Source organism: Chlamydia poikilotherma (genome assembly GCF_900239975.1).
Taxonomy (GTDB): domain Bacteria; phylum Chlamydiota; class Chlamydiia; order Chlamydiales; family Chlamydiaceae; genus Chlamydia; species Chlamydia poikilotherma.
Map to the genome: position 1 here is coordinate 692058 of NZ_LS992154.1, position 57671 is coordinate 749728.

Sequence of the window (57671 nt, forward strand, 5' to 3'; positions counted from 1 at the left end):
ATAGTAAATTAATATTAACCTCAATAAATCAAAATAGTAATATTAAGGCGCTATTAAAAACATTTTTTTACGAATTTCATGGTACAGAGTGAAGGATTTTTCATCCTCATACCGTAGCCCTTTATCCTCCAGAATCTTTGTTGCTATTAAAAAATATTTTTGAGCTTTTTCATAATCATGACGGTCACAAAGAACCTTGGATAATTTCAGATGTAAAGCGATATCATCCGCGGACTCTTTAGCACATTGCTCTAAAAGAGCCACGCCTTCGGCCGTTTTTCCAAGATGCATTAACACAGAAGCAAGTCTACGACGAGATTCGCAACATTTCGGAGAACGCTGTATAGCTTTCTTTAACGCTTCTTGATAGGAAATTATCTCATCATAGGTAGATCCAGGATGAGTAAACAAAAGTTTTAAGGTTGCCTTATCGATATTCCCCTGCAAGTAATCATAAGCTACCGATCCCATAGATTGCGCTTGAGAAGAACCCTTAAGAAGGATCTCGCCTGCCTTTTTCTGGCCTTTTAGGATTTTTACAACGCCCAGAAGTTCTTGAAGTTCATCGTCATCTATATACTCTTTAGCTTTTTCATAAGCGAGATCAGCTTCATGATACTGTTGCTTTTGCAAAGCAAAAGACCCCTGGTTGATAAATGTTAACCCTATCAAATCTTTCGCGGAGCGCACCTTTAATTCATCGATATTCAAACATTCGCAGTATTGCTCCGTAGGGAGATGTCTTCCTCCAGCAGTAGTTTCGATATTGATTTTTCCTCCACGGTATCTCAAGTAGATGTGACCTGGAGGCGTGACTGATTCCAAAGGAAGTTCCAAGCGTTGAGACAGGGACAAATATAAGGAAGAGACACCTAAGCAGACTCCAAATTTTCTATCCGCAACTGAAGAGAGGAAAGAAAATTCATCAGAAAACATTTCATTTTTTGATGGATAACGAATCCCTTCTTCATAAAAAAGAATCGTATTCAAAGCTTCTATCGTCGCCCTATGATAGGCTTCTGATCCTAAAGCACAATGTTCCTTATCCAGGTATCTTTGACGTTCAATATATGCACGTAATGCCAGAATATCTAAATAACGGGTGTAATGCTCTGCCTTACGTATTCCCTCTTCTCCAGGAAATTCAGCAAGCACTAAAGCTCTGGCGAGATCTTTTTCAGGAAGACTATTATCATCAGAATTACATAAAAAGATGACTCCTGAAAGCGACAGTTTTTTCATAACTAAAACATCTTCAGGTGAAAAAACATAATCAGGATTTTTAGATAATAAAATGCAATTAGATAGAGTGGTCAACTCATCAGTGGTCAACTCAGGGAAAAAATTCGCTAGTCTCTGTCTACTTTGATTATCGCCGTGTGTTATAAAATACGCACATAAACTCTCCAAACAATAAGGATCAAGATTCCAAAAGTCGTCGTATTGATTTTTTGAACTAGCTATCCCTTCACAAAATATCTTTGCTCCAAACCCTTCTATACAAACAACAAATACAAGAAAACCACAAAGCAGCCTTGGCATCATAAATATTCTTTCCTAGGTAACTTTAATCCAATATTTAAACTGACATAATAACTATACCAGACTCTTTCTGATATTTTGATTCTTTATTTGCCAAATGTCTAACTTAACAATAGATCGTGAAAAGAAATATTAGATAATTCCTATTTGGCAATCCTCTGAAAGAATATCTATCTTTTCAATGAGAAATACCAATATACAAGGTTTTCGTCTCACGAAAGCCAACTCAATCCTCTTGACTTTTAATTATTTTTATGATCGGTTAACGCTATCTCAATTCACCCAGAGCATGAAACATGAAACATCCAGTTTACTGGTTCTTAATATCTTCGGGGTTAATAGCCTCGACCTCATTGAGCTTGGCGCAAGCAGTAACCGAGGTTCTTAACTCCTCTGATAGTTATGACGGCAATGGAACATTCACTCCCAAAACAACAACACATACCACGAGTACAACTTATTCATGCGAAGGCAATGTTTGTATCGCTAATGCTGGGGATGGAACAGCCTTATCGAGTAGTTGTTTTACTCAAAGTGCTGGAGACCTCATCTTTGTCGGAAATGGATATTCTTTATGTTTTGATCATATCAATGCGGGAAATAATCCGGCAGCCGTTAACGTAAGTGCAGCCAATAAAACTCTTTCTGTAACAGGATTTTCTATATTTTCATGTTCTTTTTGCCCACCAGGGATAACTGGACAAGGAGCTATTAAATCTACAGGAACTACAACCTTCGACAACGACTCGAAACTTCTTTTTCAGAAAAATTGCTCAACAGAAAATGGTGGAGCCATTACTTGTAAAGGTTTTAATCTGAAAAACACTTCTAATTCCGCAGAATTCACCAATAACTTATCTCAAAAACATGGTGGGGCAGTCTATTCTAATGCCACTACCACTATTTCTAATAATAACCTTGTAACATTCATCGGGAATACTACTACAGGAACATCCGACTCATCTGGTGGAGCTATCTACTGTAGTGACACTACAACTCCTCCTGATTTAAAATTAGAAGGAAACCAACAGCTAGTCTTCTCAGAAAATTCATCTAAAGTCAGTGGCGGGGCTATTTACGCTAATAAACTTACCATCAATTCTGGCGGTCTCACTAAATTTTCTAATAACTCTGTGACTCATGCTAGCGCACCAAAAGGTGGGGCTATATGTTTAGCGGATACAAATAGTGAATGCAGCTTAACCGCAGATCTCGGAAACATTATCTTTGATGGAAATAAAATAATAACAACAACGGGCACCGCGTCAACGAAAAGGAATGCCATAGATCTAGGTACCGGGGGAAAATTTATGAAATTAGATGCCAAAGAAGGTTTTGGTATTTTTTTCTATGACCCGATTGCCAATAACGGAGATACTGCTTCTACTATAGAAATTAACAAAACTGCTGGAACGACAACTTACTCAGGTCAAATTGTCTTTTCTGGAGAAAAGCTAACAGACGAAGAAAGAAAAGTAGCTGACAACCTAAAATCCACTTTCAAACAAGCTGTTAAAATAGGGTCTGGGTCTCTTGTCCTTAAAGATGGGACAACAGTAGAAGCAAAATCCTTAGAACAAACAGGTGGTTCTGTGGTAATGGATTTAGGCACAACTCTAAAAGCCTCATCAACCGGTGGTGAAGACATCACTTTAACAAATCTCGTGATCAACACCGCCTCATTGGGGGGGGGGGGGGGTACCCTTTCACCAGCGCAAATCTCAGCTGACGCAACCAACAAAAGTGTTACAATCCAATCTATTAATCTAGTCGATTCTAACGGAAACGGCTACGAATATCCTATTTTCTCTACAACACAACCTTTCTCAGCAATAGAAGCTAAAGCTAACGGCACTGGAACAGCCACAATACCGACTACTAATTTAACTAACTATGTCCCACCCGCTCATTATGGCTATCAAGGCAATTGGACAACAACTTGGCAACAAGGGGGCACCGCCGCCACACAAACAGCTACTCTAAATTGGAAACAAACCGGCTATAACCCCAATCCAGAACGTCAAGGACCTTTAGTCCCTAACACATTATGGGGAGCCTTCTCCGACGTACGGGCTATGCAAAACCTTATGAATATTAGCGTCGATGGCGCCAATTATCAACGCGGCTTCTGGGTAGCAGGATTAGCGAACTTCTTACACAAAAGTGGAACAGAAACAAAACGGAAGTTCCGTCACAATAGTGCTGGGTATCTCTTAGGAGCCTTCGCTCAAACCCCTTCTGAAGATATCTTCTCTGCCGCTTTCTGCCAACTCTTTGGTAAAGACAAGGACTACCTTGTTGCAAAAAACTCTTCTAACATCTACGCAGGCTCTATCTACTATCAGCATACCTCCTTCTGGAGCGCTTGGGATAAACTGCTACAAAACACTATCGGTGCGCAAGCTCCTTTAGTCCTTAATGCACAACTCACCTACAGTCATGCTTCAAATGATATGAAGACAAATATGACTACAACATATGCTCCTCCAAATGTCGTCTACCCAGAGATCAAGGGTGATTGGGGTAACGATTGCTTCGGAGTAGAACTCGGCGCTGTTGTGCCTATCGATTCTCAATACTCTTCCTTATTTGATATGTATGCGCCTTTCTTGAAGCTTCAGCTTGTCCATGCTCACCAAGAAGACTTTAAAGAAAACAATAGCTCTGAAGGAAGATACTTTGAGAGCAGTAACCTTATGAATCTCTCCATGCCTATTGGAGTCAAATTCGAAAGATTCTCTGCAAACGATAGCGCTTCTTACAACCTAATTCTGGCTTACTCACCAGATATCGCAAGAAGCAATCCTGATTGTACAACCTCTCTGTTAGTTAGCCCTACCACAGCCGTCTGGACAACTAAAGCTTCAAACCTAGCTCGACAAGCCTTCTTAGTCCGCGCAGGAAATTACCTCTCCTTCAGCCAAAACTTTGAAGTCTTCAGTCAGTTCAGTTTCGAACTCAGAGGCTCCTCAAAAACCTACAACATAGACCTAGGATCAAAAATCCAGTTCTAACTCACCTCCACCTCCCCTGCCCCACCACGGGGCAGGGCCTACTTAGACCCACTGACAATGCTGATGTTCTACATAAAAAGCCCCTCTATCATACGAGAGGGGATCTAAAACAATGGATAAATAGCGATTACGTTAAAAAACTAACCTTCTACTTTTTTGAATAGTAAGACGTCTTTAGACATCGTAAGCTCTATAAAAGTATCGGATTTGATATCACCTTTAAGTAGAGCTTTTGACAATAGCGTAACTACTTTTTGTTGAATTAGCCGTTTTAAAGGCCGTGCTCCAAAAGAACTATCATAACCCTGCTCACTTAAATAAAGGATGACAGAATCATCCCAGGTTAACGTTATTCGTCTTTCTAATAGACGTTGCGCAACCCTACGCATTTGAATACCGACTATTTTAACAATATCTTCCGTATTTAAAGGAACAAAAGGAAGGATATCGTCAATACGGTTGATGAATTCCGGACTGAAGTATTTTTTTAATGTGGGGGAAACTACGGATAATATGGTCTCTTTACTTACCTCACTACCTTTCTTTGCGCAGTAATCAGCAAGTTCTTGAGAACCTATGTTTGAAGTCATAATAAATAAAGCGTTTTTACAATTTACCTTACGCTTCTTACTATCTGTAAGAATTCCTTCGTCAAAAATTTGTAGAAGAATATTAAAGACTTCCTTATCTGCCTTTTCGATTTCATCGAAAAGCACTACAGAATAAGGGCGTCGGCGTAAAGCTTCGGAAAGACTTCCCCCTTCTTCATAACCTACATAACCTGGAGGAGATCCTATCAATTTGGATACGGAATGTTTTTCCATATATTCAGTCATATCAAAACGTACCATTGCTTCTTCTTTATTAAACAAAAGATCAGCCAGAGCTTTGGCAAGTTCTGTTTTTCCTACTCCCGTGGGGCCTAAAAACAAAAATACTCCTAAAGGACGTTGCGGATCGCTAAGTCCTACACGTGCAGCGCGTATAGAATCACTAACTGCTGCTATCGCAAATGGCTGACCCACAACATGCTCTTCCAAAGATTCTTCCAAAACAAGAAGCTTTTCAGCTTCGCCTTCTAACATCTTTTGAATAGGAATTCCTGTCCAATTCGCCACTACTTGAGCAATAAGACGTTCATCCACCTCTTCTTGAAGCAAACGATTGTCTCTTTGATTTAAAGCTTCTTCATCTTGGCGTATTTCTTCTTCAAGAGCAGGAATTAGGCTATACCGTAGCTCTGCAACACGATTGTAATCCGCAACACGTTCTGCTTCTTCTTCAGAAAATTTCATATTTTCTAAAGAATTTTTCTTTTCTTTAAGACCCGCAATGAGTTTCTTTTCTTCATCCCAACGCAATCGTAAAGCTGCAAGCTCTTCTTTAAGTTGCTCTATAGACTGTTGCATAGCCTCAGCTTCTTCTTGATATGCCGGAGCTTTTTCACGCTTTATAGCTTCTTGCTTAACAATCAAAGCTGCGAGTTCGCGTTCTTTCTCGTCAATTGGCAAAGGCAGACTACCAATTTGCATGCGAATCAAACTCGCAGCTTCATCTATTAAATCAATCGCCTTATCGGGAAGAAAACGATCCGGGATATATCTATAGGAAAGAAGAACAGCAGCATTTAATGCTCCCTCAGTAATACGTACGCCATGAAAAATTTCATACTTCTCACGAAGACCGCGAAGAATAAACACCGCATCTTCTAGAGAAGGTTCTGTTACAAAAATAGGCTGGAAACGCCTTTCTAAAGCGGCATCTTTTTCAATATACTTTTGATATTCATTGAGAGTTGTAGCGCCAATACAATGCAAGGTACCACGCGCCAAGGCAGGCTTTAATAAATTCGCGGCATCCATAGCTCCATCAGTAGCACCAGCGCCCACAAGAGTATGCACTTCATCAATAAATAAAATGCTCTCGCCATCAACAGATTCTAGATCTTTAAGAACACTTTTTAATCGTTCTTCGAATTCCCCTCGATATTTTGCTCCAGCAATTAACGCCCCCATATCTAAAACATAGAGCTGTTTGCCTTTTAAGCTTTCTGGTATATCCCCCTGAACAATACGCAGAGCCAATCCCTCAGCAATTGCTGTTTTTCCGACCCCTGGCTCACCTATCAGCATGGGATTATTCTTAGTTCTTCGAGATAACACTTGGACAGTACGACGAATTTCTTCATCTCTACCAATCACAGGATCCAACTTCCCTTCCTTCGCCAATAAAGTTAGGTTCTTACAATACTTTTCTAGGCCCCTGAGATTATTTTCCGCACTAGGAGAGTCCATACGATTGCCACGCCTTGTATTAATAATGAGTTTTTTAAGATCGTCTAAGGATATTTTTACTGTTTTTTTCCAAGAAGCAAAAGGCTCCTTGTTGGATTTCCAAAAAGCTAATAATACATGATCTCCAGAAAGGTATTCATCTCCGAGATCTTTAGCCTCATGCTTCGCATCTAATAACAGACTTTGCAATCCTGGTGAAGGCTTTGGCATAGCGTCTCCTTCAACAACTGAAGGTTCTAAAGAAAGCGCTTGATCTACTGCAGAAATGAGTAATTTGGGATTGCTGTGAATATCCTTAATTATCAAATAAAATAGCGATTCTGTATTCTCTAAAAGACATTTAAGGAAATGGTTTTCACTTACGTAAGAGTTTTTTGCTGATTTAGCGAGCTCAAAAGCTTTTTCTAGAGCCTCGCTTACCGCATCCGATATTTTATCCATAAAACAACCCTAATACTCCGCTGAAATATTTTCTTCATTCGATAGAAAAAACAAAAAATCTACCTATTTTCCAAGGCGATTCCTTGCTGCTCAAGACTCTGCTTTTTCTTATCTTTTGCTCTTTGTTGTTTTTTCCATTGCGAGTTGTACTGATATAATAATCCATAATCTTTAACAGTCGCGGTAATATCCTTACAATCTTCCATCAATTCATCGATCCGTCCAATACGTGTGCTATCTAAACAATCCGCCAACCTATTAGCACTTTTACATATGGATTCTGTTGCTAAGCGCGCCTGTTTCACTAATGAAGAATCTTTTTCTTCATCAAGTAGAGCTGATATTTTAGAATAGAGATTTACAGTTTCAGCCTCTAATTTGCCTAAAGCTTTATCGGCCTTATCAACAAACTGTATCAATTTTTCAATAGGATCAATATTATGTCCGCAAACTAAATCCTGAGCATAAAGACGGTTAGATTCTCCCCTGATCTTCCCTGGAATAATATTTATAATAGATTCTCCTATGATTTTGGGAGAATACATAGCAAAGGTATCGTCTTTATATAGAGAAACTCCTGAATCGATTTTTAATACCAATTCATAACAATAAAGCTCTCCAGACTTTCCGGAGATCCCTCTATCCATAATGTTTTGTACAAAAGCTACGGAACCAATTATCTTTCCCGCAAGACAAACATTCATTCCCTTGCTTACACCACTAAGATGAGTAAAAGCCACATGGATTTCTTGCTTGCCATCTCCGCGACTTTTAGGGGTGAATAGCATTACAGAAAATAAACCTAAAATCCCCACACAAAGAAATAATCCAAAAAATATTGATTTACGATCTTCTTTAGACACTAGCCCTCCTTAATCGGCATTTTACAATGTTATTGACTAGCAAGAAATTGCTTTGCCAACACATCGTTCGTCTTTATAAACTCTTCCTTTGTATAGACATGGGGAATTGTTCCCTCGTGATGAATAGCGATACGATCTGCAAGAGTTAAAGCTAATGTAAGATCATGGGTAATCACAATGCCTCCGATTCCCTGTTCCTTGCGCAAACGGAAAATAAGATGAGTCATTTCCCGACTCGTCATGGGATCTAATCCCGCTGTAGGCTCGTCATAAAGAACAAGTTTAGGAGAATAAATCAAAGAACGTGCCAAAGCGACGCGCTTGACCATGCCACCTGACAACTTGTTTGGCATAAACTCTGCAGCATAACTTAATCCTACGTTCGCTAAAGCTTGATCTACTTTAGCATTTATCTCACCTCTAGAAAATACCTTATAGCGTTCATTATACGCATGAAGACCGAAGGCAACATTTTCTCTAACAGAAAGAAAATCAAAAAGGGCGCCACCTTGAAACACCATACCAATGGTGAGATCTTTTAAACGTCCTTTATGGGTAAGTTCCTTAGAATAACGCACTTCCCCAGAATCAGGAATCTCCAATCCCATGATATGACGGAGAAGGACACTTTTCCCGGTCCCAGATTTACCTAAAATTACTAGAAGTTCGTCTGGAAAAACCTGCAAAGAAATTCCATGTAATACCGTATGACCTTGACCTTCGGTGTTGCAATAACTCTTATAAATACGATCTACAGAGATCCAAGGCTCTACCATACCTCTCCCTAGTAACCTAGAACGTGAAAGAATGATGTAATTACACAGTTAGCAAATAAGATGGAAATATATGAAGTAACAACTCCTGCTGTGGTCACTTTTGCTACATTTGTAATGCGGCAATGCTTCCCCAATCCTTGATAACATGCTAAAGACGTAATAATAAATCCGAATATTAAAGATTTAACAATCACCATTACAATATCGGATACAAATACATTTCCTGATACCATATGTAAATAGACCTGAGCAGGAAGTTGGAAAGCATAACGACATAGCAAATATCCACAAAAAATTCCTGACCATACTGCAGCAATTACCAAAGCAGGCATAGCAATAATCCCTGCAATGATTCTCGGCAATGCAAAATAGGCTAGAGGATTTACCCCTAAAGTTTCCATAGCACTAACTTGTTCAGTCATGCGCATAGTTCCTAAAAATGCAGAAATTGCTCCTCCCACTCTTCCAGAAAGAGCAAGAGCAGTAAGAACAGGGCCTATTTCTACTAGAATACTTTTTACAACGAAAAATCCTATAGCGCAGGATAAGCCATGAATGCCTAATTGATAATAGGATTGTAGAGCTAAAACCACTCCTGTAACAGCTCCTGTAAGCATAACCACAGGCAAAGAGGCAACACCGATATCATATCCCTGTATACTTGCAGAACGAAATAAGCTTTTCTTCCAAGAGAAACTTTTTATTACCGCACAGATAAAACCCATCCATCTGCCTAATTCCAAAGGAAATAAACATAGTATACGGAAAACACGAGAACGTTTTTTTACCTCCATGCTCATATCCTCAAAACCTTGAGAAAACCCTTTATCTTAAATACTTTCGAATGTTTTTATTAAACTATCAATAAGCACATTTTGCGTATAGGCTAGATTTTCTTTACTGTGTACAGCAGAAATGAAACTCGCTTCCATAGAAGCAGGAGACAAATACACTCCTCGAGAAAAGGCATGCCGATAGAATACACCGAATGTTTTTTGATCACATTGCTGCACATCATAGAGATTCTTCGGGGGCACTTCTCTAAAGAATAATGAAAACATAGAACCCGCTTTTACCAATACCACAGGGAATCCTTTAGAACGAATTGTATCTTCTATAGGAGACAAGAACTCTTCTGTAAGATTTTCTAACTTAGGATAAAAATCTATCTCTTGACAAAGCTCTATAGAAGCTTTTCCTGCGGCCATAGCAATAGGATTTCCTGAAAGAGTTCCTGCCTGAAACACAGTCCCCAAAGGCATGAGATGATCCATAATATTTTGATGAGCTAGGAGTGCAGCAACAGGCATACCTCCACCTAAAATCTTACCATACACAGTAATATCAGGAATGGCATCAATAATAGAACGCATACCCCGAATGCCCATACGAAATCCTGTAACAACCTCATCCATGATCGATAAAGCTGAATAGCGTCGGCTTGTATTTATAATATTCTCAACCCATCCAGATTCCGGAAGAATAACCCCCATATTGATGGCTATAGGTTCGAAGATTACACAAGCAACACGTTCCCCTATCTGCTGCATTACTTCTTCAAAAACCTTAACATCATTGTAAGGTAAGATTAATGTAAGAGGTAGACAAGGATTCGAAGAAAAGTATCTATCTACGATAAGAGAGACTTCCATAAGGTTACTCTCATCTATAGAAATTCCTTTTAACAAAATATCAGCATGCCCGTGGTAACACCCTAAGAATTTAATAATAACTGAGCGTTTAGTTGCTCCACAAGCGAGACGTACAGAGGTCATTGTAGCTTCCGTCCCTGAAGAAACAAAACGTAGTTTGTGATCTTGTAACTTCAAACAAGAAAATAGAGTGGATGCTAGAGAAATTTCATTTTCTGAAGTGAGGCCATAGGAGGTACCTTGAGATGCTACAGTACAAATCGCATCTAAAATTTTTGGATGGCTATGACCGTGGATTAATGATCCCCAAGATCCACAAAAATCAATAAAATTTTTTCCAAAGCTATCTATAAAAACATCTCCAGAAGCACTAGAGACAATGGGAGGAACAATTCCTACAGGAATACATGCGCGTATTGGAGAATTTACTCCTCCAGGAAAATAACGACAAGCGTCAGCGTATGTCATTGTTGTTTCATCAATAACCGGCATATAACCCCCTAAAAAATCAGGGGTTATTCTGAGCCATAGCCACTTTAAAACCTAGAAAAAGACTTGCTAAAGATTAAATTAAGACTAAGGTCTAATTCAGAAGAAGATTCTCAGGAACTGTGGATAGCGATGCATATTTCCCTCCCAAATCTTTAAGAATCATAGACCAGAGATTTTCAGGATTATCAGCAAATACATAGTTATAACTTGCAGGAGCCAAAAACCAATTCCCATCTAAAAATTCCCTTTCTAATTGCCCTGCCTGCCAACCACTATAACCAAAACATAAATTTATCGTAGGCCCCGTCTCACTAGCAGCGATCTCTTGTAAAAAAGATAGATCTCCCCCTAGATATACAGAAGGACAGATTTCTAATGTTTGATCAGGAATTTCAGAACAGGAATGCAAAAGCATCATTTGATTGGCCTGTAGGGGACCTCCCATACAAAAACGGATATTATCATTAGACACTTTATCAAAAGTAAAAATATCATCTGATATCTCTAAGCCTAATGTCTTATTTAAAATTAGTCCGAACGAACCATTAAGACTATGCTCACATAATAAAATTACACTACGAGCAAAGACCCCCTGATCTGTATCAGGAGAAGCCAATAACAATGAGCCTTTCTCTAAAATAGCATAGGGAATTTTTGCCATAAGATACCGTGATATTTTATTCTTCGTAAGCTACGGCAGCATCAAATACAGATTTCACACAAAGAATAGGAACTTTGTGTGTAAGCGCTAAGGGAATACTGTCGCTAGGGCGAGCATCAACATCTGTGATATAGAGGAAATCTTCTTGTTTTTGCTCTAAAAACATGCGTGTGTAAAATACATTATCTTTGTAATCACTTATGACAACACGCATTACATGAACATCAAAACCTGAGAAAACAAAATTTAGAAGATCATGAGTTAATGGTCGTGATAAAGAAAAGTGTGAGGGATCAGAATTCTGAAATGCTTGTCCCATTGATACATGTCCGTATATCGCAAATTTCTTCTCATCAGTACCCAAGATAATTCCTGCGTAATGACAAAAGCTAACTAACTTGTAAAAGTTAAGCAAAACCAAAGGGGTATCTTGGAGCAATTCTTTCTCTATACTCATACTTTACCAGTATTCTTCTTACCAATCTGACCGTTGGTATAACCAAACCATACCTCTACATTTGCTATAACAAACCCCACTTCAATAATACCATGAATTTGTAATAGCTTCAGAAGATCTTCCTCGGGATGAGGATATACATTCGGAGTATGAATATCGTAAATATAATTCCCGTTATTAGTGATAAAAAGTCCCCCACGAGGATTCTTTCTTAGATTCCCCTGATACCCAAGATTTTCCAAGACAGCAAGAATAGAAGATTTCCCGAAAGGACTAATCTCCACGGGCACACCAAATTTTCCTAAGACCTCAACACTTTTACTCTCATCAGCAAGTATTAAACATCGCTGACTCGATTGTAACAGGATCTTTTCTCGAAATATAGCTCCACCTCCACCTTTGATCATACGCAGTTGGGGATCTATCTCATCAGCACCATCAACAGCAAGATCAGTTTCAGTGAACTCTTCATCATCAATCAAAGGAATACCTAAACTACTTGCTAAAGAATAGGATTCTTTGGAAGACGCTATAGCACGAATATCTAGGTTCTCCTGTTTTTGCTTTGCAGAAACAGCCTTAATGAACTCTCTAGAGGTTGAACCACTCCCCAATCCTAAAAGCATTCCGGAGGTTACTAAATCAGCAGCTTCACGAGCTAAATGTCTTTTTATTTCTAAATAGGGATCTTCTTTCACAATACCTCTATTTGTTTCATTCTCTATGGCTTTTATATTGAGAGGTCTCTATGTCAGATAAAAACTAAAAGCGGAAGTCATACTAATATAATCACCTTTGCAAGGTCAAATGAGGATGTTAGCAAACAGCATATAGGTTAAAAAATAGCTTTGATTATCTTGAATATTATATCAAAAATATAGCTACTTTATTCCCACTCTTCCCAGGTTTTATAAGCAAGGCTAGGTTGAAATTCAACATCATTAGGATCCGTGGATATCTCTAAAATACGATTCCAAATTTGTTTTTGTGAAAATTTATTTAAATACTGACCTTGATAATCGCTAAGATCCTTTAGTAAAGCTTTTGCTTCTGTATTTAATGTGCAAATCCCCAATCCTGAATATAGCCAAATCAGAAACTCTTCTCTATCTGCTTTGGATAAAGACGGTTGTGCAGTCAAGGCGGCATCTACTATGGCTTTTACATTAGCATCTTCTTTCCAAATGGTATACGTTGATCGCTCTGTGGCTGCAGATAACGTTCGGTAATCTCGCATACTTATTGAAGAAAAAACTGGCAAATATTTAGGATGAAAAATTCCTGAAAATGCCATTTGTCCTGTAATTAAACTATTTAAAATATCACTGCTATAGTCTTGAAGCACTTTAGAAGAAAAAATCTCTAGCCAACAGCACGGGCAATTCTCTTCAATAATAGAATCTAAATCCAATTGACCCTTACGCATTAGATTTTTTAAATTTTCCCGAGATTCTTGAGATAAACTATTAAAAGCTGCTAGCAGCTCCTGAGAATCTGTAGAGGGATCTATATCTGCTCCCGAAGCTAAAACCCCTAATCTATAAAGCTGATCAAATGATAAATTGTATTTATCTAACATACAAACTGTAGCTGTAGAACCGTCTTTCTTATATATATGAGATAGGAAAGCCCGGGGATATTTAGCAAAAATTCGCTCACGTAATTTATCAGGGATTTTCTTATTTTCGATAATACGGTTTCTTCTATGTACATAAATGCGCTGTAGCCCAATTAATGCGGTAATACAGCCAAAAGCAGCTGCAGCAATTAAAGGCAGCCCCACGCTGATTGTTAAGCCTAATACAGGAATAGCAACAGAAAGAGCTATTATCCCGATGGCAAATAGTGTCACTAATGTTATTAAAGCATAGGAAATTTTAGATTTAGCAAATATATCAGAAACAGAAGGTGTGGCAGCTCTATTTCCTGCCTGAGTATCCATAGGTTTTTGATTATCTATTCTCATTTTCAATGCCAACACAATATCTTTAAGTATAAATTATGTATTAACCACTTAGGAGATAAAATAGTAATTGATAATAGAATAATTTTTTTGCGTCTAGGTGTAAAAATTGATTCTTAAACACTTAAGAAAATCAAGTCAGAGTCACTATTCCCTAATAAGATTGCTGATCAGCGATATCTTTCTCCCGTATTCGGATCTATGAGATAGTAGTGAAGATGAGACGAGGAAAGTTTTGGTTTCTGTAAGTTATGTTTGCTGTGTTTATTAAAAAACTCTAAGGCTCCGTTATGAAAACCGTAAACACGATGGGAGTCGTGATGATAGAAATGCATCCATTCTTTCAATGTAAGTAAAGTAATATGAGGGTCAAAATCTTCTGTGTTCTCCTCATTGAGGTATCGAGAAACAACGAGTAATAATTCCATAAGAGTACCTCCAATACGAGATGTATCGAATGCGTGAAGGAAACTCAATTGACAACATTCTACGTCTTTAAACAACTGTAATTGATCCCAAGTAATCCCATGCTTACATAATCCCAATAACCAAGAAGCTCGCGACCTATTGAGATCTTCTAATAACCATGATCCCCTCCTTTCAAATCCTTTTACAGTTTCATTTTCTAAATACATTCTAAATCGTGTATATAACGATTCAACAAGACTTTGTACATCTCTCCAAGTATTATTTCGTGCATGTTGGGATAATATGTTATATTCTTCTTCAGAAATAAGACGCGCTAATAACCAAACAAAAGGATGAAATGCTGTTTGATTTATTTCGGATAAACCTGCTCGATTCACCCAATATACAGCAGGTTCCATACCCTCAGCATCAGGAAATTCCCTTTGACCAAGGTGTATAAACTTATTTATCAAGTATAAAGGACAATTCTTTAAGAGGATCTTCTCTAAATCGGGAAGTTGAATACCCTCACAGGCCTTCTGCAAACGCTCAAGACCAAATGATTCTACTCTATTCTTACAATCTTCAGATGGAAAATGAAAATTGCCTGAGGATAATCCCAATAAAACAGCACGAAGTTCTTGAAGATTAAGAGACTTAGCAAACACAAGATCATGAATAATTTTGGGATAAGTTTCTTTTATCAAAGAACGAAATCCGGAGGGAAGAGGATGTTTTAACTCACACATTGCTCGGCGCAATGCCAAAGCACCCATCACCCCCACAATAATTAAAGATAGAGTTAAACCTATTACAAGTAGAGGATGAGAAAATCCACAGATAACTACTGATAGCAAACTAACAGAGCAGATAAAGTAAAATATACCAGTTATAGCTATAGCATGCTTACGCAATGTATCCATTACGTAGCGTGTTTTCCTTCCTAGATTTATTAAGGATAAAAAATGAGATGGATGTGTATCAGGGAATAGGTTTTTTAAAGTCATAACCCACCTAGTTATTTCTAAATTTTGGAAACAAAAAAAATCCGAGATTTTTTAATCCCATCTAAAATTAAAAACAACAGGCAAGATGAATCCATCTCAGGATCTTTTATTTCTTAGAAAAATCAGACATAAAAATTCTGAGTTGCAACCAGAGAATGAAGAGCAAATCAGTCGGGAGATCTATACAAATCTCTACTTGAGTATTCTCATTCCTGTTGTTCTATTTATTGAATAAATCGGAATATGCGGAAGTTCTTTTCTTATTAAAGATTCTCCTCTACGTTCATTCAAGAAGCTAATCGTCCTATCATAGAAACGCCAGTCGGAATCTTCTTTGTGTTTCTCATAATGATCAATCCATTCCTCCCAGGTCAGTAGTGCAATGGAAGCGTCAAATTCATTGTGATCTTCCTGAATATGTGGATATATAGAAAGGATCAGCTCTATTAAATTCGCACCTCCGTTGGCACCATTGAATATGGAAAGCAAGATCACATCTCTACATTCCAACTGTTCAATCAATTGTAATTGATCCCAAGAAACGCCGTGCTTACAGAAGTACAACAACCATTCTAGAGAAAAGTGACTAAAACAACTAAATAGCCAAACTCTATCAATATGAAAATGTTCCACATTCTCATTTTGTGTACGATCTATAAGTCGGGTTCGCACTTCCTCAAGCATAGCAGATGCTTCATCCCAAGTATTATTTCGAGCATGACTTAATAGAGTTTCATATTCAAATTTAGAAACTACTTTGGAAAACATCCAGATATAGTGATGAAAAGCCGTATCTAAACAGTGTGTTAATCCTGTACGAGATAACCAATAGACTTCAGGATCCATATTTTCCGCTTCAGGAAATTCTCTAGGACCGATCTGAATAAATGTTTTTATGAAATAAAAAGGACAGCGTTTTAAAAGTAGGTTTTCTAAATAGGGTAATTGAATACCCTCACAAGCCTTCTGCAAACGCTCAACACCAAACCTCTCTAGCTTCTTCTGAGATTCTGGTGAAGGAAAAGTAAATGTTCCGGAAGATAATCCTGTGAGAACAATACGGAGTTCTTGAAGCGTAAGTCTCTCCTGAATAGTTAAATCATAAATTTCTTGAGGGAATTCTTGCTTAATTACCGAAAGGAATCCAGGGGGAATGGGCAGTTTTTCTCGACATGGACGGTACAAACGATATAATGATGCAAGCATCACTCCTGAAAGAGCTAGAGAAATTATTAAACCCAAGACAATGGAAAAATGGGTCAATCCTAAGATAATAAAGGCTGTAAATGTCGCAACAAGAGTAAGAAAAACAAGGCTCCCTATAGCTAGAGCACATTTACGCAACTTGTCGGTTATACAAGGCTTTGTTTCCTCGTCTTTTCTCATCAATATCAAGGAAGCATTAGATCCCGAGGGATGAGAAGTCTGTATAGGATTCATAATCCACACCCCACTTAATCCAATAAATTCGAAAAATTATACCAATTTACACGATTAAAAACAATTAATAAATCCAACTATTCCTAATCTGTGAATCGAGATAACAGAACAACATTAAAAAAAATTTAATTTGTAATTTTTAGCCATCTCCTAGATTCACGATCTCCGGTAATGCGATCACAAGAATAGCAGGGAATTTTAAAGATAGTCTGTTTCATTAAACGATTTTTACTATGGCTATTTAGAAAGTCTGTTATTCCGTCATAGCTAATATAATTTTTATTCTCTCTAAACCATTCCTCCCAGGTAATGAGAGCAGAGGACGAGTCAAACTCTTCATTATCTTCGATAAGAGTTGATCATTCGTGCAAGATCCCTACCTTCATCTGATCTTTCTGAATCATAAAGAAATCTAACCGACTTCATATAGATTTTCTTAAAGAGTTTCGGTTGCCCCTAACAAACTCCATGCTTACATAAATATAGCAACCATATGAAACCTAAACCCCCATCATAACTTCAGGGATTCTCTTTGCGTATCGAAGTATTCTACTCGATTGCGGCTGTATCTTTATTTATCTTAATTAAAGGCAACTCAGGCAACTCATCACCAGCTATTTTTCGCAAAGTATTCTGACTACGTTTGTTTAAGTATTTGATGGTCGCGCTATAGAAATCTAGCCCTCCACGCTCCCTATAAACCTCCATCAATTCTTCAAAAGTAAATAAGGTGAGGTGTGGGTCAAAAGCCTTGGAATTACTTTCATCAATATAACGTGAAGTAGACATATACAACCTCGCCAAACCACTTCCTCTACCAGACCTTTCACAGTCCTCCAATAGGCAAACACTTGCACAGTCTAAGTCTTTAATTAATTGTAGTTGCTTCCAAGTAACACCATGTTTGCATAGAAACAGTAGCCAGTCACCACCAAGTAAACCTATCATCAAGTCTTTAGTCAGACCCATCCCATCGATGACATGCTCGATTATTCCCTCTTCTAAACGAGGTAGTAAATCTTCAAGTAAATCTTGAGCATGATCCCAAGTAGAGTATTTGGCATGCTTCAAAAGCATTTCATATTCTTCCTGAGTCGCCACTTTAGACAAAATCCAAACATTAGTCGTAAAATATATAAGACGATCATGATCTGACAAGGCTAAACGATTTAACCAATACATCCAGGGAGCGACATTGACAGATTGCGGCAATTCTTTAGGACCTAATTGGATTAATTTATTTATAAGATACAGGGGGCAGTTTTTCAGAAGGATCTTCTCTAAATCCGGCAATTCAATTCCCTTGCAAGACTTTTGCAAACGCTCAAGACCAAATCTCTCTAGCTTCTTCTGAGATTCTGGTGAAGGAAAAGTAAATGTTCCCGAAGATAAACCTGAAAGAACAGCGCGCAATTCTTGAAGCGTTAATCTCTCTTGAATAATTAACTGATAAATTACCTCGGGGAACTCTTTCTTGATTATTGAAAGAAAACCTTCAGGAAGGGAGGTTGGGAATTCACGTCGTACACGACGCATAGATAGTGCCAAGAGAACCACGGCAAGAACCAAAGATATGACTAAACCTATGATTAAAGCAGGTTGAATCATTCCACAAATTAAAGTCACAGCAAATACACAGGCAAGAGCTAAACAAAAAACACCACTAATTCTTAAGGCGTTTTCACATAACTTGTTTGTAAGACAAGGAGAAGAAGTTCTTTCTGGGATTAATTTAGACTCTACATGGGGGGGGGGGGGGTTCGCTTGCATAAATTCCTCATAAAAAAATCCTCTAAAAAGGAACTCTCATTTTAACACATTAACACAAAATTTGAAAACATGGTAATCATTTAAAATATTAAAGTTCAATAGATTAAAAACAGTAAAGATTTAATCAATTCTCCTCCCCTGCACTCTCGATTTTATTCAAAATATTTTTACTGCGTTTATTCAAAACATCTCTAGCACCATCATAAAAGCACCTGTTAGGAGTCCCTCTACTTCACTGACAATCTCGTATCCATTCATCCCAAGTAATGAGAGCAGAGGACGAGTCAAACTCTTCATTATCTTCGATAAGAGTTGATCATTCGTGCAAGATCCCTACCTTCATCTGATCTTTCTGAATCATAAAGAAATCTAACCGACTTCATATAGATTTTCTTAAAGAGTTTCGGTTGCTCCCAACAAACTCCATGCTTACATAAATATAGTAGCCAGGGTGTAGCTATTTTTCCCCGTAAGGGATCTTCTGGTATACGTTCAACCAATCCCAGGTAGCGTTTTGAGCATGTAGTAACAATTGTTCGTATTCATTTTGAGAAGTAGATTGCGCAAACATCCATACGTAGGAATGGAATACCGTATCCAAACTATCTGACAAACCTAAACGGCTTAGCCAATAAATTGAAGGATCTAAATCTTCTAATTCAAGAAATTCTCTAGGACCTAATTGGATGAACTCATTGATTAAATAAAAAGGACAATGTGTAAGTAAAAGATCTTCTAAATCTAGCAGCTCAATTCCCCTACAAGCTATTTGTAAACGCTCAAGGCCAAACTTCTCTGCTTTTTCCTGGACGTGTCGAAAATAAAAACCATGACAAAACATCCCGCAATTCATGTAGCTCTAATCTTTATTGAAGAACCAACTCATAAATCACGCTAATGAAAAGCTTGATGAATCAAAGAAAAGAAACCTTGAGGAATAAAAGGTTTCCTTCTCAAATATGATGCTATCCCATAGAAACTAAAAAAATACCAAAGCATAAACTAAAAAGTAGACAAGGAAGTAACGCTGGATGAACCTATCCCATAAATAATAGGAACAACAAGTGTAAATAAACAAATCCCGCTGACTAATAGGGCAGTCTTATTCAACTTATCTATCAGGTAAATGCGGATGTTTTCTCCAACTCAGAAGACAACATGAGCAATGGAGCCGGTCCCACTGTACTCCAATCACACATAGAATCGTATTCTCAGCAACTCATAGCAGCTAAAAATCAAAGTCAAAAGACCATAATATGCGAGCAACTAAACTTGCAAATTGTTTCCAACTAAAAATTAAATTAGGTCTTTTCTCTATTAAGACCTATTCAATTCATTTTGAAAATTATGTGATAAGTCTGAAAAGCTGATTTCTCAGCCAACTCAAAAACAACATTAAGAAATTCTCCCCTTATTACAAAAATAAAATTCACTAGGGGATCTTGATACAATTCTCTATCGTTGACAATACAAAAACAGCTAAAGCAATTAAAGAAAGTACTGTAAGTGGAATGGAAATAATCATAAATAATGGGTGTATCAAACGATAGATAACTAAAGAGGTCAGTATTTTAGAGATAACCAAGGAAATGATCCCTACAATCGCTATGGGAGAAGTATATAATGCGTGTATCATACGATACCCACTATTAGAAATAGGGCTATTTGAGCTCTTAAATGAAAAAGTATGATTGAATATCTTCATGCTATTCTCTCCATTGATACAAGAAAATGAATCTAAATATTTGCAATTCAACAACACAAAATTATCTACTTGTCATTTAATCATTCATAGGTTCTTTACAAATTGACAATTATAACAATCAAGAACTGACACTAAATTAATGTAAAATTAGTTATTCTAAGGCCCCTCTTTCTCCTGTAGAGAAATCATAAGTATAGTATGGCAAGCCACTTAACTCTTCGCAATCAAATGAAATCTCCTTAAGAGAATCTAATTCATTTCGTTTAGTATTTAATAACCTTATGGTTGATTCATGTGCTCTCCATCTTTCGCCTCTTCTAGAGCTCTCAGAGTAATCTTCGATCCATTCTTCCCATGTAAATAATGCAATATTTGAATCGAAATTTTCATTATTCTCATTGATATACGCAAAAACGGAGACTATGTTTCTTGCTAAATGCCCTCCTCGACTTTGTTGTTCAATTTCACAGAGGAAATTCAGAGAATGGCTATCTATTTTTCTAAATAACTGCAACTGTTCCCAACTCAATCCGTGTTTACATAGATAGAGGAGCCAAGAACAGCGTCGTAAATCCCAACCCACATTACCTTTTGTGCGAGAAAAACTTGGTTGATATTCGTTATTTAAATAGATCATTAGACGGTTTTGCAAATCAGAAACTAAATCTTCAGTTTGCTTCCATGTGTTATTCTTAGAATGACTGAGCATCGTCTCATATTCTTCTCTGGTTACCACTCGAGATAAAATCCAAACAGATGGAATGAAAATTGTATCCATTGTATCCACAAATCCTAAACGACTTGTCCAGTAAATAGCAGGAGATATTCTCTCTGCCGTAGGCAATTCCCTATCTCCTAATGCAATCAACTTATTCAGAAAATAAAAAGGACATTCTTTTAGTAAAATTTCATCCAGAGACTGTAGCTCAATACCACCACAATCAAGTTCTGTAATAGATAAATGGAAACTGTGTAATTTTATCCTGAGACTTTCAGGATAATTTTCAAGCCTTCTACCTTCAATCAAACCTTCTATAAGAATACGCAGCTCTTGAACTGTTAAGTACTGATCAATACATATCTGATAGATCATTCCAGGATAATTTTTTCTATTATTTCAAGAAATCCTCGTGGAAGAGGCTTTCTTTCATGTACACCACTTGTAACATCAACTGTAACCTCCCCATCGATTACTAATTGACTATCGCATAACGAACTTAAGTCAATATCTATTTCTAAACTATCTTCCTCTCTAATATAGAAATCACTAGCAGTTGGGGAAGATAAATTAAATGCCGTATTTAAAATAGAAATCGATTCTTCATCGGAAAATTCTTCACGAGCAATACTGGAATCTAACATAGATGCGGAAACGCTCTCAGAATATAATTCTGGAGTTTCAACTAAAACAAAATCATTAGAAGATTCCCCATCATCAATTGTAGAATCTACTATAGGTATAGGACTAACCTCTATAGAATCCTCCAAAGAAGAACTCTCTTCTTCAAAAGATGCCTCATGAACAACATCAGCATCTGATACAACAATAGAAACAACTTCGGAAAGTAATTCTGAAACATCATCTAAAACGGGGTCTGTTTCTTCCTGGAAAGATGCCGCATCAACAACTTGAGAATCTACTATAGGTGTAGGACTAACCTCCATAGAATCCTCCAAAGAAGAACTCTCTTTAATGGAAGAAGAGATAGATTCATTCATCCCAGAATCAACAATAGGCGTTATAATAACATGAGGACGTCTAGAGTAGTATAAAGTAGCAATTAATAAAGCTCCACAAAGCACTAAAGAAATTACCAAACCTAATATCATTATCGGTTCTGAAATTCCGCTGAAAACAACAAAAGCAAAGACAACAGATAAGATTGCGAAAAAAACACTAGATATAACCACAGCATACTTATACAAACGCTGTGAAATGCAGGCATGCGAACACTCATCAATTAAAGATGATTTAGCACAACAAAAACATGCATTAAGACAACTCATTGATCCACAACTATTAGGAATAATTTCTTATCCAATGACTTGGGCACAACACGTTAAATTAGAAAGCCCTGATGTATTAGTGGGAACATTCTATTTATAATTAACTAATTAGTGAATCTATATTTTTAGTTGCGAAATTATTTTTCTAAAACAAAAACAAACTAAAATATTAACAAACAATACATTAGAGAATTACTTATGAGAGATGTCCTGGTAGAAAAAAAATAAGTTTATCTAAGAAAGTTTAAAGACTCTGATCCATCGCATAAGAAAAAATAACTAAAGAATCTCTATATCTTGGTAAAGATTGTCAGGAATGTGCGTTTATGAATTAATAATGACTTCTTATAACTATTATCTTCCTATGCACGTTACTGATCTCCTTATCTACTTAAACGATCTATTATCTTCGGAATCATTTCCTGATTACGGACCTAATGGTTTACAAATAGGAAATCTCAACACAAATGTTGAGAAGATAGCTGTTGGGGTAACTGCAGACCTATCAACAATACAAGCAGCTATCAAATTAGGTGCTAATATATTGATTGTTCATCACGGACTGTTTTGGAAAGGAATGCCCTATCCTATTACAGGAATGCTTTATAAGCGTATACAACTTCTGATCAAGCATGACATACAGTTACTAGCTTATCATCTACCTCTAGATGCACATCCAATCATTGGAAATAATTGGAAAGTAGCTCGCGATTTACAATGGACAAACTTAGAGCCATTTGGCAGCTCTCTTCCCTATCTAGGAGTCCAAGGATCCTTCCCTCCAATATCTATAGAAAATTTTGTAGAAAATCTATCTAATTACTACCAGTCTCCGATAAAAGCTCAAGCACTTGGTGGTCCGCAAACCATTTCTTCAGCAGCATTAATTTCTGGTGGAGCTTACAAAGAGCTGTCTCAAGCTATTCTTTGTAAAATTGATTGTTTCATCACGGGAAATTTTGATGAACCTGCGTGGTCCATGGCCCTAGAAAATCATGTGCATTTTTTAGCCTTTGGTCATACGGCAACAGAAAAAGCAGGACCAAAAGCTCTCGCACATTATCTTCAAACAAACCTACAAGTTTCCTCAACATTTATTGATACTGACAATCCGTTTTAACATACAAAAAAATGTACGTGATCGTTCTTGGCTTTTTCTTAGAACTTACCTTATAGTAAGTTCTTTTTTACTATTTCAAAAATCCATAGATCATCATGACCGTAGATACAGAAAAACAACAAGTAGTTCGCCCGAGAAATGAAATCCCTACCGAAGACTGCTGGAATGTAAGTCCTCTATACCCAAATAGAGCGGACTGGAAAGGAGATTTGGATTCTTTTGGGCTAAAAACGGACGGTTCACTTACCTGGCCAGAGCTACAAGCAACGCAATACCAACTTGAGAATTCAGAATCTCTCCTTTCTCTATTAACTAAACTTTTCTCAGTTGAAAGAAAGCTTGACAAACTCTACGTTTATGCTCATCTAGTTCATGACCAAGACATAACAAACCAAGAGGGAATCGCAGATCTAAAATCAATCACACATCTATACACTCTCTTTTCTGAAGAAATCTCTTGGATACAACCTGATTTAATTAGTTTATCAGAGACTATAATAGCTCAACATTTATCGGTTCCCTGCTTAGCGCCTTATAGATTCTATTTAGAGAAAATCTTTAGACTGTCTATGCATACAGGCACTCCTGGAGAAGAAAAAATCTTAGCTTCAGCATTTGCTCCTTTTGAAGTGGCTAGCAAGGCATTTTCCTCTTTAAGTGATTCAGAAATTCCTTTTGGTCAAGCTACCGATTCCGAAGGTAATTCTCATCCCCTTTCCCATGCATTAGCATCATTATACATGCAGTCTACGGATAGAGAATTAAGGAAAACAGCTTACCTAGCACAATGCGAAAGATATTATAATTATCGACATACCTTTGCTAATCTCCTTAATGGAAAAGTTCAAGCACACCTATTCTATGCAAAAAACAAAAAATACAGTTCCTGTCTAGAATCAGCATTATATCATAATAATATTCCGACAACGGTTTATACTAATCTCATCGAAATCGTGAAGAAAAATTCTTCACTGATTACAAAATACTACCGTCTAAAACAAAAAACTCTAAATCTAAAAGATTTCCATTTTTATGATGTATACGCTCCTCTAAGTCAATCCGAAGAAAAAAAATATTCTTATGAAGATGCTGTCAATCTTATCTATAGCAGCCTCTCACCACTTGGAACTGAATACGTTGATATTTTAAAACAGGGACTAACCACAGAAGGTTGGGTAGACAAATACGAGAACCTTAACAAACGCTCTGGAGCTTATTCTTCGGGATGTTATGATAGCTATCCCTATATTCTATTAAACTACACGGGAACATTATATGATGTATCTGTAATTGCTCATGAAGGCGGTCACAGCATGCATTCCTATTTCAGCAGAAAGAATCAATCTTTCCATGAGGCACAATACCCTATTTTTCTTGCGGAGATTGCCTCCACCCTCAATGAAATGCTTCTTATGGACTCAATGCTTAAAAAGAGCGATTCTAAAGAAGAAAAAATCACAATTCTCACAAGATGCCTGGATACAATCTTTTCCACACTATTTCGTCAGGTCTTATTTGCATCTTTTGAATACGAAGTGCATTCTGCTGCAGAACAAGGTTTTCCTTTAACCGAAGAGTATCTATCCTCAACTTATAAGAATTTACAAAATGATTTTTATGGAAAAATCATAACATTCGATACTCTTTCTAACATAGAATGGGCAAGAATTCCTCATTTCTATTACAATTTCTACGTGTACCAATATGCAACAGGTATCATTGCTTCTCTATGCTTTGCAGAAAAAATTCTTAACAAAGAAGACAACGCCCTCAACTCGTATCTGAACTTCTTAAAAAGTGGAGGCTCTGACTTCCCATTAGAAATCTTGAAAAAGTCTGGATTAGATATGACAACAAGTGAGCCAATACACAAGGCCTTTTCCTTTGTAGAGAGAAAAATCCAAGAGTTATCATCTTTAATTTGAAATAACTAAAAAAAGTAGCACTTGATATTATTAAGTGCTAAAATCATTGCCAAAAACGAGAGACTCTGATATCGTTTTCAAGAAACAGCAAAGTCTCTTAGAACATAAAACACAAGGAGCTTATAACATGTCAGATCAAGCAACGACCCTTAGGATTAAGCCCCTGGGCGATAGAATTTTAGTGAAAAGAGAGGAAGAAGATTCTACAGCGCGCGGCGGCATCATTTTACCTGATACGGCAAAGAAAAAACAAGATCGAGCAGAAGTACTCGCCCTAGGCACAGGAAAACGAGATAAAGACGGTAACACCCTACCTTTCGAGGTTGCAGTAGGTGATACTGTTTTAATGGATAAATACGCGGGACAAGAACTTACCATCGATGGTGAGGAGTACGTCATTGTTCAGGAAAGCGAAGTTATGGCAGTTCTGAAGTAAGATAAATCATTATTTATAGATTGCAAAAAGTTAAGGAGCACAAAAACAATGGCAGCAAAAAATATTAAATATAACGAAGACGCCAGAAAGAAAATCCATAAAGGGGTTAAAACTCTTGCAGAAGCTGTAAAGGTAACCTTGGGTCCTAAAGGACGTCATGTGGTTATCGATAAAAGCTTCGGTTCTCCTCAAGTCACAAAAGACGGTGTAACTGTCGCCAAAGAAATCGAGCTCGAAGATAAACATGAGAATATGGGAGCTCAAATGGTTAAAGAAGTTGCCAGCAAAACTGCAGATAAGGCTGGTGACGGAACTACAACAGCCACTGTTCTTGCTGAAGCTATCTACAGCGAAGGATTGAGAAACGTAACTGCGGGCGCCAATCCTATGGATCTCAAGAGAGGAATCGATAAGGCAGTGAAAGTCGTTGTCGATGAAATCAAAAAAATTAGTAAACCTGTACAGCACCACAAAGAAATAGCTCAAGTAGCGACTATTTCTGCAAATAATGATTCTGAAATCGGTAATCTTATCGCTGAAGCCATGGAAAAAGTTGGCAAAAACGGCTCTATTACTGTTGAAGAAGCTAAAGGTTTCGAAACTGTTCTCGACGTTGTTGAAGGTATGAATTTCAACCGTGGATATTTATCTAGCTACTTCTCTACAAATCCCGAAACACAAGAATGTGTTTTAGAAGAAGCTCTTGTGCTTATTTATGACAAAAAAATTTCCGGAATTAAGGATTTCCTACCAGTTTTACAACAAGTAGCAGAATCTGGACGTCCCCTACTGATCATCGCTGAAGATATCGAAGGCGAAGCGTTAGCTACTTTAGTAGTGAATAGGCTACGTGCTGGATTCAGAGTTTGCGCAGTAAAAGCTCCTGGATTCGGTGATAGAAGAAAAGCGATGTTAGAGGATATTGCAATCTTAACCGGCGGTCAACTTATCAGCGAAGAACTGGGCATGAAGCTAGAGAACACCACTTTAGCTATGCTAGGGAAAGCTAAAAAAGTGATAGTTTCTAAAGAAGATACAACAATTGTTGAAGGTCTTGGAAGTAAAGAAGATATTGAATCTCGATGCGAAAGCATTAAAAAACAAATCGAAGACAGTACTTCTGATTACGATAAAGAAAAGCTCCAAGAACGGTTAGCTAAACTTTCCGGAGGCGTAGCTGTAATCCGTGTAGGTGCTGCTACAGAAATCGAAATGAAAGAGAAAAAAGACAGAGTAGATGATGCTCAACACGCAACTCTTGCTGCAGTTGAAGAAGGTATTCTACCTGGCGGTGGTACAGCTTTAGTTCGCTGTATCCCTACTTTAGAAGCTTTCATTCCTATTCTTACAAACGAAGATGAGCAAATCGGAGCACGTATTGTTCTTAAAGCGCTATCAGCTCCTTTGAAGCAAATTGCAGCAAACGCTGGTAAAGAAGGTGCTATCATCTGTCAACAAGTGCTTTCTCGTTCTTCTAGCGAAGGCTATGATGCTTTACGTGATGCTTATACAGATATGATCGAAGCAGGAATTCTAGATCCAACCAAAGTTACGCGTTGTGCGTTAGAAAGCGCGGCTTCTGTAGCTGGACTTCTATTAACAACAGAAGCTTTAATTGCAGATATTCCTGAAGATAAATCTTCTTCTGCTCCCGCAATGCCAGGCGCAGGAATGGATTATTAATTCTTAATTTAGAGAACGTTTTCTCTATCATTATAAGGTCTCCATTCATCTATCTTGAGAAGAAGGGAGGCCTTTTTTATTTTCTAATATTTCTTTATTCATCTATGTTAGAAACTACGATAAGTAATATTCTCATCATGCATGTTTAAACTTTTAAAAAATTTATTTTTATTAGCATTTTGCATTATCGCTTACTTTTGGGTTCGTAAAGAAAGCATTGTTGAGCATTGGTTATCTGCGAAATTACATACTCAAGTAACTGTCGGAAGAGTATCTCCTAGAACCTCGGGAATGAAAATCCGTTATCTATGTATTCATAATCCTATGCCTTCGGAGCGTTTTCCCTATGCCATGGAAATTGAATATATAAACTTGCGTTTTTCGCTCATTTCTATGTTTTTATCTAAGAAAATAGAGATTTCTGATTTTCTTGTTCACGGAGCAAATTTCACTATACTCCCTTACGACAATCAATCATCGAAAACGAATTGGTCGTTGTTATGGAAAAATTTCACTCCACAAAATCAAGAAACTCTCGGACTTTCTTCATTTCAATCTTCTTCATCAAGATTGGACGACGTCCCTGTATTAATTAAACGTTGTCTATTTGTGAACACTCGTATTCACGGAATAAAATCGAATAATAAAGAAATCCCTTATCTTGCTGTGCCATCTTTGGAATATCATAGCAATATAAGCAAACAAAATTCCTTACCCAATCTTGCTACAGCACTTACATCTATTCTCTACTTAGCGGTAGAGGAAAGTTTGTATCACGTAAATATCCCTGGTGATATTGTTAAGGCCCTATCTAAGCAATCCCATACCTATTTCAGTTCTGCATACCCTATTTTGATAGAAAATGAAGAGCCCGAAACCACAATCACGCCAAAAAAATCCAGAGATGAAATCGTAGGATTTGTTAGAGAGCTCTTTTTTCATTAAAAAGAGCAAAGGATAAAATTCTTAGCCTTTTCCTATTATGCCTTTTCAACTCACGTTAACGACAACTTCGAATCAAGAACATATTTATACAGAAAACCTATTGACTTTTTTGCTATTTCACTTAGAATTGTCTTCTTTGGATATTCCGGAGTAGCTCAGCGGTAGAGCAGTGGACTGTTAATCCATTGGTCGTTGGTTCGAACCCATCCTCCGGAGTTCTCTTTATTAGGTTTGTATGGCATAGAAGGAAATATAATCTATGACCAAACTTGTTTCACAAGAAACAATCATAAAAAATCAGACCCAAACTAGTTTTCCTCTTTGTTATAACCGATCTATTTCTTCTTCTGCTCTAGGGGTCTTTATCAGTATATCTGCTATTTTGGCTACAGCAGCTGTATTCACCTGTTTAAGCTTAGCGTGTTCACCAGAAATACTTATTATCATAACTGCATTAATCACAGGGGTTCTTGTCATTCTCTGTTTTTTACAAATTGTTTTTCATATCCATGACAAGAAGCAGAAAATAATAAAATATCCATCTCACCTACAACCCCTACCGATAGTATCCACAAAAATTCCAGCTCCTCCACAACTTCCTGAAGCTATTTTTAGAGAGTTAAAACAAAAGATATCTTCAGGATCTGAACAAGCAGCAATAGAGAATCTCATACACGTCAATCAAGAGGATTTCTTCCCTGACAAGGATGCTTGGATGAAGATTTTTCTAAAAGATCCGCAATTTTTATTACAAAGCATACTAGCTTCATGGAGAACTTGCCAAATAGATGGTGAAGAGGTCACTCTTTCTAGAAATTACATAGGATTTAATATCATCCTTACAACTCGTGATTTTGCAAAACTTGAAGCAGAATCTGTTATCAATGAACAACCAAAACGCTGTTACATACATCAGGTTCTTCAAAAGAGTTTAGCCCGAAATATAGAGGGCCAGGTCATAAGAACGACACTGGGAAATCTAAATTACGTAATTCCTATTCTTCCAGACTCTTTAACACCTGATGAAAATACGGCTGTAGAAAGTAAAGAAGGTATCGACGAGACCCTTTATAAAATCTTCAAAAGTTTCTTCACGAAGTATTATGTAGCATTAAATGCTAGCGTTTCTAAAGAAAAAATTATTAATCTACAACTACTCAGATCAGGATATCTTGATATCAGAGTACGTCAAATGGAAATTTTTGCGCTATTTTGTGCTATTGAACAAATGCGCTTCACACGAACACCTGGAATACCAAATCTACGGAGAAATACAGTTGAGTCGCAACAATTACCAGTATCCAGACCGATACTACAGCCAACGCCTATCCCTGCATGTGAATCCCATCCTACTGCACCCATAGCAAGCGCTTATGAGTCCCCTTATAGTCAGCTAAGAACATTCGTACCCAAAAATACACAATCTCCCTACAGCCAACTTCGACCAGGAGCACCTAGAGAGACAATCTCCACACCTCAATTTGATGAAATCCAAACTTTCTTAGTTCAGGAGAGACCTCAACAAGACATTCCAACAGATGTAAGCCAAACGTCCGTCTATATTTTATCTCCAGAAGATTATTGGAAGATATTCGTAGAGAAAGATACGACATCATTACCACGAGAATGTTCTCCATACGGACTTCTTTCTCATCCCCAAGGAAATCATGGAGATTCAATGCGGAATCTAAATCAAGCACGTTTTATGGAAACAGAAAATCTAGTGATTACCAACTTAACTGAAGTTGAAATTCAAAATCTTAGTTATCTCTCTAGACCAACGGATTCTGAATAATTTTTATAATAGCACTCATTAAATTGTATAATCATACACCATAGACGTTGTATGAAGTAAACGTGATAAAAGAGATACGCGATATTGATTCAAAGCTGTGGCGTTTGTTAAAATCTCACGAGCTCCAACAACGTTATCCTCTGACATCTGACAATGTTCGGGAAGATACTCTATATGCAATCCAGAAAGAATGACTAAACCTTTGTCTAAGCGTCGAGAAATAATTGCAGCAGGCTGTTCAGGAAGATCCTCATAACGAGCTTCTACACAAATCCCCCCACAGGTATCTGCATATTCAAAATACGGACCACCGTTAAATAAAGCCCAACCACTCGTATTTAAATTAGAAAAAAATAGTGGTGCAGCACGTACACCTATTGGACTTGTATAAGAGAATAACGAACCGTAAGCGGGACCTACAGCACGACCAGGGAAAAAACCCAATCCTCGATCAGCAACATAAAGAGCGCCATCGGGCTCATTAAAACTTAAGCTTTTACATGCAAAATAAGCTCCCGCACAAATACCTAAATAATTCCCGCCCTCACGAACATAATTATCTATTCTTGCAGTACCTAAACCTTGCAAAACTTTGTGATAGGGACGATCAGCACCTCCGGGGATAATCAGTAGACGCGCTGTAAATTCCCATAAAGGATCGTAAAGAAGAAAATTCCCATCTACGCGACATATTTCTAGGTTTTCCTCAGAGGGAAGACTATTTTTTAACCAGCGGATCAGATGACGCAAATAATAAGGAGAGACGCCTTCGTCAGAGTAAATAAGTACTTTGGTTCTCATAGAAAATAAACCGAGGATTAATACTTGGATTAGAATCACCCAAGTATTATAAAGTGTTCAATCCATTAAAAATGTTGTTTATGGTAAAATATTTCTTTTATTGCTTATAAAACCATTTTATTCTTTCAAAGGCAGATATGTTTGTTAACGATGCTCAAACAAAACAATCCCATAGCGTTCCTGTAGGACTATTTCATAGCCTATTGGCCTGTCTCTATTGGGGAATAGTCTTCGTCATTCCTAATTTGTTAGAATCTTTTCAAGAACTTGATATTGTCTTAACCCGTTATACCATTTTCGGGATTTTTTCTCTGTTCCCTATTCTATGGAAAAGACAAAATATCTTTAAAAACATCTCTTTGCATGTTTGGGGTCAAAGCTTCCTCTGGGCCTTTCTTGTAAATATGGTCTACTATTTTGGCATTGCTTTGGCAATTCGTTACGTAGGGGCCGCTATAACTATTATTATCGCTGGATTAGCTCCCATAGCTGTTCTATTTCATTCAAATGTAAAGAAAAAAGAGCTTTCCTATACCCTACTCTCTGGAATTAGCTGCGTGATTTTCTTGGGGGTCGTGCTAACAAATCTCTCGGAATTTCATTCAACAACAACAGTAAACCCTCTAGAGTATTTTATAGGGCTTTCTTGTGTAATCATATCTACGGGTATTTGGGTTGCTTATATTATCTGTAACTACGATTTTTTGTTAAAAAATCCTAATATTTCTCCAGATTTATGGTGTGGGATGCTCGGAGTAGCTTCGTTAGCTATTTGTCTCCCCTTGATTATTATTTGTGATTGTCTAGGTATCACACACGTTGCTCATAATTTTATAGCGCATACCCCAACATCAGAACGGCTACTCTTTATTCTTCTATGCTCTGCTATGGGAATATTCTCCTCATCGCGAGCCATCACGTCATGGAATAAGGCTAGCTTACATTTATCCCCTGCTCTTTTAGGAGCCATGTTAATCTTTGAGCCTATTTTTGGGTTAATTTTATCCTATCTTTATGAAAAGACCCTGCCCACCTTACAAGAAGGTATTGGGATTTTCTTAATGTTGGGAGGTAGTCTCATTTGTTTGATTCTTTTCGGAAGAAAGGCGAATCAAAAGGAACCAGAGGAATCCAAGATTCTTCCTTCTGCAGATTAGCACACAAAATTTCTCATGATGAATTTATAAAACTTGTTTTTAAGAATCCATGAGCGATTTTCACTTCAGGATGAAAAGTACATCTTTAAAAATACTCATCGAATAAAAAATTTATCTTCAGCTAAACTCACCTTACTATCTCAATCAACGAAACTTGATAAAGATCAAATCAAAATCTCGCGTTTCAAAATACAGAGCGCAATGTATAACGCGAATATCTTGGTGAGAAAAAGAAACCACGTAAGTGTTCTTATGGACACATTGGAAATACTAGTGTATAGGTATCTTTCGTTGTTACATTTAAGCACTAGAGAATTTTTCAGTCTCCAATAGATAAAAAGTATTGGAGAAGGGTAATTCGCGTGCCTTAGGAGGCAAGCAACTTGAAAAAGGTTATACTCTCAAATCCTCTAAGCTATAGCTGTGGAAATATGTCAGTTAATTCTCCTATGACACTCGTTCCCCTAAATTAGATTTAAGAATTCTATGGAAAAAATTTCCGGAAAATTAAAAAGCGTACTTTTTGAAGATCACGATTCAAAAGAAACCGCTGCGCACATGAGAATACCCTATAAGGGTACGATCATCGTTATCAAAGGTCAGTTTCCTGATTCTTTTCTACAAATCGGTATGCAGCTATACCTGTATGGAAAATGGTCAGAAAATTCAAATTTAGGAAAATACTTCCAAGTATACAGTTACGATTCTTTGGAAATGGGCGATAACCGTGGAATAGTCAATTATCTTACCTCTAAGCTTGTCAAAGGTATCGGACCGAAAATCACTGAGAAGATTATTGAAAAATTCCAAAATGAGACTGCTGATATTCTTGATAATCAACCGGAAAGATTAATTGAAATTCCAGGAATTAGCCAAACCCGCTGTGATAGTTTATGCTCACAACTTCGCGAACAAAAAGATCTGAGAACTACTCTTCTTTTCTTACAACAATATAATATCGCTATCCACTATGGCGTAAGAATTTATAAAAAATATAAAGAGCATTCCATAGAGAAAATCTGTGAAGATCCCTTCCTACTCGCTAGAGAAATGGAGGGTATTGGGTTTAAAACAGCTGATTTGATCGCCACACGCTTAGGAGTACCCTTAAACTCACAAAGTAGATTATTTGCGGGAATACAGCATTCTCTAGAAGAACTCCAAGAAGATGGCCATACTTGTTATCCCCTACAGGGGCTTGCTCAAGCTGTAGAGAAACTCCTAAATCAGGATATTCCTGAAAAAATTATACAAACTGAAGAGATCATCTCTCAAATATATAGCATGCAAGAGAAAAATCTTTTGCATATTCAAGAGTTAGAAACCATACCTCACGTCTGGGTAAAGCATATTTACTTAGCAGAAAAGACTGTGGTTTCTGATTTAAAACGGATCTTATTTTCCTCCAGGAAAATTCGTCCTATAGATGGGAATAAAGCCATTCAATGGGTTGAAGACAATCTAAGCCTTCACTTAGAGCAAAATCAAAGGGAAGCGGTTCGTGCATGTTTTTTAGAAAAGATTCATATCATTACCGGAGGACCTGGAACAGGAAAAAGCACCATCACAAAGGCTATCCTGAAGATATTTGAGCAGGTTACCTATAAAATCATTCTAGCAGCCCCTACGGGGAAAGCAGCAAAGCGTATGACAGAAATTACTGGAAAGCATTCGGTGACTATTCATGCCCTACTACAATATGATTTTAAGACACGTTCATTTCGTAAGAATTATGAAAATCCCATAGATTGCGATCTAATCATAGTCGATGAATCTGGAATGATGGATACATATCTCCTCTACCATTTTCTAAAAGCACTTCCTGACCATGTGATTGTTATCTTGATCGGAGATGTGCATCAGCTACCTAGTATTGGCCCTGGAAATATCTTAAAAGATATTATCAATTCTAAAAAAATCACAGTAACCAAACTGAATAAGATTTTTCGCCAAGTGCATGACTCAAACATCATTATCAATGCTCATAAAGTCAATGAAGGTGAATTCCCTATACTTTATTCTGAATCGGGACGTAAGGATTTCTTATTCTTTCAAAAGGAAGATCCCCAGGAGGCCATGGACCATATTGTCCACCTAGTCACACAGTTTATCCCTAAGAAATACCATATTTATCCTAAAGATATTCAGATTCTTGCCCCGATGAAAAAAGGTATCTTAGGAATTCATAATCTCAATAAAGTACTAAAATCTGCTTTAAATCCTAAACAAGCAACTCTCCACGGCAAGTTTCAATCCTATGCTATTGGAGATAAAGTTATGCAAATCCGCAATAACTACAATAAAGAAGTATTCAATGGAGACATTGGCTATATCTCCATGATCAACTTTGAAAATAAACGTGTTATAGTAAATATGGAAGGAAAATACGTTGTATATTCCTTCTCAGAACTTGACGATCTTGTTTTAGCCTATGCCACTTCGGTACATAAATATCAGGGAAGTGAAAGTCCCTGTATTGTCCTTCCTTTACATACATCTCATTTCATGATGCTCTATAGGAATCTTCTCTACACAGCAATTACAAGGGGAAAACAGCTTGTCATTCTAGTAGGCACAAAAAAAGCAATTGCTATAGCCACAAGAAATGATAAGGCACAACATCGCTGCACAGGACTTGTGCAAGCTCTTGAACAACTTACACAACCCGAACAAGAAACTTTCTCATTTTCATGAGATAAATAAGAAACTAATCTACGATTGTAAATAATAGCTGCGGTGTTGTTAAAAAGAAAACCTCATCAGAGAACTCTAAAAACTCTGCATCCCAAAGGCTTGCCACACGATCTTTATTCTGATTTTCAAGATCTAGAGATTTTGGAGAAAGCATATTCCATATCTCCCAAGCTGTCCCCGGAAGAATAGGATATGCAATCAATGCTAACAATTTCTGACAATAACACGCACAAAAAAGTATAGCTTCTACACGATGCGATACCCCTTCTTTAAGAAGCTTCCACGGTGCCTGATCATTAAAGTACACATTTCCTAACGCTGCCAACTCCATAATTGCTGAGCAGGCCTTACGCAAGCTATACTTACTATAATGTGCCCGAGCTTCCTGAACAATTCTTTGTGCATCATCCAAAAACTGTCTATCTTTGTCTTCTAACATATCTTTAGGATATGCTAGTTCTCTAAATCCATTTTTTTCTGCAAAAGCAAGCACACGATTAATAAAATTCCCAAACTTACCGACAAGCTCTGAATTACATCGTGTCTTAAAATCTATGAAAGTAAATTCACTATCAGAAGTTTCTGGAGCTGTGGCAGCTAACACATAACGCAATTTATCAAGGGAATACGTATCCAAGAAGGCATCCATATCTACATAATTCCCTTCGGATTTACTGAATTGATAACCCTCGAGAAGATAAAACTCTGAAGATATTAAAGCGTCTACCTTCTTATAAGGAAGGCTTTGACCTAATTCCATAGCTGGAAATATTGCCGAATGAAAAGGGATATTGTCCTTACCTATAAATTGTACGTAATCTGTAGATTCTTCTAACCAAAAGTCTCTCCATGCATCAGGATTATTCACAGACGCTGCCCAATCCATAGTTGCGCTGATATAACCAATAGGAGCGTCAAACCACACATAAAATACCTTGTTTGGGAAGTCAGGAACAGGAATCCCCCAAGATAAATCTCTAGTAATGGCACGTGGACGTAAGTTCTTAATATAATCTACAACAAACTTACGAATATGCTCAGGTAAATATACTTTTTCTATAAACGTTAATAAAGGCTCAACCATACGTTCTAAATGAAAATACGCATGCTCAGTCTCTTTAAGAACTAGTTGAGATCCTGATAATTTAGATCGTGGATTAATTAGATCGGTAGCTTCGTAATCGGCACCACATTTTTGACATTCATCACCACGTGCGCCATCAAATCCACATTTTGGACACGCACCTTCTACATAACGATCAGCAAGAAAACGATTTTCATCTTCAGAATATAGCTGGAGTGAAGTCTCATTTTCTACTAAGCCTTTTGATTTTAGCTGTAGATAAAAATCTTCAACAAGAGCTTTGTGAAAAGGATTCGTTGTACGTGAGAAAAAATCTAGGGAAATCCCTAATTTATTGAAAGTATCCTTATGTATCTTATGATACATATTCACATACTCTTGATATCCCAAACCTGCGCGTTCGGCATTTAATGTGATTGCAATTCCATATTCATCAGAACCACAAATATAGAGAACATTATCTCCTAATAATCTACGGAATCTAGCATAGACATCCGCAGGCAAATAGGCTCCAGCTATATGTCCAAAATGTAGAGGTCCGTTCGCATAAGGTAATGCCGAAGTAATTAAAACGCGCGCGGGCATTATTTCACATCACTCCATGAATAAGCTGAAGGATCTTTTCTTCTTCCTGATGTGGTTCCTTCTCTTCTTCTCTCAGTAATTGGAGCAGTGGTATTTTCCACATCTTCTTCTGTAAAATCTGCTTGTACACCGTCCCTTTCCAGCAAAACCAATGCCTCAATGGCTGCATTAGAAGAACGTACGTCGCCTTTTGTTATTCTAATTTTTGCCTGCTTAATTGCGTAATTAACTAAACTAAACGGGCTTTCAAACAATTGGTTTAACTTTTCATTTGTTAAACGATCTTTGTTGCTCATAATACGTTCCTATGTTCTTCTGCTATAAAAATACTCTTCAAAATCTCGTAAGATTTTTCCAAATCATCATTGATAATGACGTATTCAAATTGGTTCGATGCAGCTTGTTCAACGAGACTGTGCTGCAACCGTTCTTGTCTCTGAGAATCTTGTTCAGACCCTCTATGTTTTAAACGCCTCTCTAGTTCTTCCTGAGAAGGCGCGGAAATAAAAACAGTGACTGTAGGGATCCTATTTTTCAAAGACAAAGCACCTTTTACATCAATCACTGCAACCGCATGTTTCCCCGACTTCCAAATTTCATCAATTTCTAAACGACTGGTCCCGTAATATTCTCCAAAAAGTGAAACCCACTCTAAAAAATCATTACTATCTAACCTTCGTTTAAACTCTTCTTGGGAAACAAACCGATAATCCACACCAGGAACTTCTTCAGGACGAGGAGATCGTGTTGTTAGGGATAAAGTTTTTTGAAAAGAATTGGGAAATTCTTGCGCTAACATACGCACTAGTGTAGTTTTTCCGGCTCCTGCAGGAGCACTAATAGTAAATAGTTTCGGTGCACACAAAGGTTGATCAGGAGAAAAAGGAACACGAACTTTATTTTTCATAAAATATTAGAATACCTGCCTTATGGGAGCAAAACTCTTTCTATGACAATCACAAGGACCAAAAGCCTTCAATGCTGCTAAATGCGCGGCTGTTCCATAACCTTTATGCTTATCAAAACCGTAATCAGGATAGCATTGATGAAGCTTTCGCATTAAGTCATCTCTATACTCTTTAGCTATTATCGATGCTGCAGCTATGGATACGGATTTTGAATCTCCTTTGATAATCTTCTTACAAGGAATTTTATGAGGTAAATGTAGACCGTCTATTAAAAGAAAATCAGGATGAACAGACAGACTTGCTATTGCTTTCACCATAGCCTCCTTGGTTGCTTCAAGAATATTGATCTCATCTATTCTTTCTACAGAGACAACTCCGATTCCATAATATACATCTGGATCATTCAATAGAATATCGCGAATTTTGATTCTTTCCTTAGGAGTTAACTTTTTACTGTCATTCACTCCAGCAAATATCTTACCTCGAGGAAGAATACAAGCTCCTGCAACTACAGGCCCCGCTAGAGGGCCTCTTCCGACCTCATCCACTCCAGCTATGATAGAGAAACCCTCATCAAAAACTTCTTTTTCAAAGATGGTTTTTGATAAAAATAACTGTTCTTCATCAATAGCTAGTGTCTTCATAGATCGGTATATCTTGAGTAAAATCAGAAATCAGCTAAATTCAATAAATATAACTAACTATTTCTTAGCGGCTCTAGGGCCAATATATTCTTTAACTTTAGCGGCCTTACCAGTCTTACCTTTTAAGTAGTATAGACGAGCTCGAGAAACTTTACCGCGTTTTACTACTTCAATACTTACGATCTTAGGACTATGAAGCAAGAAACTCTTTTCCATACCTTCGCCATAAGCAACGCGATGCAAAGCAACTGTTTCTCCTGCTCCTCCGCCTCTACGGGCCATCACTGTCCCTTGGAATACCTGTGTACGTTCTTTACCGCCGTCTACAATTTTTGTAGCTACACGAATTGTATCACCAACACGAAAATCTGTAAGAGCTTCCGTTCGAAGTTGTTCGTCTTGCAATTCCTTAATTAAGTTCCCCATATACTTCACCTAAATTCTCTATTTCTATTTTGCCTTTTTGTAAGAGACCGTCCACTGATGTCCGTCAAAATCACGCACTACTCTCACCGCTCCACGACCGTCAGCTTGTTCTAGAGTCCCTCCAAGCATCTTCCATCGTCCTAAAAAATTAAAAAAATCGTCTTCACAATCCAATCGAAGCGACAAAATGGCTATATTTTTATTTTCTAACCCTACTTCTTGCAAATGTAGAACCGTTTGCGTCTTTCCCGGGATTTGTAGTTTATCATTGCTAGGTTGATTTAATCTAAACATCTTAGAATAAAACTTGCGAGATCGTTGTATATCTGCAACCTCTAAAACTACAGCACTCTCCCCTTCTAATGTGTACTGTTTCGGATCTTCTTCCTGTGGGAAAATTTCCTTGTTCTCTCGATCATAAAGATAACGCACATATAAATCAGGGCGCCTTTCTCGGGTTCTATCTAAACTTACTTGCTTTCTCCATCGAGCAATTGCTTGATGATCTCCTTGAAGAAGCACTTCAGGAACCTCTTTACCTTCAAATACTCGAGGACGTGTATATTGAGGTCCCTCTAATAACCCATTTTCTAAAGAATCCTTTTCCGCACTTTCCTGGTTTCCCAAAACACCAGGGATAAAACGAGATAAAGCATCGATTACGACTAAAGCGGCAACTCCACCATTAGTTAAAACATAATCTCCGATACTTATCTCCTCATCCACTTCGCTTTCTAAAGCTCTTTCGTCAATTCCCTCATAGTGCCCACATAAGAATATCAAATGAGAACACTTGGCCAATTCTCGGCTCTTTTGCGCTGTCAAAAGCATTCCTTGAGGAGAAAGATGTATTACCTTGGTATCACTTCTTTTAATATGCCGTATTGCCTGCACTACAGGCTCTGCCATAAGAAGCATCCCATCATTATTAAATGGGGCATCATCTACTTGCTTCCACTTTCCTAATCCAAAATCTCGTATATCTCTGGATTCAATTTTCAACAGCCCGTTCTTAATAGCCCTGCCCAAAATACTCGAACGTAAGGGACTATCAAAATAGTCTGGGAATAAAGAAAGTATCTCGATCTCCATCCCACAACCCTAAAAACTATTTCGCAACAGCTTTTACAGCTTCTGCTCTTTTTGAAGCGCGACGTTGACGATAAGCACGACGTTTTTGACATACAGCAGCTTTACGAGCAGTTTGTTTAGCCATCAATTCACTATAAACTCCAGGAGCGCCTTGTTTAATCAAAACAGCGGCTTTTTCTGTAAGTTCAGCACCTTGATTTAACCAATGGAAAATTCTATCACTTTTCAATTGATAGTTAACTGCACTGTGAGGATCGTACCAACCTAATAATTCTATGTATCTACCATCACGAGGAGACTCAACATCAACAAGTACTAATCTATAGACTACATGATTTCTTCGTCCTTGTTGTCGTAAACGAATTTTTAACGCCACAGGTTTCCTCCAGACATTTTCTTTTTCATTTGTTCTACTCTCTCTTTACTCATATTTTTAAAAAACTTTTTAGATTGTGCCATACGCTTGCGAAACTGGTTTACATCACCTAAAGTCAATCCACAACCGGCAGCTATTCTTTTCATGCGACTCATGTCTAGCTCAACTCCCTCTTTTCTTTCTTCGGGAGTCATAGAAAGAATAATCGCTTCTGTTTTTTTCATATGCTCTTCAGAATCCGCTATATCTTTATCGCTAGGTTTAGCACCGCCAAAACTCGGCATCATCCCCATAAGTTTTCTAAGTGGACCCATACGTCGAAATGCCTTCATCTGTTTATAATAATCTTCATAAGTGAAGGTCGACTCTATTAATTTTTTCCCAAGCTCTTCGTCCTCTTCTTCAGAAATACATTCACGCATTTTTTGGACAAAATGCACGGTGTCTCCCATACCTAAAATGCGATCCGCCATAGATTCTGCATTAAAAAGTCGAAGATCTTGTATTTTCTCACCACAGCCTTCAAATTTTATTGGTTTTCCCAATAAACTTTTCATCGACAATACAGCTCCGGCTCGAGCATCCCCATCTGTCATGGAGATAATCACTCCTGTGAGATCTAAATAATCATCAAACGCTTTAGCTGTGGCAACAGCGTCCTGTCCCATAGCCAAATTCATAACAAATAGCCGTTCACATGATTTGGAGATTTTTTGTATGGAAACCAATTCTTCCATCAACACTTCATCCACATGCAATCGGCCTGCTGTGTCAATCAAAATAAGATCATGACCATGCTGTTTTGCATAGTCTAAAGCCTGGGAAACTACTTTCACAGGATCCTGACCTTCGCTATTATACAGTTCAGCTTGGGTTTTTGAAATCAAGTTTCTTAACTGATCTATTGCTGCAAAGCGTTTTAAATCGCAGGGAACAACTAACACCTTCTTTGCCTTGCGTTCCTCTAGAACATAGGCAGCAAGTTTAGCACATGTCGTAGTTTTTCCCGTTCCTTGTAAACCGCAAAGTAAAATCACCCCAGGATTTCCTGAAGTAATTAAATCGGCCTTACCGCCAAGCAATTCTGTTAATTCTTCGTGCAAATATCGTATAAACTGCTGTCCAGGGGAAACATGCTTCCATACTTCCTCTCCAAGAATTTTTTCCTTGACCTTAGCAATAAAACTTTTAACGACATGATAATTCACATCAGCATCTAGTAGGGCTAAGCGGACTTCCCGGATCGCTTCAGAGATATTTTCTTCAGTAATTCTACGAGAAGAAATCAACGAAGAAAAAATTGAGGATAGTTTTTGCGATAAAGAACTGATCATCTACTCAGCAAAAATCAAGAATAATCTCATGAGGATACAGTATCGCTTGCATGATTTTCAAGAAAAAAAAACCTATCGTATCCCGAGAGATCTTGATGTATGCTCCCCAAGATACCATGATTTGCAAAAATTTTTTTTACTGCGATCCCTTGCTTATAGCCAATTTCCAGCCAACCGACACCTCTAGGGAACAAAATACTATTCAGCTCATCAGCAATTCGTTCATAAAATTCTAATCCAGAATTGCCTCCAGCCAAAGCTTTCCACGGTTCATGACAACGAACCTCGGGATCCGCACGTAAGATCTCATCAAAAGAAAGATAGGGGGGATTACAAACAAAAGCATCTCCAGGACAAGAATATGGAGAAAATAGGTCTCCCTTAAAGATTTCAACATTTAAATTATTTTTAAATGCATTTGCCTTAGCCACAGCGACTGCTTTTGGGCAAATATCTGAAAGAATAACTTTAATATCGGGGCAATATTTTTTTATAGACAATCCCAAACACCCACTTCCACAGCAAACATCATAAAATGTTTGAATATGGGGATGTTGGCTTAGATATTTTACAATCTGTTCAGCCAATAATTCTGTTTCCATTCTAGGAATAAGGATGCGAGAATCCACTTCCAGATGCAGGCCTAAAAAATTCACACTACCATGAATATAGGCTGTTGGATAACGCCTGGCTCTTTTTTGAATGCGGTCCCAATAAATTGGAATGAGACCCTCATCTAATAAAATAGTGGCTAATTGCGTCCTAGAACTGATTCCAAGAAAATCCATTAAAATATCGGCAGCCTCTCTATCAGGGAAAGCTACACCTCGATATTTTAAATATGCAGAAGCCTCCCTAAGAAGTATCTTCGTTTCCATGTTGCAAGAGCTGATGATAAGCATGACTAACTAAAGCTGAAGTGATAGCATCTAAATCCCCTTCCATAACTTTATCTAAATTATAAAGAGTAAGACCTATCCTATGATCAGTCACGCGATTTTGTGAAAAATTATACGTGCGAATTCTTTCCGAACGATCTCCACTACCTACTTGAGCTGAGCGCATAGCGGAAGCTTCTTTATGACGTCGCTGCATTTCTGCATCACGTATTCTCGCCTTTAAAATACGCATAGCCTTGGCTTTATTCTTATGCTGACTACGCTCGTCTTGACAAGTAACAACAACACCTGTGGGCATATGAGTAATTCGAACTGCAGAGTCGGTAACGTTTACGTGCTGACCTCCAGCTCCAGAAGCTCTAAAGGTATCTATTTTTAAGTCTTTCTCATCAATAAAGACTTCTTCATCATCTTCTGCCGGTTCTGGCAATACAGCAACAGTAATTGCAGAAGTATGCACACGACCTTGTGTTTCAGTCTCAGGAACTCTTTGCACGCGATGCGTTCCGGCTTCATACTGTAGCAAACGTTTTACGCCTGTTCCAGATATACCCATTACATATTCTTTATATCCCCCAATATCAGACTCAGAAGAAGAAAGGACTTCATATTTCCAATCTTTTAAGGATGCATACAAATGATACATACGGACACAGTCTCCTACGAAAAGAGCTGCTTCATCTCCACCAGTACCTGCACGTAATTCCATAATAACATTTAAATCATCATCTGGATCTGGTGGGACTAGTAGATTCTCTAAAACTTTATACAGTTTATCAATTTCAGCTTTTCCTGATTGAATGCCTTCTTCTAGCATGGCGATCATTTCAGGATCTTTTTCTTGAGCTAATGCTTCTCTATCATCATTGAGAACTTTTTCGTGACCTAAAACCTTATCATATACATTCTTTAATTCAGAAAGACGTGCGTGCTCCTTACTCAAGCTACCATACTCTTTAGGATTTTCAAAAATTTCCGGATTAGAGATTTTAACTTCCACTTCCTCTAGGCGTTTCAAATACTCCAGAATCTTTTTTTCCATGAATTACTTCTCAATCAAGAGTTCCTGACATACTTCTCGAGTTGCATATCGAGGAGCGTTTAAATTAACTTTTCAAAGTCTTTACCCATTGAAGTCATACAAGTTTCTTACTTCAATATCACAATTATTGAAAATTAAAGAACAGGTTAACGCTCTGTAGGGTATAGAGAACATTATTACCGCAAGAAGATTTTCAATCACTTTGTGGTCAACATTATGAGTCAATGTTTTATCATATCTTGTCAATATGAGTCACTGCAAACGAAAAAAACATTTCAATAACCATGTGCAGACAAACATATACTATATACTAAAAGTATATGAATACTTCCGAATGAAACATTAAACAAAAAAACACGCTTCAACACCTCCTAAAACAAGGAGAATGATAACGTGTTTATGCAAAAAAATTAGAACTTAATAGATAAGACTATTTCTTTTTCTTTATGGGAGCTTTTTTCTTGGCTTTAGCAACAGGCTCTTCTTCTACAGAAACTTGAGCAGGCTGTGCAGGCTTTGCACTGCTGTAACGTTTTAAGAACTTATCTACCCGGCCTTCAGCATCCACCAATTTCTTACTTCCTGTGAAGAAAGGGTGTGAAGAAGAGGACACACTGACATAGCATACAGGATACTCTTGTCCTTCATAAACTTCCGTCTTATCGCTCTGATATGTAGATCCGCAAACAAACTTATATCCTGTAGAAGAATCTACAAATAAAACTTTGTTATATTCGGGATGAGTGTTCTTTTTCATATTGACAACTCCAAAATCACCATCTTATGGTATGTGGGAAACAACATCATGAAATACTAAAGGAAAAGTGTACAGAAATACCTTATGAAAAAGCAAGAAAAAATACGCTTATCACCTCTGTTTCAAAGACTTTTTATTTTAGCAATTTTCCTCTATCCGTTTTCTGCCTTTACTGAAACCCCTCTCTCTTTAAAACAAAATATTTTTCATGCGCGAACTGGCGACTATGCTGTTTTTAGCAAAGGAGTTCAAAGGTTTTTTTTATTTGTAAAATCCGTATCTCCTAACATTGTATGGATAGAAATGACAGAGTTTCCACATCTATCTCAGCAAGATCGAACTTTGATACAAAATACACCATGGAAAAACTTAATTAACGATTTACATTCCCCTAGAAGGGTTTTTTTAATATCCCTATCAACAAAAAATACGCATATCTTTTGTTTGAATCCAAAAACTCAGCAACTACGTCGCTTGCAATCAGAAGATCTTCCTATTTTCTCCACACTCTTACAACTTTCTTTAAATGAAGCACCAGATCATTTAATAAAAAGACAAGGCAAAAACCGCGATCCGTGGTCACCTAGGATTACTGTAGAAGGAAGTTACTCTCTTAAAACACCTGTTCAAGCTCGATGTGCAAACTGGCCTAAAGATTCATCCATCTTATCAGGAAAAAATGTACTTATGTATTTCACAGCTTGTGAAATCTCCGTGTTTCCTCTATGGACTAGTATAGAAACTCCGAAAGGCACAGTTGTTTTAAGAGCTATTGATGTGGGATACGAAGCTTCATCTCCCTATTCTTATACTCTTCCCGAGATCAAAGAATAAACCGAATGAGCAAACCTATTTCAAAGTAATTTCTAGGCATTTTTATAGATTAAGTCTTAAAAAATACGAAATTTTTAAACTTATCTAGAAAATATTTTTGATTGAAAAATCTAATACAGTAAAATAGCGGTCAAGACTTTTGTTAGATGCTCATATTTTAATTTTTAATGTTACAATTAAATAAATTATGCAGCAAAACTTCTGTCTATTTTAGGTGCGCTAAACATAGCCACAATTTCGATTAGGGGAATACCCTTCTCGAACCCTCATTTAATGAGGACATTCAAACTCAGAAAGAAATTAAGGGTTTCACTAGGCATCTTCATGAGACATCGGTATTCCTTAAATAAAAGTCGTCAAATACTGCACTCGACTTATAAGTTACTTAAAAGCAAAAAACTTTCTCAACATCCCGACTCTCAAAAAGAATTACAAACATTACTAGAACAACTCGAAGAAGCCATCCTTCAACAAGATCAGCAAACAGCCGGTCAACTTGCAGAGCAGGCTCAGAAATTCAGTAAACGCTATCCCGCTTCTTTTGCAAAGAAATCTTGGGAGCTTACTAAAGCTATTCTCTTTGCCGCTGTAGTTGCTTTCCTTATTCGTCAATTTTGGTTTGAACTTTATGAAGTTCCTACCGGGTCTATGCGTCCAACGATTTTAGAACAAGATCGGATGATTGTTTCTAAAACAACTTTCGGCCTACATTTCCCTTTTAAGAAACAACCATGGGGATTTCGTTCTGAAGCTATTACTCGTGGTGGTCTTGTAGTCTTTACTGTTGGTGATCTTCCTATTCCAAATTCCGATACAAAGTACTTCGGATTCATTCCTGGGAAAAAACGCTATATTAAACGTTGTATGGGCAAACCCGGAGACACTCTATATTTTTATGGAGGAAAAATTTACGGCATTGATAAAGACGGGGGAGTCATTCATTTCCCTAATGATTTTGGTCTCGAAAATCTCTATCACGTCCCCTACATATCTTTCGATGGCTCTGTAGAAATTAGCAATAATGACAAAACTACAGCATTATTTAAACAAATGAACCAACCTTGTGGTAAGATTTCATTACCTCAGGAAGGTCCCTACGGCAAATTTTTTCACAATGGTTCTTGGCATAATGATATCCCTAACACACTGAAAACTCCCCATACATCTCCAGTTAGTTATTCCGATCTTTTTGGTATGGGCAACTATGCTATGGTACGCATTCTTACTCATAAACAGGCCAGTCTATGTCATACTATTCCAAATCCAATAGCTCAAACTTATTTAGAAATTTGTCACACTCCAAACGTTTCTTACCCTACGCCTCATCTTCAGCACTATAACAACCAAATAATTCCTACTATACAACCTATGAAGACGCTTCTTCCCCTAAGGCAAGAGCATATTCATCTTATTAGGAATAATCTTAATACATCACGATTTGTTATTTCCGATGGCGTTGCTTACAAGTACCAACCATTTGCGAGAGGATCAGAGGATAGAGCAAAACTCTTTGCCCTACCTTTCCCAGGAGTGGATAACGGTTGTTACGAATATTCTAAGGGAGAAGCTTATAAAATAGGTTTTGGAGGTATGCGTTATAAGCTAAAACCAACCCACGCATTAATGCAACTAAATGATAGTCAGGTAATTGATCTATTTAACTGTGGTATTAATTTTAGCTCCTTCTTTATTCCAAAAAATCCCAAATATAATCCTTTACCAAGTCGCTATGCATTTTATAACCAAGGGAATCTCTATGTCATGGATTCTCCTATCTTCATTAAAAATGATCCCGCCTTGCAAAAGTTCATAGAATCTGAAAAAGCAAAACAAGAAGCTTCTTCAGAAGATCGCCCCTATATAGGTTTTATTGATAGAGGCCCTCCTCCACAAGATCTAGAACAATTCTCGACATTCATTCATAATTTTGGAATACAAATTCCTGAAGGTTATGTTTTAGTTTTAGGAGATAATTATCCTATGAGCGCTGATAGTCGTGAATTTGGCTTTGTTCCTATAGAAAATCTTTTAGGATCACCCTTATGGATTTTCTGGCCTTTGGGACATTTTGGACATTTAAAAAATGTTCCTGCTCCAACCACATTACCTGGATATTTAGTTAATAGCCTAGCTTTAGGATTCTTCGTTTATATCTTTGGACATATGTATTACCAAAGACATCGCCGTCTATTTCCAAAAAATGACAAGAAGAAATAAAGAAGACTCTCTATTTTGTAGAGAATCTTCTTTGAAGAAATTTCAGAATCTTATTTTACTCTGGGAGCTAATGTAAGAGCAATACATGTAGGATGTCCATTGATATCCCACTCTTCCCCCTCAACAGTATCTTTAAATTCGAATCGAATAGTCAACGTCTCTTCGCAAATGTAATCTTCATAATGAAGAAATGCCTTTTTAACGGCTTCTGACGTATGTATTTGCAAAAGAATACGATCAGAAACATGCAACTTATGATTACGACGCATTGTGTTAATTTTATTCACTAATTCTCTAGAAATTGCCTCAATAACCAAATCTTCAGTTAACTGACAATCAAGAACCACAGTAAATAATGAAGAACTTCGAGCAACATATCCTGGATCTGTTTCCCAAGAAATTACTACATCATCTATACCCAAAGTAATGTCTTCCAAACCCAAGTTAAGACAGATAAATTGCTGTTTTAGTAACTGCTGTATTTGTTCCTGAGAAAGAGAGCTCAGCGCTCTTTGCACGTCTTTTATCTTCTCACCAAACTTCTTACCTAGAGAACGAAAATTAGGCTTCACAGTAGTTTTTACAAAGCTGGGTGTCTCTTTATAAAATACGATATTTTTTACATTGAGTTCTTCTGCAATGAGTTGCTCAAAAGAAGTCAACTCATCTAAACGATCTTTAGGACCTATTATATAAAAATTCGCTAAGGGCTGACGTACTTTTAACTTATATTCCTTACGTAGAGAATGCCCTAGACCTACAATCTCTCGGGTGTCGCTCATCCGTTGTTCCAAATCTGGAAATACTTTAGCGAGATCTATATGAGGGAAATCACAAAGATGTACAGACTCTTGAGAATATTCAGCTTTGATCTGTTGGTAAATATCTTCAGATATAAATGGGATAAAAGGAGCGATTACTCTACAGAAAACAGTAAGCACTTCATAAAGTGTAGCAAAAGCTGCTCTTCTATCTGGAGTATCTTCAGATTCCCAAAAACGTCTCCGACAACGACGAATATACCAATTTGTTAAATCATCAATAAAAGTAACGAAAGGATTTACAGCAGTATTTAAATTATAAGAGCTCATACTCTCACGAACTTTACCAACAACAGTATAGAGATTAGAAAGAATCCATCTATCGATCTCGGTATAAGCTATCTCTTCCTTATCGTAATTATTAACATCAAAACCATACAGATCTGTATAAGTTTTGAAAAAAGATAACACATTTGTTAAAGGCAGGAGAATTTGTTTAAGAATAGATTCAACACCCTTATCAGAAAACCGCAAATCCTCAGCTTTAACAACAACACTGTCTAACAAATACAATCTTAGAGCATCAGCTCCGTAGGTATTCATAATCCCCATAGGACTGGGATAGTTATTTAGCCTTTTAGACATCTTATTGCCATCTTCAGCTAAAACAATACCATTAACTATCGCATTTTTAAATGCTGGTTGATCAAATAAGGCTGAAGAAATCACAGTGAGAGTATAAAACCACCCTCGCGTCTGATCTAAACCTTCTGCTATAAAATCTGCAGGAAATCCAGCTTCTGTTTCCTTCTGATTTTCAAAAGGATAATGATTTTGCGCATAAGGCATAGCGCCTGAATCAAACCAACAGTCAAATACATAAGGAACTCTTTGAAAAGTTTTCCCATCTTTTTCAACTTTTAATTGGTCAATAAAATGACAATGTAAATCAGAAATCTCTTCTCCAGTAAGCTCTTCAAGCTCTTTTACAGAGCCTATAACTAAGATTTCTCCATCTTTACTTTTCCAAATAGGAATAGGGGTTCCCCAATAACGGTTTCTACTAATTGCCCAATCTCTAGCACCGTCTAACCACTTACCGAAACGTCCTTCTTTGATATGCTCAGGCACCCAATGTATCTTCTGGTTAGCTCTCAACATCTTATCCTTGATCTTCTCAACAGAAACAAACCAAGAGTTCACTGTTTTATAAATTAATGGGGTGTCTGTTCTCCAACAGAAAGGATAACGGTGCATTACAGTCCCGTGATAAAAAACCTTTCCTAGATTTTTTAAAGATTTAATAATTCCTTTATCACAACTCTTAATGTATAGGCCTTGATACTCAGGAATTTCTTCCGTAAAGCAGCCGTGATTATCCACAGGACATACTATAGGTACATGGCATTCTTTACATACAAAGAAATCCGCTTCACCAAATGCAGGAGCCATGTGTACAACTCCTGTGCCTTCGCTCTCTTCTACAAATGAACCAGAAAGAATTTTGTAAGCTCCTTCTGCACGTTTATGTTCAAAAAAGCTAAAGGGTGGTTCGTAGCTTTTCCCTATTAAAGCTGTCCCTAAAAAACTTTCTAAAATTTCATATGAATCCGGATCTGAAAACCATCGGGATAAACATCCTTGGCCTAAGATCCATTCCTCTCTGGAAACCTTATCCGCAACCCGTACATAAGTAATTTCAGGACCCACAGCAGCTGCCATATTGGATACTAATGTCCATGGCGTCGTTGTCCATACTAATAAAGATGCAGGATCTCCTTGCAAAGCAAACTTGATAACTACGGAAGGATCATCTACTTCTTTATAATTTTGACCTGCTTCAAAGTTAGATAGAGGTGTACCTAATTTCGTAGAGAAAGGAACCACCTTCACACCTTCATAAACTAGGCCCTGATCATAAAGAGAACGAAATACCCACCAGACACTTTCCATAAATGAAGCGTCCATTGTCTTCCATGTAGTAGAAAAGTCTACCCAACGTCCCAAGCGATTTACGTAGTGTTCCCATTCATCAACATAACGGAAAACAATCTTTCGACATTCCTCATTAAACTTAGCAACACCAAAATCCTCAATAGCTCCTGGATTGGTAAGATCTAAAAATTTTTCCACCTCATATTCTACAGGAACACCATGACAATCCCATCCAAAACGTCTAGGAACATAATATCCGTCCATAGTAGCGAAACGCCCAACAACATCCTTAATTGTCCCTGCAAGAAGGTGACCATAATGAGGTAGACCCGTAGCAAACGGTGGCCCATCATAAAAAGAATACAGAGTTTTTCCTTCTCTGTTTTTTAACGATTTTTGGAAAATATGGTTTGTTTTCCAAAAATCTAGTACTTTCTCCTCTCTGTTAGCAAGGCTTTCCTTGCTCCCTTCGCCTTCCGTATTCATGCTTTAGCCGTTAAGTGCGTATAGATATAAAATCAATCCCAAAATAAAGACTTTTCTGGTTTTCGTCCAGATTACCCTCGAATTTGAGAAAAATTCTCCTTTTCTTGACAACATTTAAAATAGAGGGATACTTGAGTTGCACAAAAGCGAAGAAAAATTTAAAATATTCTCTGGGGGTGTATAGGTTTCGACTTGGAAATGAAGTGTTAATTGCATGCGGAGGACGTTGGCTGGCCTCCTAAAAAGCCGACAAAACAATAAATGCCGAACCTAAGGCTGAATGCGAAATTATCAGTTTCTCTGACCTCAACCTGGAAAGATTAGCTGCTTAATTAGCAAAAGTTGTTATTTAGATAACCTCTAGATAACCCGGTACTCATGGACTCCACCAGAGGTTTGTGAAGTACCGTCATCTATCTGGTTGGAATTTACCTTCTCTAATTCTCAAGAGGGTTTATTCGAGATTATTGAGAGTCGTTGGTTTCCATAGATGTTCTTAGCTGAGGAAATTCAATGTAATACTACTAGGGACTAAGCATGTAGAGGTTAGCAGGGAGTTTACTAAGGACGAGAGTTCGAGTCTCTCCACCTCCATATTTTTAATTTTTCTCAAGTAACATTCCAACTTTAACTCATTCCTTATCAAATCAGTAAATAATTTCTTGAAATGTACGATGATTTCAATCAGTATCTACTCGACAATTGATTTTTGCATTATAGTTTCTCTCTAAATCCCGCAATACCAAGCTTGAGCAAAGCATGAGAATTACACAAAACACGGTTTTAATAGTAAATCACCGGCACACGTCAGCTGGTAACTTAGATCGTTATTATGAAAACAATAAACAACACGTTGTTCAAAATCCGTTGCATCGTTCATGTTTTGAATCCTTCCTGAGCTATTTACCACTTTTTAGTACTTTTACAGGATTACATGGACTATTACAAATTTCCAATGTTGAAAATGCTTTGCTTCTTCCAACAGGAGGTTATAGTAAAATATGTACTATTTCCCCTTGTCTCGAAATTAATGAAGCGTTGCCTACGATCCGCAAGGACGCCTGGTTAGAAATTTTCGGAATCAAAGGTCTTCTAACTATTTGTCAAGTAGTTCTGAAAGTTCTTCGAGCGATAGTTAATTACTTTAAAAAAGTCTGTGGTTATGTCGCACCAACATCTGCCGATATTGATCCTAAGAAACGACTCATATCACCTCCAAAATCTGCTGAAGAAGAAATCAAAGATTTCCTAAGCTAAACTATAAAATAGTTGCAGCAGCAGCAGCAAGTTCAGAACGTTCCGTACGTGTCATGAACATATGACCATAAAGAGGTAAATGGTGAAACTTACCCACTAAATAGGTAAGCCCATTGGAATTTTCATCAAAGTATGGGCTATCAATTTGTGTGGGATCACCTGTTAGGACAATTTTCGTACCTTTCCCTGCACGAGAAATAATCGTTTTAATCTCGTGAGGTGTAAGATTCTGAGCTTCATCAATGATCATAAACACTTTCGGCAAAGATCTTCCACGAATATATGTCAGAGCTTCCATCTCTAATTTTTTAGCTTCCATTAAAGATTGTAAGACCTCTGAAAAATCTCCCATACCACTAATATTAAAAAGAAATTCCATGTTATCGTAGATAGGCTGCATCCAATGTAAAAGCTTTTCTTCTTTGACTCCAGGAAGAAATCCAATATCTTTCCCCATCGGAATGATAGGACGACTCACTAATAACTTATTATAATTCCCCTTATCAAATACCTGATGCATAGCTGCAGCTAAGGCTAAAACAGTTTTCCCAGATCCTGCTTGTCCCATAAGAGTAACTAATTTTATATCATCACGCAAAAGAAGATCTAAAGCACACTTTTGTTCGGTATTTAAAGGTTTTATTCCCCAAATTTTATCTGGAATAGATTTTAAAGAAACAATTCTTCCTTCAGCTTCATGATAACGACCGAGGGCAAAATAATTCTCTCCTCCTGAAATGAAAAAATATTCATTAGGCGATGGAGTTATATCTAAAGGAATATCTAAATAGCCATTTGTATAAAAGCTCTCAACATCAGATGCAGACACAATGAATTCACGATAACCACGGTATAAAGATCTAAAAGAGAATCTTTTATTTTCATAATCCCGAGCTTCTATCCCCAAGGCTTCAGCACGAACTCTACGTCCTAGACTCTTTGTTACAAAAATCATAGGCTCTCGTTGTGCTATCACTTGAAGCAGCTCTAGCGTGAGAAGTTTTCGACGTTTCTCATCATTAGCTAAATTAGCAATGGAAGATACCTCTATACGCAATTCACTACCATTAGGAAGAGATATCCCCTCAGAGTGATTGCCTGAACGTTCGAGTAGCAAACGGATATTACTCAAAGCTCGTGAAGCATTTTTTGCTGATTCATCACGATCTTTAGCAAATGCTTCCAACTCCTCAATTACAGTAAAAGGAATAATAATTCGTGTATCCTCAAAAGATGATAAAGCCTCGGGATCATAAATAAACACACTCGTATCAATGACCATTGTTTTCTTCATTCAGCTAACTCCTAATGAACTAGGGTTCCGACCCCAATCAAGACATTCTATATTTGCAAATATCCTTCCTAATAAAATGACGAAAATACTTAAAACAAATACTGAGAAAATCTGTGCTTATATTGACAAAATTTTATTAGAAACTTCTTGACCCTTTTATATAATTCTAAGTAAAAAAAACTCTATTCTTATTCTTCTAAAAAGAAAAACTGCTTAACATCTTCAAGAAGTTAAGGCGAATTTAGCAATCAACAATATCAACTGCTAATTCGATTGTCAAAAAAACAGCGCTCCTCTACAATGACGTTAAGCAATAACAGTAGAGTTTACCACCGGAGGTCGCCATGAAAGTGAAAATTAATGACCAATTGATTTGCATTCCTCCCTATATTTCTGCACGATGGAATCAAATAGCCTTTATTGAATCACAAGAAGGGGAAGTTAAAGGGCAGGCCACCCTCAAACTACATTTAATTGACGGGAAGATCATTTCTATCCCCAATTTAGATCAGTCAATTATTGATATTGCTTTCCAGGAACATCTCCTTCATTTAGAAGCTTCTCAAATAATTCGAGACGAATCTGGTCGTGAAGATGATAAGCTGGGTATGTTGATGAGTGTACTTCAGCAATTATCTAAAGACACAGACGTACAAATGTTCTCACATAAAAGTCTGATGTCTCCGTTATTTTCTGGAACTAATCCCATGGAAATGATCCTACAACACACTCCGGAACACAAAGACCATCCCGATGCACCTGCAGATATTTTAGAAAAAATGGTTATGGTGATTCGCACTCTGGCAGGAAATAATCCAAATCTTCTCCCTAAAGCAGAGCCTCACTGTAATTGTATGCATTGCCAAATCGGTAGAGTAATTAGTGAAGAAGAAGATGCCAATGTGTCCGAAGAAGAGTTATCTTTCCGTACATGGGACATTAGTCCGAGTGGAAATAAATTATATCTTGTTACCGATCCATTAAATCCAAGTGAGCAGTTTAGTGTATATCTAGGGACACCTATTGGATGTACGTGCGGCAAGTTAAATTGTGAACATGTAAAAGCAGTTCTCTATACTTAAGACTTAGTCGAGTTCACTCGATTGGTAAGATAATTGACTTTTTCACTCCAGTCGATATAATTCTTTTTTCTAGGGGTCGCTTCCCCTAGAGGACTAGGTCACATCCTTGTATCGATTTCTAATGTGAATACATTGTAGGAGTAAAGCATGCGAACGCTATCGATTTCTATGCTTTTGTTTACCATCGGGTCAGGAATAAGTTCAGCAAGTTTACATGCTGCTCCTTCCGCATCAAAGACACCTGTTGCGCAAATGGACAAATCTTCCTTTTCTCCATTTACAGGAGAGATTAAAGGAAATCGTGTACGCTTGCGTCTAGCTCCGCATGTAGATAGCTCTATTATCAAAGAACTTTCCAAAGGCGACTATATCGCCGTTATTGGTGAGAGCAAAGACTACTATACTGTTGCTGCTCCTGAAGGACTCAAAGGCTATGTGTTCCGCACGTTTGTTTTAGACAATGTGATTGAAGGTGAGCAAGTGAATGTACGGTTAGAGCCTTCGACATCAGCTCCCGTACTTGTACGTTTATCCCGAGGAACGGAAATTCAAGCAACATCGAGTCAGCCACAAGGAAAGTGGTTGGAGATCGCTCTACCCAGTCAATGTGCTTTCTATGTTGCTAAAAATTTTGTTTCTCAAAAAGGTTCTATAGATCTTTACAAACATAGAGAAGGTCAAAAAAAGATCGCCTTAGATTTATTAGATTCTGCTGTGAAATTCGCTCAAGATGAGTTGAAAAAAACTTTGGATTCCGTTGACTTAGAAGCAATTTATAAAAAGATCAATCTTGTACAATCTGAAGAATTCAGTGGTGTCCCCGGTTTGCAGCCATTAATACAAAAAGCCTTGGAGGAGATTCAGGATACTTATCTTTCAAAATCCCTAGCAAATCAAGATAAGACAATCGGAAAACAACAAGCATCTAGTTCTTCAGATACTTTCTATAGTATGGAGAAACCTGTAACTACCGGATCTTTATTATCACGACATATCCGCAAGCAAACAGTAATTAAGACGTCTCCAAAAACTCAAGGAAGAGAAAGTCTTGAATATTCCCTATTTAAAATTTGGGCAAGCATGCACCCGCAGGAAAATGCTAAAAAGCTTACTCAAGATGCTTTCTATGACGAAGAGAAAAAGAAAAAACAAACTTTTGTTGGAGAGCTTGAAGTTTATCCCCATGTTGTAAAAAATAATCCAGGCGATTATTTGCTCAAAGACAAGGAAAATACTATAGCCTTTGTCTATTCAACAAAAATAGACCTAGAAAAATGGTTAGGAAAGAGAGTTTCTGTAGAATGCTTACCTCGTCCAAACAACCATTTTGCTTTTCCAGCTTATTATATAATCAATATTAAAGAAGTTATTTCTTAGACTATTCTCTTATGCTCTCTTCCAAACTGTTGGTGATCCAATACTCAGGACAATTTAAAAGCAGAGCTTCTTCTTCAATTCCATAATATTTAATACGCTGATTACCCGAAATATCCTTACCAGTGTAGACAATGTGCATATATCCTTGTTTATCTAAATAGGCACAAGGATCCACGCTATAATCCGCATCAATAAGTTTAGGATGATTCCAAGTTAATCCTTCGTTATAAGAAGGAAAGCATGTTAGCCCCTCTCCATTAGGAGCACTATTAGCAAAAAGAAATAATCTCCCACTTCTTCCCGATTGAACAGCAATACTACTATTATAACTTCGCCAAGGAAGATTTTTCAATTTTGACCAAGAAGTTCCACGAGTTGTTGATATTGACATGCAAATATAATTCTCTTCTACAGAAGCATTTCTACAAAAAAGCGCCAGCTTATTTGATGCTAAAGATACAATGGCAGGTTCTATAGGAACTTGATTTCGTGTCCTTCCTAAAATAGGACCAAAACGCCCTTCCCAAGATCGAGAACAGAAATTATAAATTTCTACCCAGGAAGCTCCTACAAGCTCTTGATCTGTTAGCATTCCGTAAATACTGTATGAGGGAATATATATTTGATTTCTTATTCTATCTACGTAAGGAGGATTTCTTGTTGTTCCCTCTAACCCAGGGGGTAAGAGTCTGTGTTCAGACCAATTTTTCCCTGCATTGAAAGAGAAAGCTATATAAGGACGACTCACGTTCTCCCCAAAAAGCTGCTTTCTATAAAACAACCATATTTCTTGAGAGCTAATTCTCACCAATACAGGTTTTGAAAAATTCGCAGATTCCTGAGGAAAAATCTCACTAGGTTCCGACCATACTCCACGATCACAATACCTTCCTATAAGCTTGTTGCTCTCTTGCCAAACAACAAGAAGTTTACCAGAGGTTTCGACAATTGTAGAGGAGCTCGAAATGCTATTTTCAGAAGATAGCCATAGCTCCTTGTAAGGCTTATATTCTCCAAAACATAAACTCAGCGGAGAAAATATGAGTAAAAAAATCCAGGACTTCCACATAAATGCAACCTAAAAACAAAAAATAGGAAGCATGTTATAAAAATTTTAGAGTTTTTGTAATGAGCAAAAACAAATCATCTCTAAAACTTCCTAATATACAGAAGGGAAATCGGTTTTACCTCTGAAAACACGATAGATATAGACTCCATAAGCTATAATGAGTGGTAAACCTACAAGTACGATTACCAAAAGACTCTGTAATGTTTTCGCACTTGCTGCTGTATTATAAATAGTATAGCTATGCTCAGGATCTACAGTAGAAAACAGGATATTCGGAAAAATTAAAGTTACCGTTGATAGAATCAACAGAAGTAAATTCAATGAGGAATAAAGAAAGGCACAGCCGTAGCGTTTTCTAGATACGCAAGTTTTAGTTGCTAGACAACTTCCTAAAGTCATAGCGAGCAACAATATCAATACAGGATATGTAGGAACTCCAGCAAAACTTCCTACCTGAAAAGAGAATCCTTTTGTTTGCGGTATCATAGCAAGAGTAGCACCGATTAAAAGGAGATAAATAACTAAAAATGCCGACAAAACATAAGAAAAACGCTTTATGATCCGCTGTTGCAACTCTCCAGTAGTCTTCATTAAAATAAAAGTAGCTCCATGAATTGCAAAAGCACTAACAACGAGAGCACCACATAATAATGTATAAGGGCGGAAAAATAACACCCAAGATAAAGAAGAGTATGGAGTTGTAGGAGATATAGGCAGCCCCAAAATCATGTTCCCTACTAAAACTCCTAAGAAAAAGCTAATAGCAATTCCTGATATACAAAAAACAATATCCCAGAATGCTTTCCACTTTTTAGATTCCGCCTTACCACGAAATTCTAAAGAACATCCTCGGAAGATATAGAGTAAAACTAATGTCCATATTGGCATGTAGAAAATCGATAACAATGCACCATAGGCTGGTGGAAATCCTGCAAAAAGCCCGCCAAAAATAATAATTAGCCACACTTCATTCCCATCCCAAACAGGCCCTATAGAATTAAGTAGCGTACGTCGCTCGTCATCCGCACGAGAGATAAAGTAAATTGTACTTAAACCTAAATCAAAACCATCTCCCAAGGAGTAAACAAATACTGCAACTACTAATATAACATACCAAGCTATCGGTAACATTGAAGCTAAAGAAAAATCCATGATCATACTTCC

50 protein-coding genes, 1 tRNA gene and 1 other RNA gene (1 of these 52 only partly in view) are annotated in these 57671 nt (G+C 37.4%); 17 read left to right on the forward strand and 35 right to left on the reverse strand.

All coding sequences use genetic code 11. The annotated features are described in order from the left end of the window. Nucleotides 1-42: 42 nt before the first annotated feature. Complete coding sequence (locus C10C_RS03125; protein ID WP_117274390.1) at nucleotides 43-1545, reverse strand: transglutaminase family protein; 1503 nt, start codon at nucleotides 1543-1545, stop codon at nucleotides 43-45. Nucleotides 1546-1838: 293 nt separating this feature from the next. Between C10C_RS03125 and C10C_RS03130 the strand changes: the two genes are divergently transcribed. Next, the gene (locus C10C_RS03130) at nucleotides 1839-4556 is read left to right on the forward strand and encodes an autotransporter domain-containing protein (protein WP_117274391.1); all 2718 of its coding nucleotides are present in this window, start codon (nucleotides 1839-1841) and stop codon (nucleotides 4554-4556) included. 140 nt (nucleotides 4557-4696) lie between these two features. Here C10C_RS03130 and C10C_RS03135 read toward each other — a convergent pair whose 3' ends face one another. The 17 genes from C10C_RS03135 to C10C_RS03215 all read right to left on the reverse strand — a co-directional run bounded on the left by C10C_RS03135 (nucleotide 4697) and on the right by C10C_RS03215 (nucleotide 22396). Beyond that, nucleotides 4697-7291 (reverse strand): ATP-dependent Clp protease ATP-binding subunit, encoded by a 2595-nt coding sequence (locus C10C_RS03135; RefSeq protein WP_117274392.1) that lies wholly within the window; start codon nucleotides 7289-7291, stop codon nucleotides 4697-4699. Nucleotides 7292-7350: 59 nt separating this feature from the next. Next, nucleotides 7351-8154 (reverse strand): MlaD family protein, encoded by an 804-nt coding sequence (locus C10C_RS03140; RefSeq protein ID WP_117274393.1) that lies wholly within the window; start codon nucleotides 8152-8154, stop codon nucleotides 7351-7353. 29 nt (nucleotides 8155-8183) lie between these two features. Next, nucleotides 8184-8930 (reverse strand): ABC transporter ATP-binding protein, encoded by a 747-nt coding sequence (locus C10C_RS03145; protein WP_117274394.1) that lies wholly within the window; start codon nucleotides 8928-8930, stop codon nucleotides 8184-8186. 8 nt (nucleotides 8931-8938) lie between these two features. After that, the gene (locus tag C10C_RS03150; protein ID WP_117274395.1) at nucleotides 8939-9724 is read right to left on the reverse strand and encodes an MlaE family ABC transporter permease; all 786 of its coding nucleotides are present in this window, start codon (nucleotides 9722-9724) and stop codon (nucleotides 8939-8941) included. 36 nt (nucleotides 9725-9760) lie between these two features. Next, on the reverse strand, nucleotides 9761-11074 hold the full coding sequence (locus C10C_RS03155; RefSeq protein ID WP_117274396.1) for an aspartate aminotransferase family protein: 1314 nt from the start codon (nucleotides 11072-11074) through the stop codon (nucleotides 9761-9763). Between the two features lie 91 nt (nucleotides 11075-11165). After that, nucleotides 11166-11735 carry a YqgE/AlgH family protein gene (locus C10C_RS03160; protein ID WP_117274397.1) on the reverse strand — a complete coding sequence of 190 codons (570 nt, stop codon included), beginning with the start codon at nucleotides 11733-11735 and terminating at the stop codon, nucleotides 11166-11168. Between the two features lie 16 nt (nucleotides 11736-11751). Further along, complete coding sequence (locus C10C_RS03165) at nucleotides 11752-12192, reverse strand: bifunctional nuclease family protein (RefSeq protein WP_117274398.1); 441 nt, start codon at nucleotides 12190-12192, stop codon at nucleotides 11752-11754. Continuing rightward, nucleotides 12189-12890, reverse strand: a complete 702-nt coding sequence (gene rpiA / locus C10C_RS03170; protein WP_117274399.1) for a ribose 5-phosphate isomerase A — start codon at nucleotides 12888-12890, stop codon at nucleotides 12189-12191. Before rpiA ends, C10C_RS03165 begins: the two co-directional genes overlap by 4 nt. 188 nt (nucleotides 12891-13078) lie before the next feature. Then, nucleotides 13079-14158: a DUF1389 domain-containing protein gene (locus C10C_RS03175; RefSeq protein WP_117274400.1), complete on the reverse strand. Its 1080-nt coding sequence runs from the start codon at nucleotides 14156-14158 to the stop codon at nucleotides 13079-13081. Between the two features lie 167 nt (nucleotides 14159-14325). Further along, the gene (locus C10C_RS03180; protein ID WP_117274401.1) at nucleotides 14326-15570 is read right to left on the reverse strand and encodes a DUF1389 domain-containing protein; all 1245 of its coding nucleotides are present in this window, start codon (nucleotides 15568-15570) and stop codon (nucleotides 14326-14328) included. A gap of 192 nt (nucleotides 15571-15762) precedes the next feature. After that, on the reverse strand, nucleotides 15763-17010 hold the full coding sequence (locus C10C_RS03185; RefSeq protein ID WP_117274402.1) for a DUF1389 domain-containing protein: 1248 nt from the start codon (nucleotides 17008-17010) through the stop codon (nucleotides 15763-15765). A 549-nt stretch (nucleotides 17011-17559) separates the two neighbouring features. Next, entirely contained in the window at nucleotides 17560-18780 is a 1221-nt protein-coding gene (locus C10C_RS03190) for a DUF1389 domain-containing protein (RefSeq protein ID WP_117274403.1), read from the reverse strand. Nucleotides 18781-19076: 296 nt separating this feature from the next. After that, nucleotides 19077-19280, reverse strand: a complete 204-nt coding sequence (locus C10C_RS05295) for a DUF1389 domain-containing protein (protein WP_158543020.1) — start codon at nucleotides 19278-19280, stop codon at nucleotides 19077-19079. Next, nucleotides 19238-19633 carry a DUF1389 domain-containing protein gene (locus C10C_RS03200; RefSeq protein WP_117274405.1) on the reverse strand — a complete coding sequence of 132 codons (396 nt, stop codon included), beginning with the start codon at nucleotides 19631-19633 and terminating at the stop codon, nucleotides 19238-19240. The genes C10C_RS05295 and C10C_RS03200 overlap by 43 nt, the downstream gene beginning before the upstream one ends. Nucleotides 19634-20212: 579 nt before the next feature. After that, complete coding sequence (locus C10C_RS03205) at nucleotides 20213-20416, reverse strand: hypothetical protein (RefSeq protein WP_145980454.1); 204 nt, start codon at nucleotides 20414-20416, stop codon at nucleotides 20213-20215. A 220-nt stretch (nucleotides 20417-20636) separates the two neighbouring features. Continuing rightward, entirely contained in the window at nucleotides 20637-21578 is a 942-nt protein-coding gene (locus C10C_RS03210; protein WP_117274407.1) for a DUF1389 domain-containing protein, read from the reverse strand. Then, complete coding sequence (locus C10C_RS03215; RefSeq protein WP_158543021.1) at nucleotides 21575-22396, reverse strand: hypothetical protein; 822 nt, start codon at nucleotides 22394-22396, stop codon at nucleotides 21575-21577. The genes C10C_RS03210 and C10C_RS03215 overlap by 4 nt, the downstream gene beginning before the upstream one ends. Before the next feature lie 25 nt (nucleotides 22397-22421). Here C10C_RS03215 and C10C_RS03220 point away from each other — a divergent pair, with 25 nt between their 5' ends. From C10C_RS03220 to C10C_RS03255, 8 genes are all read left to right on the forward strand, one after another. Further along, complete coding sequence (locus C10C_RS03220) at nucleotides 22422-22592, forward strand: hypothetical protein (RefSeq protein ID WP_158543022.1); 171 nt, start codon at nucleotides 22422-22424, stop codon at nucleotides 22590-22592. 264 nt (nucleotides 22593-22856) lie between these two features. Beyond that, nucleotides 22857-23612, forward strand: coding sequence for a Nif3-like dinuclear metal center hexameric protein (locus C10C_RS03225; protein ID WP_117274771.1), 756 nt, complete (start codon nucleotides 22857-22859; stop codon nucleotides 23610-23612). A gap of 95 nt (nucleotides 23613-23707) precedes the next feature. Next, the gene (pepF, locus tag C10C_RS03230; RefSeq protein ID WP_117274409.1) at nucleotides 23708-25537 is read left to right on the forward strand and encodes an oligoendopeptidase F; all 1830 of its coding nucleotides are present in this window, start codon (nucleotides 23708-23710) and stop codon (nucleotides 25535-25537) included. A gap of 127 nt (nucleotides 25538-25664) precedes the next feature. Continuing rightward, nucleotides 25665-25973: a co-chaperone GroES gene (locus C10C_RS03235; RefSeq protein WP_117274772.1), complete on the forward strand. Its 309-nt coding sequence runs from the start codon at nucleotides 25665-25667 to the stop codon at nucleotides 25971-25973. A 48-nt stretch (nucleotides 25974-26021) separates the two neighbouring features. Continuing rightward, nucleotides 26022-27656, forward strand: a complete 1635-nt coding sequence (groL, locus tag C10C_RS03240) for a chaperonin GroEL (RefSeq protein ID WP_117274410.1) — start codon at nucleotides 26022-26024, stop codon at nucleotides 27654-27656. 141 nt (nucleotides 27657-27797) lie between these two features. After that, entirely contained in the window at nucleotides 27798-28601 is an 804-nt protein-coding gene (locus tag C10C_RS03245) for an AsmA family protein (RefSeq protein ID WP_117274411.1), read from the forward strand. A gap of 144 nt (nucleotides 28602-28745) precedes the next feature. Then, nucleotides 28746-28817, forward strand: a tRNA-Asn gene (locus tag C10C_RS03250). Between the two features lie 43 nt (nucleotides 28818-28860). Next, nucleotides 28861-30396, forward strand: a complete 1536-nt coding sequence (locus C10C_RS03255) for a hypothetical protein (RefSeq protein ID WP_117274412.1) — start codon at nucleotides 28861-28863, stop codon at nucleotides 30394-30396. 18 nt (nucleotides 30397-30414) lie between these two features. Here C10C_RS03255 and C10C_RS03260 read toward each other — a convergent pair whose 3' ends face one another. After that, nucleotides 30415-31197 (reverse strand): BPL-N domain-containing protein, encoded by a 783-nt coding sequence (locus tag C10C_RS03260; RefSeq protein ID WP_174222231.1) that lies wholly within the window; start codon nucleotides 31195-31197, stop codon nucleotides 30415-30417. Nucleotides 31198-31334: 137 nt separating this feature from the next. On the opposite strand from C10C_RS03260, the gene C10C_RS03265 reads away from it, so the two are divergent. Next, nucleotides 31335-32354: a DMT family transporter gene (locus C10C_RS03265; RefSeq protein ID WP_117274414.1), complete on the forward strand. Its 1020-nt coding sequence runs from the start codon at nucleotides 31335-31337 to the stop codon at nucleotides 32352-32354. 486 nt (nucleotides 32355-32840) lie between these two features. After that, nucleotides 32841-35048, forward strand: coding sequence for an SF1B family DNA helicase RecD2 (recD2, locus tag C10C_RS03270; RefSeq protein ID WP_117274415.1), 2208 nt, complete (start codon nucleotides 32841-32843; stop codon nucleotides 35046-35048). A 13-nt stretch (nucleotides 35049-35061) separates the two neighbouring features. Here recD2 and metG read toward each other — a convergent pair whose 3' ends face one another. From metG to C10C_RS03325, 11 genes are all read right to left on the reverse strand, one after another. Beyond that, a complete protein-coding gene (metG, locus tag C10C_RS03275; RefSeq protein ID WP_117274416.1) occupies nucleotides 35062-36717 on the reverse strand; it encodes a methionine--tRNA ligase in 1656 nt (551 codons plus the stop codon). Beyond that, nucleotides 36717-37013, reverse strand: coding sequence for a hypothetical protein (locus C10C_RS03280; RefSeq protein WP_117274417.1), 297 nt, complete (start codon nucleotides 37011-37013; stop codon nucleotides 36717-36719). The genes metG and C10C_RS03280 overlap by 1 nt, the downstream gene beginning before the upstream one ends. Beyond that, a complete protein-coding gene (gene gmk, locus C10C_RS03285; protein ID WP_117274418.1) occupies nucleotides 37010-37624 on the reverse strand; it encodes a guanylate kinase in 615 nt (204 codons plus the stop codon). Before gmk ends, C10C_RS03280 begins: the two co-directional genes overlap by 4 nt. Before the next feature lie 6 nt (nucleotides 37625-37630). After that, nucleotides 37631-38269, reverse strand: a complete 639-nt coding sequence (locus C10C_RS03290) for a ribonuclease HII (protein ID WP_117274419.1) — start codon at nucleotides 38267-38269, stop codon at nucleotides 37631-37633. 57 nt (nucleotides 38270-38326) lie between these two features. Continuing rightward, nucleotides 38327-38695 carry a 50S ribosomal protein L19 gene (gene rplS, locus C10C_RS03295; protein WP_117274420.1) on the reverse strand — a complete coding sequence of 123 codons (369 nt, stop codon included), beginning with the start codon at nucleotides 38693-38695 and terminating at the stop codon, nucleotides 38327-38329. A gap of 24 nt (nucleotides 38696-38719) precedes the next feature. After that, complete coding sequence (gene trmD, locus C10C_RS03300; RefSeq protein WP_117274421.1) at nucleotides 38720-39787, reverse strand: tRNA (guanosine(37)-N1)-methyltransferase TrmD; 1068 nt, start codon at nucleotides 39785-39787, stop codon at nucleotides 38720-38722. Nucleotides 39788-39803: 16 nt separating this feature from the next. Further along, on the reverse strand, nucleotides 39804-40163 hold the full coding sequence (locus tag C10C_RS03305) for a 30S ribosomal protein S16 (protein ID WP_117274422.1): 360 nt from the start codon (nucleotides 40161-40163) through the stop codon (nucleotides 39804-39806). Further along, on the reverse strand, nucleotides 40154-41497 hold the full coding sequence (ffh, locus tag C10C_RS03310; protein WP_117274423.1) for a signal recognition particle protein: 1344 nt from the start codon (nucleotides 41495-41497) through the stop codon (nucleotides 40154-40156). Before ffh ends, C10C_RS03305 begins: the two co-directional genes overlap by 10 nt. Nucleotides 41498-41523: 26 nt before the next feature. After that, on the reverse strand, nucleotides 41524-42375 hold the full coding sequence (gene prmC / locus C10C_RS03315; RefSeq protein ID WP_117274773.1) for a peptide chain release factor N(5)-glutamine methyltransferase: 852 nt from the start codon (nucleotides 42373-42375) through the stop codon (nucleotides 41524-41526). Next, on the reverse strand, nucleotides 42353-43438 hold the full coding sequence (gene prfA, locus C10C_RS03320) for a peptide chain release factor 1 (RefSeq protein ID WP_117274424.1): 1086 nt from the start codon (nucleotides 43436-43438) through the stop codon (nucleotides 42353-42355). Before prfA ends, prmC begins: the two co-directional genes overlap by 23 nt. 430 nt (nucleotides 43439-43868) lie before the next feature. After that, nucleotides 43869-44195, reverse strand: coding sequence for a type B 50S ribosomal protein L31 (locus C10C_RS03325; RefSeq protein WP_117274425.1), 327 nt, complete (start codon nucleotides 44193-44195; stop codon nucleotides 43869-43871). An 84-nt stretch (nucleotides 44196-44279) separates the two neighbouring features. On the opposite strand from C10C_RS03325, the gene C10C_RS03330 reads away from it, so the two are divergent. Beyond that, nucleotides 44280-45029 (forward strand): hypothetical protein, encoded by a 750-nt coding sequence (locus C10C_RS03330; protein ID WP_117274426.1) that lies wholly within the window; start codon nucleotides 44280-44282, stop codon nucleotides 45027-45029. Between the two features lie 324 nt (nucleotides 45030-45353). Next, nucleotides 45354-47246, forward strand: a complete 1893-nt coding sequence (gene lepB / locus C10C_RS03335) for a signal peptidase I (RefSeq protein WP_117274427.1) — start codon at nucleotides 45354-45356, stop codon at nucleotides 47244-47246. A 50-nt stretch (nucleotides 47247-47296) separates the two neighbouring features. Here the strand turns inward: lepB and ileS are convergent, their stop codons facing one another. Then, nucleotides 47297-50428 carry an isoleucine--tRNA ligase gene (ileS, locus tag C10C_RS03340; RefSeq protein ID WP_117274428.1) on the reverse strand — a complete coding sequence of 1044 codons (3132 nt, stop codon included), beginning with the start codon at nucleotides 50426-50428 and terminating at the stop codon, nucleotides 47297-47299. A gap of 172 nt (nucleotides 50429-50600) precedes the next feature. On the opposite strand from ileS, the gene ssrA reads away from it, so the two are divergent. Next, nucleotides 50601-51025: a transfer-messenger RNA gene (gene ssrA, locus C10C_RS03345) on the forward strand. Between the two features lie 162 nt (nucleotides 51026-51187). After that, a complete protein-coding gene (locus C10C_RS03350; protein ID WP_117274429.1) occupies nucleotides 51188-51685 on the forward strand; it encodes a hypothetical protein in 498 nt (165 codons plus the stop codon). A 1-nt stretch (nucleotide 51686) separates the two neighbouring features. On the opposite strand, the gene C10C_RS03355 is transcribed toward C10C_RS03350, so the two are convergent. Continuing rightward, nucleotides 51687-52979, reverse strand: a complete 1293-nt coding sequence (locus C10C_RS03355) for a PhoH family protein (RefSeq protein WP_117274430.1) — start codon at nucleotides 52977-52979, stop codon at nucleotides 51687-51689. A gap of 344 nt (nucleotides 52980-53323) precedes the next feature. Between C10C_RS03355 and C10C_RS03360 the strand changes: the two genes are divergently transcribed. Continuing rightward, nucleotides 53324-54061: a hypothetical protein gene (locus C10C_RS03360; RefSeq protein ID WP_117274431.1), complete on the forward strand. Its 738-nt coding sequence runs from the start codon at nucleotides 53324-53326 to the stop codon at nucleotides 54059-54061. A 147-nt stretch (nucleotides 54062-54208) separates the two neighbouring features. Continuing rightward, nucleotides 54209-55438 (forward strand): SH3 domain-containing protein, encoded by a 1230-nt coding sequence (locus tag C10C_RS03365; RefSeq protein ID WP_117274432.1) that lies wholly within the window; start codon nucleotides 54209-54211, stop codon nucleotides 55436-55438. Nucleotide 55439: 1 nt separating this feature from the next. Here the strand turns inward: C10C_RS03365 and C10C_RS03370 are convergent, their stop codons facing one another. The 3 genes from C10C_RS03370 to C10C_RS03380 all read right to left on the reverse strand — a co-directional run. Beyond that, entirely contained in the window at nucleotides 55440-56507 is a 1068-nt protein-coding gene (locus C10C_RS03370) for an exo-alpha-sialidase (RefSeq protein WP_117274433.1), read from the reverse strand. A 90-nt stretch (nucleotides 56508-56597) separates the two neighbouring features. Then, a complete protein-coding gene (gene cydB / locus C10C_RS03375; protein WP_117274434.1) occupies nucleotides 56598-57659 on the reverse strand; it encodes a cytochrome d ubiquinol oxidase subunit II in 1062 nt (353 codons plus the stop codon). Between the two features lie 2 nt (nucleotides 57660-57661). Then, nucleotides 57662-57671, reverse strand: the 3' portion of a protein-coding gene (locus C10C_RS03380; protein WP_117274435.1) for a cytochrome ubiquinol oxidase subunit I. The gene runs 1331 nt beyond the window's last position; 10 of the gene's 1341 nt are visible here — the last part of the coding sequence; the start codon falls outside the window, past its right edge; its stop codon occupies nucleotides 57662-57664.

Excerpts from the sequence above, each read along its gene's own strand:
- C10C_RS03245 (WP_117274411.1), top strand. The coding sequence starts at position 27,798 with ATGTTTAAACTTTTAAAAAATTTATTTTTATTAGCATTTTGCATTATC.
- C10C_RS03330 (WP_117274426.1), top strand. The coding sequence starts at position 44,280 with ATGAAAAAGCAAGAAAAAATACGCTTATCACCTCTGTTTCAAAGACTT.
- C10C_RS03135 (WP_117274392.1), bottom strand. The coding sequence starts at position 7,291 with ATGGATAAAATATCGGATGCGGTAAGCGAGGCTCTAGAAAAAGCTTTT.
- C10C_RS03205 (WP_145980454.1), bottom strand. The coding sequence starts at position 20,416 with ATGATACACGCATTATATACTTCTCCCATAGCGATTGTAGGGATCATT.
- C10C_RS03155 (WP_117274396.1), bottom strand. The coding sequence starts at position 11,074 with ATGCCGGTTATTGATGAAACAACAATGACATACGCTGACGCTTGTCGT.
- ffh (WP_117274423.1), bottom strand. The coding sequence starts at position 41,497 with ATGATCAGTTCTTTATCGCAAAAACTATCCTCAATTTTTTCTTCGTTG.
- gmk (WP_117274418.1), bottom strand. The coding sequence starts at position 37,624 with ATGAAAAATAAAGTTCGTGTTCCTTTTTCTCCTGATCAACCTTTGTGT.
- C10C_RS03200 (WP_117274405.1), bottom strand. The coding sequence starts at position 19,633 with ATGAATTGCGGGATGTTTTGTCATGGTTTTTATTTTCGACACGTCCAG.
- groL (WP_117274410.1), top strand. The coding sequence starts at position 26,022 with ATGGCAGCAAAAAATATTAAATATAACGAAGACGCCAGAAAGAAAATC.
- C10C_RS03125 (WP_117274390.1), bottom strand. The coding sequence starts at position 1,545 with ATGATGCCAAGGCTGCTTTGTGGTTTTCTTGTATTTGTTGTTTGTATA.
- prmC (WP_117274773.1), bottom strand. The coding sequence starts at position 42,375 with ATGGAAACGAAGATACTTCTTAGGGAGGCTTCTGCATATTTAAAATAT.
- lepB (WP_117274427.1), top strand. The coding sequence starts at position 45,354 with ATGAGACATCGGTATTCCTTAAATAAAAGTCGTCAAATACTGCACTCG.
- C10C_RS03210 (WP_117274407.1), bottom strand. The coding sequence starts at position 21,578 with ATGATCTATCAGATATGTATTGATCAGTACTTAACAGTTCAAGAGCTG.
- C10C_RS03225 (WP_117274771.1), top strand. The coding sequence starts at position 22,857 with ATGCACGTTACTGATCTCCTTATCTACTTAAACGATCTATTATCTTCG.
- C10C_RS03365 (WP_117274432.1), top strand. The coding sequence starts at position 54,209 with ATGCGAACGCTATCGATTTCTATGCTTTTGTTTACCATCGGGTCAGGA.
- C10C_RS03325 (WP_117274425.1), bottom strand. The coding sequence starts at position 44,195 with ATGAAAAAGAACACTCATCCCGAATATAACAAAGTTTTATTTGTAGAT.
- C10C_RS03185 (WP_117274402.1), bottom strand. The coding sequence starts at position 17,010 with ATGAATCCTATACAGACTTCTCATCCCTCGGGATCTAATGCTTCCTTG.
- C10C_RS03190 (WP_117274403.1), bottom strand. The coding sequence starts at position 18,780 with ATGCAAGCGAACCCCCCCCCCCCCCATGTAGAGTCTAAATTAATCCCA.
- C10C_RS03355 (WP_117274430.1), bottom strand. The coding sequence starts at position 52,979 with ATGAAGAAAACAATGGTCATTGATACGAGTGTGTTTATTTATGATCCC.
- C10C_RS03360 (WP_117274431.1), top strand. The coding sequence starts at position 53,324 with ATGAAAGTGAAAATTAATGACCAATTGATTTGCATTCCTCCCTATATT.
- C10C_RS03150 (WP_117274395.1), bottom strand. The coding sequence starts at position 9,724 with ATGGAGGTAAAAAAACGTTCTCGTGTTTTCCGTATACTATGTTTATTT.
- C10C_RS03260 (WP_174222231.1), bottom strand. The coding sequence starts at position 31,197 with ATGAGAACCAAAGTACTTATTTACTCTGACGAAGGCGTCTCTCCTTAT.
- C10C_RS03160 (WP_117274397.1), bottom strand. The coding sequence starts at position 11,735 with ATGGCAAAAATTCCCTATGCTATTTTAGAGAAAGGCTCATTGTTATTG.
- rplS (WP_117274420.1), bottom strand. The coding sequence starts at position 38,695 with ATGGGGAACTTAATTAAGGAATTGCAAGACGAACAACTTCGAACGGAA.
- C10C_RS03130 (WP_117274391.1), top strand. The coding sequence starts at position 1,839 with ATGAAACATCCAGTTTACTGGTTCTTAATATCTTCGGGGTTAATAGCC.
- trmD (WP_117274421.1), bottom strand. The coding sequence starts at position 39,787 with ATGGAGATCGAGATACTTTCTTTATTCCCAGACTATTTTGATAGTCCC.
- C10C_RS03235 (WP_117274772.1), top strand. The coding sequence starts at position 25,665 with ATGTCAGATCAAGCAACGACCCTTAGGATTAAGCCCCTGGGCGATAGA.
- C10C_RS03290 (WP_117274419.1), bottom strand. The coding sequence starts at position 38,269 with ATGAAGACACTAGCTATTGATGAAGAACAGTTATTTTTATCAAAAACC.
- C10C_RS03145 (WP_117274394.1), bottom strand. The coding sequence starts at position 8,930 with ATGGTAGAGCCTTGGATCTCTGTAGATCGTATTTATAAGAGTTATTGC.
- metG (WP_117274416.1), bottom strand. The coding sequence starts at position 36,717 with ATGCCCGCGCGCGTTTTAATTACTTCGGCATTACCTTATGCGAACGGA.
- prfA (WP_117274424.1), bottom strand. The coding sequence starts at position 43,438 with ATGGAAAAAAAGATTCTGGAGTATTTGAAACGCCTAGAGGAAGTGGAA.
- C10C_RS03280 (WP_117274417.1), bottom strand. The coding sequence starts at position 37,013 with ATGAGCAACAAAGATCGTTTAACAAATGAAAAGTTAAACCAATTGTTT.
- ileS (WP_117274428.1), bottom strand. The coding sequence starts at position 50,428 with ATGAATACGGAAGGCGAAGGGAGCAAGGAAAGCCTTGCTAACAGAGAG.
- C10C_RS03265 (WP_117274414.1), top strand. The coding sequence starts at position 31,335 with ATGTTTGTTAACGATGCTCAAACAAAACAATCCCATAGCGTTCCTGTA.
- C10C_RS03165 (WP_117274398.1), bottom strand. The coding sequence starts at position 12,192 with ATGAGTATAGAGAAAGAATTGCTCCAAGATACCCCTTTGGTTTTGCTT.
- pepF (WP_117274409.1), top strand. The coding sequence starts at position 23,708 with ATGACCGTAGATACAGAAAAACAACAAGTAGTTCGCCCGAGAAATGAA.
- C10C_RS03350 (WP_117274429.1), top strand. The coding sequence starts at position 51,188 with ATGAGAATTACACAAAACACGGTTTTAATAGTAAATCACCGGCACACG.
- C10C_RS03220 (WP_158543022.1), top strand. The coding sequence starts at position 22,422 with ATGCAGGCATGCGAACACTCATCAATTAAAGATGATTTAGCACAACAA.
- cydB (WP_117274434.1), bottom strand. The coding sequence starts at position 57,659 with ATGGATTTTTCTTTAGCTTCAATGTTACCGATAGCTTGGTATGTTATA.
- C10C_RS03180 (WP_117274401.1), bottom strand. The coding sequence starts at position 15,570 with ATGACTTTAAAAAACCTATTCCCTGATACACATCCATCTCATTTTTTA.
- recD2 (WP_117274415.1), top strand. The coding sequence starts at position 32,841 with ATGGAAAAAATTTCCGGAAAATTAAAAAGCGTACTTTTTGAAGATCAC.
- C10C_RS03370 (WP_117274433.1), bottom strand. The coding sequence starts at position 56,507 with ATGTGGAAGTCCTGGATTTTTTTACTCATATTTTCTCCGCTGAGTTTA.
- C10C_RS03255 (WP_117274412.1), top strand. The coding sequence starts at position 28,861 with ATGACCAAACTTGTTTCACAAGAAACAATCATAAAAAATCAGACCCAA.
- C10C_RS03175 (WP_117274400.1), bottom strand. The coding sequence starts at position 14,158 with ATGAGAATAGATAATCAAAAACCTATGGATACTCAGGCAGGAAATAGA.